This window comes from Streptomyces sp. A01 (assembly GCF_059026195.1).
Genome location: NZ_JBWLKN010000015.1, coordinates 115344 through 173014 on the forward strand (window position 1 = coordinate 115344; position 57671 = coordinate 173014).

Annotated in this window: 47 protein-coding genes, 1 tRNA gene and 1 other RNA gene (2 of these 49 cut by a window edge); 27 read left to right on the top strand and 22 right to left on the bottom strand. The window is 68.7% G+C overall.

Features of this window, described 5'->3' with window-relative positions; genetic code table 11:
- Positions 1–1966, top strand: the 3' portion of a protein-coding gene (locus AC5P1B_RS21360; RefSeq protein WP_493888923.1) for a S9 family peptidase. Its footprint begins 77 nt before the window's first position; only the last 1966 of its 2043 coding nucleotides appear in the window; its start codon lies beyond the left edge, outside the window; the stop codon is at positions 1964–1966.
- Between the two features lie 546 nt (positions 1967–2512).
- Here AC5P1B_RS21360 and AC5P1B_RS21365 read toward each other — a convergent pair.
- The 10 genes from AC5P1B_RS21365 to ffs all read right to left on the bottom strand — a co-directional run bounded on the left by AC5P1B_RS21365 (position 2513) and on the right by ffs (position 14258).
- Positions 2513–3409 (bottom strand): SURF1 family protein, encoded by an 897-nt coding sequence (locus AC5P1B_RS21365; protein ID WP_493888924.1) that lies wholly within the window; start codon positions 3407–3409, stop codon positions 2513–2515.
- Between the two features lie 154 nt (positions 3410–3563).
- Positions 3564–5117 carry a hypothetical protein gene (locus AC5P1B_RS21370; protein ID WP_493888925.1) on the bottom strand — a complete coding sequence of 518 codons (1554 nt, stop codon included), beginning with the start codon at positions 5115–5117 and terminating at the stop codon, positions 3564–3566.
- Positions 5114–5689, bottom strand: coding sequence for a SigE family RNA polymerase sigma factor (locus AC5P1B_RS21375; protein ID WP_493888926.1), 576 nt, complete (start codon positions 5687–5689; stop codon positions 5114–5116). Before AC5P1B_RS21375 ends, AC5P1B_RS21370 begins: the two co-directional genes overlap by 4 nt.
- Before the next feature lie 812 nt (positions 5690–6501).
- Positions 6502–7578: an aspartate-semialdehyde dehydrogenase gene (locus AC5P1B_RS21380; RefSeq protein WP_493888927.1), complete on the bottom strand. Its 1077-nt coding sequence runs from the start codon at positions 7576–7578 to the stop codon at positions 6502–6504.
- Entirely contained in the window at positions 7575–8846 is a 1272-nt protein-coding gene (locus AC5P1B_RS21385) for an aspartate kinase (protein WP_493888928.1), read from the bottom strand. The genes AC5P1B_RS21380 and AC5P1B_RS21385 overlap by 4 nt, the downstream gene beginning before the upstream one ends.
- 559 nt (positions 8847–9405) lie before the next feature.
- A complete protein-coding gene (locus tag AC5P1B_RS21390) occupies positions 9406–10071 on the bottom strand; it encodes a DUF5063 domain-containing protein (protein WP_493888929.1) in 666 nt (221 codons plus the stop codon).
- Entirely contained in the window at positions 10064–10663 is a 600-nt protein-coding gene (gene recR / locus AC5P1B_RS21395; RefSeq protein ID WP_493888930.1) for a recombination mediator RecR, read from the bottom strand. Before recR ends, AC5P1B_RS21390 begins: the two co-directional genes overlap by 8 nt.
- Positions 10664–10898: 235 nt before the next feature.
- Complete coding sequence (locus tag AC5P1B_RS21400; protein ID WP_493888931.1) at positions 10899–11234, bottom strand: YbaB/EbfC family nucleoid-associated protein; 336 nt, start codon at positions 11232–11234, stop codon at positions 10899–10901.
- Positions 11235–11381: 147 nt separating this feature from the next.
- The gene (locus tag AC5P1B_RS21405) at positions 11382–14060 is read right to left on the bottom strand and encodes a DNA polymerase III subunit gamma and tau (RefSeq protein ID WP_493888932.1); all 2679 of its coding nucleotides are present in this window, start codon (positions 14058–14060) and stop codon (positions 11382–11384) included.
- Between the two features lie 103 nt (positions 14061–14163).
- Positions 14164–14258, bottom strand: an RNA gene (gene ffs, locus AC5P1B_RS21410) — signal recognition particle sRNA small type.
- A 98-nt stretch (positions 14259–14356) separates the two neighbouring features.
- On the opposite strand from ffs, the gene AC5P1B_RS21415 reads away from it, so the two are divergent.
- The 4 genes from AC5P1B_RS21415 (at position 14357) to AC5P1B_RS21430 (ending at position 20651) form a co-directional block, all read left to right on the top strand.
- Positions 14357–14441 (top strand) — tRNA-Ser (locus tag AC5P1B_RS21415).
- A gap of 364 nt (positions 14442–14805) precedes the next feature.
- A complete protein-coding gene (locus AC5P1B_RS21420; RefSeq protein WP_493888933.1) occupies positions 14806–16380 on the top strand; it encodes a type I restriction-modification system subunit M in 1575 nt (524 codons plus the stop codon).
- Entirely contained in the window at positions 16373–17551 is a 1179-nt protein-coding gene (locus tag AC5P1B_RS21425; RefSeq protein ID WP_493888934.1) for a restriction endonuclease subunit S, read from the top strand. Before AC5P1B_RS21420 ends, AC5P1B_RS21425 begins: the two co-directional genes overlap by 8 nt.
- 22 nt (positions 17552–17573) lie before the next feature.
- A complete protein-coding gene (locus tag AC5P1B_RS21430) occupies positions 17574–20651 on the top strand; it encodes a type I restriction endonuclease subunit R (RefSeq protein WP_493888935.1) in 3078 nt (1025 codons plus the stop codon).
- A 132-nt stretch (positions 20652–20783) separates the two neighbouring features.
- Here AC5P1B_RS21430 and AC5P1B_RS21435 read toward each other — a convergent pair whose 3' ends face one another.
- The 3 genes from AC5P1B_RS21435 to AC5P1B_RS21445 all read right to left on the bottom strand — a co-directional run bounded on the left by AC5P1B_RS21435 (position 20784) and on the right by AC5P1B_RS21445 (position 23208).
- Positions 20784–22550, bottom strand: a complete 1767-nt coding sequence (locus AC5P1B_RS21435; RefSeq protein WP_493888936.1) for a tyrosine-type recombinase/integrase — start codon at positions 22548–22550, stop codon at positions 20784–20786.
- Positions 22547–22846, bottom strand: a complete 300-nt coding sequence (locus AC5P1B_RS21440) for a helix-turn-helix domain-containing protein (RefSeq protein ID WP_493888937.1) — start codon at positions 22844–22846, stop codon at positions 22547–22549. Before AC5P1B_RS21440 ends, AC5P1B_RS21435 begins: the two co-directional genes overlap by 4 nt.
- Before the next feature lie 113 nt (positions 22847–22959).
- Positions 22960–23208, bottom strand: coding sequence for a hypothetical protein (locus AC5P1B_RS21445; RefSeq protein ID WP_493888938.1), 249 nt, complete (start codon positions 23206–23208; stop codon positions 22960–22962).
- Positions 23209–23716: 508 nt separating this feature from the next.
- On the opposite strand from AC5P1B_RS21445, the gene AC5P1B_RS21450 reads away from it, so the two are divergent.
- From AC5P1B_RS21450 to AC5P1B_RS21480, 7 genes are all read left to right on the top strand, one after another.
- Positions 23717–24646 (top strand): hypothetical protein, encoded by a 930-nt coding sequence (locus AC5P1B_RS21450; RefSeq protein WP_493888939.1) that lies wholly within the window; start codon positions 23717–23719, stop codon positions 24644–24646.
- Positions 24643–25341, top strand: coding sequence for an ATP-binding protein (locus tag AC5P1B_RS21455; protein WP_493889005.1), 699 nt, complete (start codon positions 24643–24645; stop codon positions 25339–25341). Before AC5P1B_RS21450 ends, AC5P1B_RS21455 begins: the two co-directional genes overlap by 4 nt.
- A 323-nt stretch (positions 25342–25664) precedes the next feature.
- Positions 25665–26846 carry a hypothetical protein gene (locus tag AC5P1B_RS21460; protein WP_493888940.1) on the top strand — a complete coding sequence of 394 codons (1182 nt, stop codon included), beginning with the start codon at positions 25665–25667 and terminating at the stop codon, positions 26844–26846.
- Positions 26847–27030: 184 nt separating this feature from the next.
- A complete protein-coding gene (locus tag AC5P1B_RS21465) occupies positions 27031–27522 on the top strand; it encodes a mobilization protein (RefSeq protein WP_493888941.1) in 492 nt (163 codons plus the stop codon).
- Entirely contained in the window at positions 27519–29255 is a 1737-nt protein-coding gene (locus AC5P1B_RS21470) for a relaxase/mobilization nuclease domain-containing protein (RefSeq protein WP_493888942.1), read from the top strand. The genes AC5P1B_RS21465 and AC5P1B_RS21470 overlap by 4 nt, the downstream gene beginning before the upstream one ends.
- Before the next feature lie 106 nt (positions 29256–29361).
- Positions 29362–29532 carry a hypothetical protein gene (locus tag AC5P1B_RS21475; protein WP_493888943.1) on the top strand — a complete coding sequence of 57 codons (171 nt, stop codon included), beginning with the start codon at positions 29362–29364 and terminating at the stop codon, positions 29530–29532.
- Complete coding sequence (locus tag AC5P1B_RS21480; protein WP_493888944.1) at positions 29529–29747, top strand: hypothetical protein; 219 nt, start codon at positions 29529–29531, stop codon at positions 29745–29747. Before AC5P1B_RS21475 ends, AC5P1B_RS21480 begins: the two co-directional genes overlap by 4 nt.
- Positions 29748–29950: 203 nt before the next feature.
- On the opposite strand, the gene AC5P1B_RS21485 is transcribed toward AC5P1B_RS21480, so the two are convergent.
- Both AC5P1B_RS21485 and AC5P1B_RS21490 read right to left on the bottom strand, forming a co-directional pair.
- Complete coding sequence (locus tag AC5P1B_RS21485) at positions 29951–30772, bottom strand: SPDY domain-containing protein (protein WP_493889006.1); 822 nt, start codon at positions 30770–30772, stop codon at positions 29951–29953.
- Between the two features lie 142 nt (positions 30773–30914).
- Positions 30915–31259, bottom strand: a complete 345-nt coding sequence (locus AC5P1B_RS21490) for an SPDY domain-containing protein (RefSeq protein WP_493889007.1) — start codon at positions 31257–31259, stop codon at positions 30915–30917.
- A gap of 520 nt (positions 31260–31779) precedes the next feature.
- Between AC5P1B_RS21490 and AC5P1B_RS21495 the strand changes: the two genes are divergently transcribed.
- Positions 31780–32280, top strand: a complete 501-nt coding sequence (locus AC5P1B_RS21495; RefSeq protein WP_493888945.1) for a DUF1889 family protein — start codon at positions 31780–31782, stop codon at positions 32278–32280.
- 373 nt (positions 32281–32653) lie between these two features.
- Here AC5P1B_RS21495 and AC5P1B_RS21500 read toward each other — a convergent pair whose 3' ends face one another.
- From AC5P1B_RS21500 to AC5P1B_RS21520, 5 genes are all read right to left on the bottom strand, one after another.
- Positions 32654–33649 (bottom strand): restriction endonuclease, encoded by a 996-nt coding sequence (locus tag AC5P1B_RS21500; RefSeq protein WP_493888946.1) that lies wholly within the window; start codon positions 33647–33649, stop codon positions 32654–32656.
- Positions 33650–33760: 111 nt separating this feature from the next.
- Positions 33761–34453 carry a GNAT family N-acetyltransferase gene (locus AC5P1B_RS21505; protein ID WP_493888947.1) on the bottom strand — a complete coding sequence of 231 codons (693 nt, stop codon included), beginning with the start codon at positions 34451–34453 and terminating at the stop codon, positions 33761–33763.
- A 128-nt stretch (positions 34454–34581) separates the two neighbouring features.
- The gene (locus AC5P1B_RS21510; RefSeq protein ID WP_493888948.1) at positions 34582–34992 is read right to left on the bottom strand and encodes an NUDIX hydrolase; all 411 of its coding nucleotides are present in this window, start codon (positions 34990–34992) and stop codon (positions 34582–34584) included.
- A gap of 57 nt (positions 34993–35049) precedes the next feature.
- Positions 35050–36006 carry an FAD-dependent oxidoreductase gene (locus tag AC5P1B_RS21515; RefSeq protein WP_493888949.1) on the bottom strand — a complete coding sequence of 319 codons (957 nt, stop codon included), beginning with the start codon at positions 36004–36006 and terminating at the stop codon, positions 35050–35052.
- 10 nt (positions 36007–36016) lie between these two features.
- Positions 36017–37462: an NsdA family TPR-like regulatory protein gene (locus AC5P1B_RS21520; RefSeq protein ID WP_493888950.1), complete on the bottom strand. Its 1446-nt coding sequence runs from the start codon at positions 37460–37462 to the stop codon at positions 36017–36019.
- 206 nt (positions 37463–37668) lie between these two features.
- On the opposite strand from AC5P1B_RS21520, the gene AC5P1B_RS21525 reads away from it, so the two are divergent.
- Genes AC5P1B_RS21525 through AC5P1B_RS21565 form a run of 9 tightly spaced genes read left to right on the top strand, consistent with a single transcriptional unit; the run spans position 37669 to position 46930 of the window.
- The gene (locus AC5P1B_RS21525) at positions 37669–38193 is read left to right on the top strand and encodes an ATP-binding protein (RefSeq protein ID WP_493888951.1); all 525 of its coding nucleotides are present in this window, start codon (positions 37669–37671) and stop codon (positions 38191–38193) included.
- A gap of 44 nt (positions 38194–38237) precedes the next feature.
- Positions 38238–39548, top strand: a complete 1311-nt coding sequence (locus AC5P1B_RS21530; RefSeq protein WP_493888952.1) for a glycosyltransferase family 4 protein — start codon at positions 38238–38240, stop codon at positions 39546–39548.
- The gene (locus tag AC5P1B_RS21535) at positions 39545–40543 is read left to right on the top strand and encodes a D-2-hydroxyacid dehydrogenase (protein ID WP_493888953.1); all 999 of its coding nucleotides are present in this window, start codon (positions 39545–39547) and stop codon (positions 40541–40543) included. Before AC5P1B_RS21530 ends, AC5P1B_RS21535 begins: the two co-directional genes overlap by 4 nt.
- Positions 40544–40546: 3 nt before the next feature.
- Positions 40547–41656: a radical SAM protein gene (locus tag AC5P1B_RS21540; RefSeq protein ID WP_493888954.1), complete on the top strand. Its 1110-nt coding sequence runs from the start codon at positions 40547–40549 to the stop codon at positions 41654–41656.
- Positions 41656–42774: a hypothetical protein gene (locus AC5P1B_RS21545; protein WP_493888955.1), complete on the top strand. Its 1119-nt coding sequence runs from the start codon at positions 41656–41658 to the stop codon at positions 42772–42774. Before AC5P1B_RS21540 ends, AC5P1B_RS21545 begins: the two co-directional genes overlap by 1 nt.
- 16 nt (positions 42775–42790) lie before the next feature.
- Complete coding sequence (locus tag AC5P1B_RS21550; protein WP_493888956.1) at positions 42791–43588, top strand: radical SAM protein; 798 nt, start codon at positions 42791–42793, stop codon at positions 43586–43588.
- A 23-nt stretch (positions 43589–43611) separates the two neighbouring features.
- On the top strand, positions 43612–45327 hold the full coding sequence (locus tag AC5P1B_RS21555; RefSeq protein ID WP_493888957.1) for a carbamoyltransferase C-terminal domain-containing protein: 1716 nt from the start codon (positions 43612–43614) through the stop codon (positions 45325–45327).
- 5 nt (positions 45328–45332) lie between these two features.
- A complete protein-coding gene (locus AC5P1B_RS21560; RefSeq protein WP_493888958.1) occupies positions 45333–45947 on the top strand; it encodes an HD domain-containing protein in 615 nt (204 codons plus the stop codon).
- The gene (locus tag AC5P1B_RS21565) at positions 45944–46930 is read left to right on the top strand and encodes a glycosyltransferase (protein ID WP_493888959.1); all 987 of its coding nucleotides are present in this window, start codon (positions 45944–45946) and stop codon (positions 46928–46930) included. Before AC5P1B_RS21560 ends, AC5P1B_RS21565 begins: the two co-directional genes overlap by 4 nt.
- Positions 46931–46937: 7 nt before the next feature.
- Here the strand turns inward: AC5P1B_RS21565 and gltX are convergent, their stop codons facing one another.
- Together gltX and AC5P1B_RS21575 are read right to left on the bottom strand one after the other, a co-directional pair.
- On the bottom strand, positions 46938–48314 hold the full coding sequence (gene gltX / locus AC5P1B_RS21570) for a glutamate--tRNA ligase (RefSeq protein WP_493889008.1): 1377 nt from the start codon (positions 48312–48314) through the stop codon (positions 46938–46940).
- Between the two features lie 228 nt (positions 48315–48542).
- A complete protein-coding gene (locus AC5P1B_RS21575) occupies positions 48543–49151 on the bottom strand; it encodes a restriction endonuclease (RefSeq protein WP_493888960.1) in 609 nt (202 codons plus the stop codon).
- 178 nt (positions 49152–49329) lie between these two features.
- On the opposite strand from AC5P1B_RS21575, the gene AC5P1B_RS21580 reads away from it, so the two are divergent.
- The 5 genes from AC5P1B_RS21580 to AC5P1B_RS21600 all read left to right on the top strand — a co-directional run.
- A complete protein-coding gene (locus AC5P1B_RS21580) occupies positions 49330–50037 on the top strand; it encodes a creatininase family protein (protein ID WP_493888961.1) in 708 nt (235 codons plus the stop codon).
- 254 nt (positions 50038–50291) lie between these two features.
- The gene (locus tag AC5P1B_RS21585; RefSeq protein ID WP_493888962.1) at positions 50292–51518 is read left to right on the top strand and encodes a helix-turn-helix domain-containing protein; all 1227 of its coding nucleotides are present in this window, start codon (positions 50292–50294) and stop codon (positions 51516–51518) included.
- A gap of 59 nt (positions 51519–51577) precedes the next feature.
- Positions 51578–52831: a restriction endonuclease-related protein gene (locus tag AC5P1B_RS21590; RefSeq protein ID WP_493888963.1), complete on the top strand. Its 1254-nt coding sequence runs from the start codon at positions 51578–51580 to the stop codon at positions 52829–52831.
- Positions 52828–56130: a hypothetical protein gene (locus AC5P1B_RS21595; RefSeq protein ID WP_493888964.1), complete on the top strand. Its 3303-nt coding sequence runs from the start codon at positions 52828–52830 to the stop codon at positions 56128–56130. The genes AC5P1B_RS21590 and AC5P1B_RS21595 overlap by 4 nt, the downstream gene beginning before the upstream one ends.
- 169 nt (positions 56131–56299) lie before the next feature.
- A protein-coding gene (locus AC5P1B_RS21600; protein WP_493888965.1) for an RNaseH domain-containing protein crosses the window boundary here: on the top strand, positions 56300–57671 show its 5' portion. Its footprint extends 1535 nt past the window's final position; 1372 of the gene's 2907 nt are visible here — the first part of the coding sequence; the start codon lies at positions 56300–56302; its stop codon lies beyond the right edge, outside the window.

Genomic DNA, 57671 nt, shown 5'->3' on the forward strand with positions numbered 1-57671 from the left:
TGCCCCGGCCGGGGCGAGCGATGCGCCTGGCACCGGGTGGCCTGATTGGGAGAAGCGGTTCAGGGCACCGCGTGTGGGGCTGCCGGACTGGGCGGAGGGCGCCCCGGAGCGCTCGCTGTTCGTCTCCAACGCGACGGGCACCTACGAGTTGTACGCCTGGGACCGCGTCTCGGGTGAGCAGCGCCAGGTGACCGACCGGCCCAACGGCACGACGGACGGGGTGCTGGCGCCGGACGGCCAGTCGATCTGGTGGTTCTCCGACACCGACGGCGATGAGTTCGGCGTGTGGATGCGGCAGCCCTTCGAGGGCGGGAACGACGAGCCGGCGGTGCCGGAGCTGGCCGCTTCCTACCCGGCGGGCCTCGCCCTCGGCCTGGACGGAACGGCGGTCGTCGGCCGCTCCACGGACGAGGACGGCTCAGCCATCCACGTCATACGTCAACACGAGTCGGGCTCAGGCCGGACGGCCGCTGGTGACGCCGGCGGCGAGGGCGCCGGACACGAGGGGGCCGGGCAGCCGGACGCCGATCACGCCGGACGCGGCGAGCCGCAGGAGATCTACCGCCATCGGCAGTCGGCCGGTGTCGGTGACCTCTCGCACGACGCCCAACTGATCGCCATCGAGCACACCGAGCACGGCGACGCCATGCACTCGGCGATCCGGGTGGTCCGGCTGGACGGTTCCGCGGTCGCCGAGCTGGACGACACCAAGGGAGGTACGGAGGAGCTGGGGCTCGCCGTCATGGGCTTCGTCCCGGTCGACGGTGACGCGCGGCTGCTCGTCGGCCACCAGCGGCGTGGCCGCTGGGAGCCGATGATCTGGAATCCACTGACCGGTGAGGAGCGCGCGCTCACCATCGACCTGCCGGGTGATGTGGGCGCCGAGTGGTATCCGGACGGCATCGCCCTCCTGGTCGAGCACAGCTACCAGGCGCGCAGCGAGCTGTGGCGCTACGAGCTGACCACCGGCGAGCTGACCCGGGTGGAGACTCCGCCAGGGACGATCTCGGGCGCGACGGCACGGCCGGACGGCTCGGTCGAGTTCCTGTGGTCATCGGCCGCGCGCGCCCCTCAGGTGCGCTCCACCCTCGGGCGGGTCGTGCTGGAGGCCCCGGCGCTTCCGGGCGGGCTCAGCCGCGCCCCGGACTCGGTGCCGGTCATCGACGCGTGGGTGGAAGGGCCCGGCGGGCGGGTGCACGCCCTCGTCCAGAAGCCGGAGGGCGCGGGCCCCTTCCCCACCGTCTTCGACATCCACGGCGGCCCGACCTGGCATGACAGCGACGCTTTCGCGGCCGGCCCAGCGGCGTGGGTGGACCACGGGTACGCGGTCGTACGGGTGAACTACCGGGGCTCGACCGGGTATGGCCGCGCCTGGACGGACGCCCTCAAGCACCGGGTCGGGCTCATCGAACTGGAGGACATCGCGGCCGTCCGCGAGTGGGCCGTGGCCTCCGGGCTCGCTGATCCGGCACGGCTGGTGCTCGCGGGTGGTTCCTGGGGCGGCTATCTGACGCTGCTGGGGCTCGGCACCCAGCCCGACGCGTGGGCGGTGGGCCTGGCCGCGGTCCCCGTAGCGGACTACGTCACCGCGTACCACGACGAGATGGAGGCGCTGAAGGCGATGGACCGCACGCTGCTCGGCGGGACGCCCGAAGAGGTCCCGGAGCGCTTCGCCGCGTCATCGCCCCTGACCTACGTCGATGAGGTGCGCGCCCCGGTCTACATCTCGGCCGGTGTGAACGACCCACGCTGCCCCATCCGGCAGGTCGAGAACTACGTGTCCCGCCTGGAGCAGCGCGGAGCCCCCCATGAGGTCTACCGCTACGACGCGGGACACGGCTCGCTCGTCGTCGAGGAGCGGATCAAGCAGCTCCGGCTGGAGATCGATTTCGCCGAGCGCCATTTGGAGCGCCAGGGCAGTGGCCGGGTGAGTGGTCAGGTGGAGGAGGCGAGCACGGGCATGTGAGCCGGAGGCAGTCGGTCGGTGAGGGGCCGACAGGGAGGCAGGGAGGTCGGCCGACCCGGTCGGTGGGGCTGGAGGAGCCCCCGATGGGATTGGGGGACTGGTGGGACTGAGGGGGCCGGGGGGAGCTCCGAAGAGGGTCGGCCGGGTGGTTCTGGATTGGCCGGGGTGCCTGGATCGGCCGGGCAGGTCCGAAGGGGCTTGGTGGGCCCGGATGAGGCTGGGTAGGTCCGAAGGGGCTTGATGGTCCCGGATGACGCCGGGCAGGTCCGGTCGAGGCCCGACAGCCGCGCGCCGAGGAGGCGGTGCGGGCGCCGTGCCCGGATGAGGCTCTGAGGCTCGACAGGCCCCGGCAAGCCGCGCTAGCTGTTCGGGACCACCGGCTGGTTGTCGCGCGAACCAGCTGCGGCAGAGACGTCGGTCCCGGTGGGCGCGTCGGGCGGCGCGGACGCGTCGGCCTGGGCGGACGCGTCAGCCTGGGAGGACGCGTCGGCCTGGGCGGACACGCCCGTCGTCGCCGGTGTCGCGTCGGTCGTCGCCGGGATCGCGTCAGTCGTGCAGGGCCACGTCAGTCGTCGCCGGGGTTTCACCGGCGGAGTCCGTCGGGACGGAAGCAGCGGGCGAGCGAGGCGATGAGGGAGGAGATGCGGGAGGTGTGCCTGGCGCATCAGCCGGGGGAATGCCGAGGGCGATGTCCCTGGCTGTCTCCGCCTCACGGCGGAAGAGCCGGAACCACATGAAGATGACGAAGCCCGCGAAGACGAACCACTCACCGGTGTAGCCAAGGTTCTGGAATGCCTTCAAGTCCAGGCCGGTGCCCTCGGCGGCGGCCGGTGGCACAGGCTTCATGGGCCCGTCCGCCTTGGTGACGGTGATCCAGGCGTCATACACGTCGTAGGACACCAGGTTCACCAGCGAGGCAGCGCTGATCATGCCGAGCTGTCCATCCGGGAGCCCTCCGTCCGAGCGCACACCGTCGCTGCTGCTGTGCTCCGACGCCTGCAGTGCTCCCACCACGGTGACCTCACCTGACGGCGGGGCGGGCACCTTGGCCCGGTTGCTGGCGGCGTCGGCGTCGCCGGGGAGCCAGCCCCGTACGACGGGCAGTGCCTGCCCCTTGTCGGTACGCAGCAGGGTCAGGACGTAGAAGCCGTTCCGCTCGTCGAGCTCGCGGTCGGGAACGAGCAGCTGATGCTTGGTGTCGTAGCGGCCGGAGACCCGCGCGTGGCGTCCGGAGCTGTCCTGGGTGACGGGCAGGAGTTCAGCGAGCGGCTGAGCCGCGGCCGACTCCGCCTCGGCGGCGTGGTCCTGCTGCTCCTGGTGGGAGTCGACACGCGACTCGAAACGGCCGAGCTGCCAGCTGCCCATGAAGAGGCAGACCGGGATGGCCAGCACGGTGAAGACGTTGATTCCCCACCAGCGGGGCGTCAGCAGGAACCGATACACACCCCCACGGTACGGGCTCGCGATACCAGCACCGCACTGCCCCTCCCCCAGCCAAGCCCGTCGCCCCACCCTCAGCGCCCGGCTCGGCCGCCGGGCCGGCCCGGCTTTCCGCGTCGTACCACCCGGTCGGCTGACCGTTTCGCCACCGCGGTGACTAACCGGCCAGCGCTCCGGTGTGGTAGACGGTGCCCGAGCAGGCGTCCGGGACGGTCGTGCTAGCGACGACGGGGTCACCGGCGTCCGGTGTGTGGCTGACCACCACGCTCGACGGCGGGGGAGGCGGCTCGCCGCCACCGCCCGTGCCCCCGCTGCCGCCGCCGGGGTCGCCCGTGCTGGGCTCGCTCTGCGGCGCTGAACCCCCGGTCTCCTCCGTCGGCTCCGGGCTCGGCGTGCCCGTGCTGGAGCACCCCGTGGTGCCACCGTCGGGAGCCGGAATCCAGGCGTACTTGACCTCGTACACCTGGCTGGGCTGAAGGATGATCTGGTCGGGCGCGGTCGAAGGAGGAGGCAGCTGTGTGGCGGGGTCGCCAACAGTGTGGTCGACCACCTGGGTGCCCGCGGGATCGGCGCCGCCCTGCGGCGCCGCGTTCACGACTCCGCTGCCGTCGACCGAACACGCGCTGCTGGAGGTGTTGACGACGCGGAACGAGCCGTAGACGCGTCCCTCCGCGTCGGCCGCACCGACGCTGCTCCCCCCGTCCCCCAGCTGATCCCTCGCGCAGGTCGGGGCGGTCGCGGCGAGCGTGCTTGAGGGGTCGGGCCTGGCAGGGTCCACAGAGCCCGAGGGGCCAGTGGAGGGGTCGCCCTTCTTCCCCTTCTTCTTTTCCTTGTCCTTCTTGGAGTCGCCCTTCGGCGTCTCGCCCGGCTTTCCGGGCCTGCCCTCCTCGCCATGCTGCCCCCCGTCCGCCTCACGGGTGCGCTCGCTGCTCGCCACGTTGGCGGGCCGCTCACTGGAGCCATCGCCGGTGGTGGCCACGTGGACCAGCGCGGGAATCGCGGCACCTGCGAGCACCACGGCCGCGACCGCTCCGACGAGAGCCTGGCGACGGCGCGTACGACGGGCGGGGACAGCGCGCCGGAGGTGGTCAAGAGATTCGGGAGACGGTTCCAGGTCCTCTACAGCGCCTTGGAACAAGCGCCGGAGTGCCTGCTCGTCCACGTCGGCGCCGAGCCCCGGCAGGCCACCGGGTCCACCGAGTCCGCCGGGCTCTTCGCGAGTCGGCTCCTCGGGACCGCCGGCGACACCGCTGGTCTTCTTTGCCAGACCACTGGCCCTCGCGTCGGCCTCGCCACCCGCGAAGCCGTCGCTCTCGCGGCCCGCACCGGCCTTCTCATCACCACGAGCCCGGGCGCCACCGCCGTCCCGGTCACCGACACTGTCCCGGTCACCGTCACCGAGCCGGGCATCCCCGGCGGTCCGCCCGTTGTCAACGTCCGGATCACTTTCACCGGCCGGTTCACCACCACCGGCCGTTACGTCGCTGACACTGCCGCTCTCGCCAGCACCGCTGACGCTCGCACCGGCATCACCGGCATCACCGGCACTCCTGTCGGTGGCAGCGGCAGCCCTGTCGGCATCTCTACCGCTGGTGTCGCTGGTGTCGCTGCTACCCAGTCCGTCAGCGGTGCCACCGGGCTCGCCACTCGCGCGCTGGTCATGCCCGTCCTGCCGGTCTGGTCCACCCGGCCCGTCACTCCCGTGGTTCATGCCGGAGCCTCCATGGCGATGCGCAGCGCGGCGATCCCGCGCGAGCCGTACGCCTTGACCGACCCAAGCGATATGCCGAGCGTGTCAGCGACCTGGGCCTCCGTCATGTCCGCGAAGTAGCGCAGCACAAGCACCTCGCGCTGTCGGCGCTGCAAGCCTCGCATCGCCTTAATCAATTGGTCGCGCTCCAGCTGTTCGTACGCGCCTTCTTCGGCACTCGCCATGTCGGGCATCGGCTTGGACAGCAACTTCAGCCCGAGAATCCGGCGCCGCAGCGCCGAACGGGAGAGGTTGACGACTGTCTGCCTCAGATAAGCAAGGGTCTTCTGTGGGTCTCGCACTCTGTTGCGCGCGGAATGCACACGGATGAAAGCCTCTTGTACGACATCCTCACACGAAGCGGTGTCGTCCAGAAGCAGAGCCGCGAGGCCGAGCAGCGACCGGTAATGGGCGCGGTAGGTCTCGGTAAGATGATCAACTGTGGTGCCCGCTGCCATCGCGTCGTCAGTGTCCCCGCGCTGTGAAGGAATCTGGGCGGGGCGCGTGGCGGGCCATGGCGCGATCACCGGCATACCACCAGCGGAGCGGGGACGCTTCGGTCGCACTGCTGTGCTTCCACGCCCCACTGGGACTGCTGCGATGCCAAGTGCCTCTGCCACGCTTGTTTGACACGCTTCCCCCCGTCAGGGTTGTACGCGTGAGGCATCGCCTTTGGCGATGCATCAAATGCCCCCATGCGCACCACTCTTCCTCAATGCCCCATTTGCTGGAGTGCCCATAGGGGGCGGCCACAAAGACGCTCCCCACCCGTCCGCGGGTTGCAGTGGGTGGGGAGCGAATAATCGAACGAAACAACGCCGCGGTTCAAGTGGCCCAGACCAACAAGCCCGTCGTGAAATCTTCACACACTCACAGCACCTGGAGAGCATGGTCGCGCACAGACCCGCCGGTTCGCGCCACCGCGCTCTCGCGTCCGCGCGCGTGAAACGTACGAAACGCGCGAAACGCCACGCGGAGACGAGCACCGCGTGGCGTTCACGTAGATCGCAGGCGTACGCAGAGAGCCGCAGGCGTAGGCACACGCGTAGGCACAGGGCCCCACGCGCGGCACTACAAACAGTGCCTGCCTCGTCGTTGGACCACAGCAGCGGCCGGTCCCGGCTTCCCGGCCAGGAAACCAGCCGCGCCACCACGCGTCCGGGCCGCCCGACTGCCCACCGACCGACACCGGCCGGCACAGATCGACACCGACTGATACCGCCCGGCAGTCGGGCCGCGGCGCGGGCTCAGCCCAGGCCCGGACATCCAAGGACATCCAACTCCGGAGACCAGGTCCGAAGACCGGGCCGGCCGCCCCCGGCCGCCGCCGTCAGGTCACGTCACCTCACTGGCTGCTGGTCAGCTCCGCCGCGACGACCTCGGCGATCTGCGCGGTGTTGAGCGCGGCGCCCTTGCGGAGGTTGTCGCCGCAGACGAACAGCTCCAGCGCGTTCGGGTCGTCCATCGAACGCCGTACGCGCCCCACCCAGGTCGGGTCCGTACCGACAACATCGGCCGGGGTCGGGAACTCACCGGCGGCCGGGTTGTCGCAGAGCACGACGCCCGGCGCGCTGGCCAAGATCTCGTGCGCGGCGGCGACGGTCACCTCGTTCTCGAAGCGTGCGTGCACGGTCAACGAGTGCGTCGTGATCACGGGGACGCGCACACAGGTCGCGGTGACCCGCAGCTCCGGCAGCCCGAGGATCTTGCGGGACTCGTTGCGGACCTTCAGCTCCTCGGACGACCAGCCGTCCTCCTTGAGTGAACCGGCGAACGGCACCACGTTGAGCGCCATCGGCGCCGGGAACGGCCCCGTGTCGCCGACCGCTCGCCGCACATCGCCCGGCTGCGTGCCGAGCTCCGTACCGGCCACCTTCGCCAGCTGGTCACGCAGCGTGTCGACGCCTTCCTTGCCCGCGCCGGAGACGGCCTGGTACGAGGAGACAATCAGCTCGCTGAGGCCGAATTCGGCGTGCAGCGCGCCCATCGCGACGATCATCGACAGGGTGGTGCAGTTGGGGTTGGAGATGATGCCGCGCGGGCGTACCCGGGCCGCGTGCGCGTTCACCTCGGGGACCACCAGCGGCACGTCCGGGTCCATCCGGAAGGCGCCGGAGTTGTCCACGGCGATCGCGCCCTTGGAGGCGGCGATGGGCGCCCACTGCGCGGAGACCTCGTCGGGCACGTCGAACATCGCGACGTCGACGCCCTCGAACGCCTCCTCGCTCAGCGCGATGACCTCGACCTCTTCGCCGCGCACGGTGAGCTTGCGGCCCGCAGAACGCGGGGAAGCGATCAGCCGGATCTCGCCCCAGATGTCCGCCCGCTCCGAGAGGATGCCGAGCATGACCGTGCCCACTGCGCCCGTCGCACCGACGACGGCCAGGGTGGGCTTGCGGGTGTCGCTGTTACTGCCGCTCATCGCCCGGTGCCCCCGTACACGACGGCTTCGTCGCTCTCGCTGTCCAGGCCGAAGGCGCTGTGCACCGCGCGCACCGCGTCCTTGACCTCGTCCTGACGCGTCACGACCGAGATGCGGATCTCGGAGGTCGAGATCAGCTCGATGTTGACGCCCGCGTTCGACAGCGCCTCGAAGAAGGTCGCCGTGACGCCCGGGTTGGTCCGCATGCCCGCGCCGACGAGCGAGATCTTGGCGATCTGGTCGTCGTAGCGCAGCGAGTCGAAGCCGATCTCGGTCTGCGCCTTGGTAAGGGCTTCCATCGCCTTGTGACCGTCGGTCTTCGGCAGCGTGAACGAGATGTCGGTCAGCCCAGTGGACGCGGCGGAGACGTTCTGCACCACCATGTCGATGTTGAGCTGGGCGTCCGAGATCGTACGGAAGATGGCCGCAGCCTCACCGGGCTTGTCCGGCACGCCGACGACCGTGATCTTGGCCTCGGACGTGTCGTGGGCGACCCCGGAGATGATCGCCTGCTCCATGCCTTCTTCTCCTTCGGACTGGTTACGCACCCAGGTGCCCACGTGGCCGGAAAACGACGACCGGACGTGGATGGGAATGTTGTAGCGACGGGCGTACTCGACACAGCGCAGGTGCAGCACCTTGGAACCGCTTGCCGCGAGTTCGAGCATGTCCTCGAAAGCGATCTGATGTATCTTGCGAGCCTTTTTCACCACGCGCGGATCGGCGGTGAAAACGCCGTCCACGTCGGTGTAGATCTCGCACACCTCGGCGTCGAGCGCCGCCGCCAGTGCCACGGCGGTGGTGTCGGACCCGCCACGTCCGAGCGTGGTGATGTCCTTCTTGGCCTGCGAGACCCCCTGGAATCCGGCCACGATCGCGACCGCGCCCTGGTCAAGGGCATCACGGATACGGCCCGGCGTGACGTCGATGATCCGCGCTTTGTTGTGGACCGAGTCGGTGATGACACCTGCCTGGCTGCCCGTGAAAGACAGCGCCTCGTGGCCGAGGTTTTTGATCGCCATGGCCAGCAATGCCATGGAGATTCGCTCTCCAGCGGTCAGCAGCATGTCGAACTCTCGCCCGGCAGGAATGGGGGATACCTGCTCGGCGAGGTCGATCAACTCGTCCGTAGTGTCGCCCATCGCGGAAACCACGACGACCACCTGGTGGCCGTTCTTCTTGGCTTCGACGATTCGCTTGGCGACGCGCTTGATGCCCTCGGCATCCGCAACGGAGGAGCCGCCGTACTTCTGCACGACAAGGCCCACGTGCGCTCCTCGCTCATATCTTCTGGGGTTGACCCCCAGACCCCCGCAAGGGGGTAACTGCGGTCGGCTCAGTCTAACGAGCAGGCCGGACAAGCCCTCCCAATATCACATAGCGAGACACAGAACTCACTTCGTGATCAGGCAGGACGCGTCCACGTCCACACACCCGCTCAGCGACGAACCCTGCCCGCTGCGGGCCAGAGCATACGGAAACGTAAGCCAGGTCACAGCCAGGATCACACTCAACACCCAGCGCCACCGCGACCCCGGCTCACCACGACAAGCACCCCGGCAAACCTACCCACACGCCACACGGGCCCTCAACGGCCCCTAAAGCCACTCCGACCCCACACTCAAGGCCAAGCGCCGCCTGCGGGCCGCATCGCGCCCTGGCCCAGCCCACGGCCTTCCAGGCCCATACGCACGGGCCCGCCGACCCGCCGGTGCGGCGACAGGCGAAGCCCGGCTGACGCAGCCATCAGACCGGTAGCAGAGGTTCGCCTGGAGTGCGAGAGGTCGGCGGGGTCCGGCGGGGCCTGGCGGCTCCGACGGCGGAGGCTCAGCTGCGGGCGGGGCGCAGGCCGAGCGGGGCGGCGATCTCCGCGGCCATCACCTTTCCCGCCTCCTCCGCCAACTGCTCCTCGGCGTCCGCGTTGCTGTCCGTGTCCAGCCCGTCCAGCTCATCCAGCGGACTGTCCAGCCGTACGTGCGCGACCAGCGACTGGAGAGCGCGCAGCGCGGCGGAGGCGGTCGTTCCCCAGTTCGAGAGGTAGGAGAACTGCCACCACCACAGCGCCTCGCTCACCCGGCCGTCGCGGTAGTGCGCCATGCCGTGCCGCAGGTCGGTGATGATGTCCGCCAGGTCGTCGGAGATCCGGCAGGCGACCGGCGAGCTGCGCGGCACGTACGGGTCGAAGACCTCCGAGTACACGTCGATCGGGTCGAGCAACGTGGCGAATCGTTCACGCAGGTCGTCTACGTCCGGTTCAGGGCCGATATCCGGTTCGTAGCGTTCGTCCGGAACGAAGTCCTCGTGGGCGCCAAGGCGACCGCCCGCGAGGAGCAGCTGAGAGATCTCCAGAAGAAGGAAGGGGACCGCACTGTCCGGCTCATCCCCCTTGGCCACCTCGGTCACCGCGACGATGAAGCTTTCGATCTGGTCAGAGATCTGAACAGCGAAGTCGTCGGGGTCCTGTCGGGTGTCGTGCAGCTTTGCGTCAGACATCGAGAAGTCTTCTCCCTTCGAAGGCACGTCCCAACGTGACCTCGTCGGCATACTCCAGGTCTCCCCCGACGGGCAGTCCGCTCGCCAGCCGCGTGACCCTCAGGCCCATGGGTTTCACCATGCGCGCGAGGTACGTGGCGGTGGCCTCCCCCTCAAGGTTTGGGTCCGTAGCCAAAATCAGCTCGGTGACAGCCCCGTCAGCGAGCCTGACCAGCAATTCTCGTATCCGCAGATCGTCCGGGCCAACCCCCTCGATGGGGCTGATCGCTCCGCCGAGCACGTGGTATTTGCCGCGGAACTCACGAGTCCGCTCAATCGCGACAACGTCTTTCGGTTCTTCGACGACGCAGATGATCGCCGGATCACGACGCGAGTCGAGGCACACCCGGCACTGCTCGGCTTCGGCGACGTTGCCGCACACCGCACAGAACCGCACCTTCGCCTTGACCTCTGTCAGCGCGTGCGCCAGACGCCGGACGTCGGTCGGCTCGGACTGCAGGATGTGGAAAGCGATCCGCTGCGCGCTCTTGGGCCCCACGCCGGGCAGCCTGCCCAACTCGTCAATGAGGTCCTGGACCACGCCTTCGTACACGGAACGCCTCCTCCTTCTCTGCTGTGCTCTCGGGTCCTGCTGTGTTCTCTGAGGTGTGCTCTGATGCTGCTGTGTTCTGGCCTATGCGGTGTGTTGTCCCTGGCCACGGTGGGTGAGAGCCGGTGCCGGGGTCTCGTGCCGCCGCTTCGCAGCGGTGGGGCGGTCGTCCATCGGGCGGGCAGACGGCGCGACGGGCCGTCTGCCTCCGATGCGGGTAAGGGAGTAGGGGCGAGGGTCAGAAGGGGAGCCCCGGCATGCCGCCGAGGCCCTGGGCGAGAGGTCCGAGCTTTTGCTGCTGCAGCGCCTGCGCGGACTGGTTCGCGTCACGGACGGCCGCGAGGACCAGGTCCGCGAGGGTCTCCGTGTCCTCAGGGTCCACTGCCTTCGGGTCGATGACCAGCCCCTGGAGCTCGCCACCGCCGGTCACCGTGGCCTTGACCAGGCCGCCGCCCGCCGAACCCTCGACCGGCGTCCGCGCCAGCTCCTCCTGAGCCGCCGCGAGATCCTGCTGCATCTTCTGAGCCTGCTGCAGCAGCTGCTGCATGTCGGGCTGGCCACCACCGGGGATCACGGGCTTACTCCTGTCCGTCCACGAACGTCTTCGGTAGCCCGAGCCTACGTGTTCAGCAGTCGCCGCGCCCTACGCCGTACGAAGGAGGGCGAACGCAGCCGTACGAGCTGGGGATGACGGCCCAGGAGACCCCCGGCGGCCCGGCGGTTACTCGTTCGCGATCTCCTCTATCACCGTCGCACCGAGCTCGCGCACGATCAGGTCATGCCCGCTGAGCGCGCTGTCGACGAGATCCGGGTCGTCCTCGGCCCAGACATCGTCCTCCGGCGCGATCGGAGCGGGCTCGCGCTCCCCGTACGCCCGCGCGCCCGCGGGTCCGGACGCCCCACCCGGCCCCGCGGCTCCAGCCGGTCCGGCCGAGGCGGAACCGGCGGACGCGGACGCCTGCCGTGCGCGCTGCGCCCCCTGGCCGCCCCCAGGCCCAGCGGAACCCGTAGCTCCGCCAGCACCGGCGCCGCCCTGCCCACTGCCACCACCGGCCGGTCCCGCCCCCGTGCCGCCCTGCCCCGACTGATCCTGGCCAGGCCCAGCGGGCGAAGCCGGGGCCTGCGCGGGCGCCAGCTGCCGGGGCGGAGCTGCCGGGGCGCCGCCACCGAATCCGCCGCCTCCACCGAAGCCCCCACCTCCGACGCCGCCGGAGCCCCCGTCTTGCCCGGCTCCCCCGCCCTGCCCGGCACCGCCGGAAGGATCGACGACCGCCTCGACCCTCCACTGCACGCCGAACTGAGCGCTGAGAGCCTCGCGCAGCACGTCCTCACTGCCACCGCTGACAAAGCTGTCGCGGGCGCCCGCGTTGGAGAACCCGACCTGGAGCGTGGTCCCGTCAAAGCCCACGACCTGCGCGTTCTGGCTGAGCAGGATCCACGTGAACCGGCGCCGGTTCTTCACCGCTTCCAGAATGTCCGGCCACATCTGCCGGACTTGTGCGGCTCCCTGAGCCATGCCGCCACCCTGGCCAGGCTGCGCCGCATCGCCCGCTGCCTGCCCGTGCGCACCCTGGGCCCCACCGGCACTGCCCGCACCACTCGCCCCGTACGCAGCGCTGGCCGCCGTTCCATCGGCCGGGCCAGCACCTGGTTGCTGGGGCTGCGGCGCCGGGGCCGCGCCCTGACCACCGCGCCCGCCTTGTCCAGGCGCCACGGCCGACGGCCACGCACCGGGCCGAGAGGCGCCGCCAGCACCCCCACCAGCACCAGCCGCACCACTCACACCGGTACCGCCGGTCCCACCAGCACCACCCGACGCAGGCCACGCCCCAGGCTGCTGCCGACCGCCCGGTTCCTCACCCGGCTGACCACCCGCCTGCTCGGCCTGGCCTGGCCCCACGGCGGGCGGCGACGCGGGCTGAGGCGGCGCGCTCGGAGCCGCCGCGTTCTCAGGGGACACGGACGGAGACGGCGCGGACTGGGCCTGGACAGGCTGAGCCCCCGCAGGCCACCCACCAGGCGCCGCGTCCGGCACCGGAGCCGCAACCGCCCTCTCGGCGCCCACCGCCGACGCCCCACCCGCGCTGGGCACCGCGCCCGCGTCCACGCCGCGACCCGCTACCGCCGCACGCGCGGCGGCCGGACCGGCCGGCACCGGAGCCGCGCCGCCGTGCGCCTGGGGTCCAGGCACGTACCCCATGGGTGGACCAGCGGGCGGCGCGCCGACGATGCCGTTCGCCAGGGCACCCCGTTCCAGCTTGTCCAGCCGGGCCCGCACCGACCGCTCATCGTCGAATGCCGCGGGCAGCAGCACCCGCGCGCAGATCAGCTCCAGCTGCAACCGGGGCGAGGTCGCCCCGCGCATCTCCGTAAGACCCTCGTTGACCAGATCGGCCGCACGGCTCAGCTCGGCCGCACCGAACACCGCAGCCTGCGCCTGCATCCGCTCGATGACCTCGGCCGGAGCGTCGATGAGGCCCTTGGCCGCCGCGTCCGGCACAGCCGCGAGAATCACCAGGTCCCGCAGCCGCTCCAGCAGGTCGGCGACGAACCGCCGGGGATCGTTGCCCCCCTCGATGACCTCGTCCACGACCTCGAAGGCGGCAGCCCCGTCATCAGCCGCGAAGGCCTCCACCACGGCGTCGAGCAGCGAGCCGTCCGTATAACCGAGGAGAGCGGTCGCCATGGCGTATGTCACACCGTCCTCGGCGGCGCCGGCGAGCAGCTGATCCATGACCGACATCGAGTCCCGCACGGACCCCGCCCCGGCCCGCACGACCAGCGGCAGCACGCCGTCCTCGACGGGGATGGCCTCGCTGCCGCAGACCTCGCCCAGGTATTCGCGCAGCGTGCCGGGCGGCACAAGCCGGAACGGGTAGTGGTGCGTACGCGACCGGATCGTCCCGATGACCTTCTCCGGCTCGGTGGTCGCGAAGATGAACTTCAGATGCTCCGGCGGCTCCTCGACCACCTTCAGCAGGGCATTGAAGCCCGCCGAGGTGACCATGTGGGCCTCATCGATGATGTAGATCTTGTACCGGCTGGACGCCGGGCCGAAGAACGCCTTTTCCCGCAGGTCACGCGCGTCATCGACACCACCATGCGAGGCCGCGTCGATCTCGATGACGTCGATCGAACCGGGCCCGTTACGCGCGAGGTCCTGGCAGGACTGGCACTCACCGCAGGGCGTCGGCGTGGGTCCCTGCTCACAGTTCAGGCAGCGGGCCAGGATGCGCGCACTGGTCGTCTTGCCACAGCCGCGCGGACCACTGAAGAGGTACGCGTGATTGACCCGGTTGTTCCGCAGGGCCTGCTGCAACGGGCTGGTGACATGCTCCTGCCCGATGACCTCGGCGAAGGTCTCGGGGCGGTAGCGGCGGTAGAGCGCAAGGGACGACACACCTACGACGATATCGGCCCCCACCGACAACCAGCCCACGCCGAGCAGCCACCCGTCCGGCCACGACGGCAAGCGTGCAGGTCACACCATCGATCCCCACAACGCAAACGCCCCCCACGCACCCGCCAGAGCCCACTTACCCTTGCTGCCTTCCGGCCCTGGGGGATTTCGGTGAGATAGCGCCACGTGAGGGGCTGGCCACTACCTTAGCGGATACCCAAGGCTCCTGAGACCGCCCCGGGTCACCTGCGGATCGTGTTCGCGAGCACTGCTTCGCGTCTTGTATTGTTTGCGGCGGAGGATTCGCCTAGTGGCCTAGGGCGCACGCTTGGAAAGCGTGTTGGGGGCAACCCCTCACGAGTTCGAATCTCGTATCCTCCGCAGCCGCCCACCTGGGCAAACGAAGGGTCCGACCGCTCAGCGGTCGGACCCTTCGTCGTCGTGTGGTCTCAGTTTTGGTCTCAGTTGCGCTGGCGGGCAGCCGTGGACTCTCGCGGACGGGCTTCGGCTCTCTGCCGACGATCAGGGGCCCTGATCGTCGGCCCCGTCGAGACCAAGATCCTCCTGGGCGACCAACCTGAGGCTCGGCGGCAACGTGCGAGCCGCGCACCGACCTGAGCCGGCCAACCGGCCAGCAGAGAGGTCAACCTCAGCCTCATTGACAGAGGGCCCAAATAGGATGCCCAGCGGAGACTCCGCGGCTTCTAGACCGCCACCCAGACACGAGCAAGGACACCCCCGACTGATGGCAGTGACCCAGCAGGAGATCGAGAACCGCTTGTGGGACGCCGCGGACGAGCTGCGCGTGGCGATGCCCGAAGCGCAGTACTCCTCGGTCGTCTTCCCGCTGATGTTCTGGAAGTACCTGTCGGACACCTGGGAGCACCAGCACCAGGAGTTCCTGGCCGACAACGAGGGCCTGGAGGGCCTTTCTCCCGAGGAAGCCCGAGAGATCGAGTACCGCGACTACCAGTCGTTCGAGATCCCGTTCATCCACCCCGGCACCGTCAAGGAGCGTCGCGCCTCCTGGTCGTCCATCCTCGCCACCGTCACCCAGCCCGGCCTGGGTCAGCGGGTCCGCGCCTCCCTGCAGGCCATCGAGACGGCCAACCCTGACAAGTTCTCCCGCCTGTTCGGCAACATGACGTGGGCCTCCGAAGAGGTGCTGTCGAGGGAGGTGCTGGCAGCGGTGATGCAGGCGATGGACCGCACCCCGAAGATGCACGAGGGCAACATGTCCCACGACGTGCTCGGCGGCGCGTACGAGTACCTGCTCAAGCGATTCTCCGACGGGTCGGGTACCCGCGCCGGCCAGTTCTTCACCCCCCGCGAGGTCGTCGAGCTGATCGTCGAAGTCCTGGAGCCCAAGAGCTTCGAGTCGGTGTACGACCCGACCTGCGGATCAGGCGGCATGCTCATCGCCTCCGCGAACCTGCTGAAGGCCCGCGGTGGGCGTGGCTACACGCTCAGTTTGAACGGGCAGGAGGCCGTAGCGGAGACGGCGGGCGTGGCCCGCATGAACCTCTTCATGCACAACCTCACCCAGTTCAAGGTCGAGGTCGGCGACACCCTGAAGGATCCGCGCTTCACGAAGGCGGACGGCACAATCAAGCAGTTCGATGTGATCCTCGCTAACCCGCCGTACAGCCTGAAGTGGAAGCCCTGGACCAAGGACCCGCGTGCCATCGGCGGGGTCGCCCCGCAGTCGACGGCAGACTGGGCGTTCGTTCAGCACATGATTGCCAGCATGGGCGCAGAGAGGGGACGCGCCGGCGTCGTTTTGCCGCACGGCGTCCTCTTCCGCGGCGGCCAGGAAGCAGCCATCCGCCAGCGTGTCCTGGACGACGATCTCCTCGAAGCAGTCATCGGACTGCCTGCCAACCTCTTCTACAACACCGACATCCCCACAGCGATCTTGGTGTTCCGTGCACCCGGCACCAAAGCCCCGGAACGACAGGGCGGCGTGCTGTTCATCGACGCCTCCAAGCGATTCGCCAAGGCTAAGAATCGCAACATCCTGACGGCAGCTGACATCGCCGATGTCGTGACCGCCTACCACTCGAAGTTCGATGCCGATGGCAACCAGGTGGACCCCGATGGAGGAAGCGGCCTCACCGCGCGACTCGTCCCCGCTACGGAGATCACGGCAAACGGGTACGACCTCAACATCGGCCGTTACATCAAGCAGGCTGCTGCCGAGCAGGAAGACCTGGGCACCCTCATCGACGCCTACACCTCCGCCAGAGCCGAGCGGCAGAAAGCCGAACAGCACATGCTCACTGTCCTCGCCGCTGCTGGAATCGAGGGATTCCATGGGTGAATGGCGGCACGTTCCTGCAGGGAGGATCGCGCGTCAGCGGCGGGAGATCGTTCGCCTGGAGCCGAGCGCCGAATACCGCACGATGGGGGTCCGGTGGTACGGCAAGGGTGCATACGACCGGGGCGTGGCAACGACGGAGACTGTCAAGGCCAAGTCCCTCTACCGGGTGCGGGAAGGAGACTTCACCTTCAATCGGATTGACACTCAGAAGGGTGCATTCGATGTCGTCTCTGCCGAGCTTGACGGCGCCTTGGCGACGAACGAGTTCCCCCTCTACGAAGTAGACGAAGAGGAAGTGGTAGGCCGTTTCCTGCTCCTCAACTTCCAGCGGCCAGAAGTCCTGCGACAGATCGGCGCTATGCGTGCTGGCTCCGAGGGGCGCGCCCGCTGGAAGGAAGCTGACTTCGAGGCGTGGATGATCCCCGTGCCGCCGCTACACGTCCAGCTGCGGATCACCGAGGTCATCGATTCGGTGGATGACCAGATCACCGCGCTCGACGCCGAGGGGGAGGCGCTGACGGCGGTTCTGCGTCGTCGACGAGCCGACCTCATCGCCGACAATTCGATTGAAGCCGTGAGGGCCGAACAAGCCTTTGACTTCTCAACCGGCGTGCGCCGGACACCCGACAGGGGCGCCGGCCCATACATGACGCCCTACCTACGTTCCGCGAACGTCGGCTACGGGACGCTCGACCTCTCTGACGTGCTCGAGATGAACTATGAGCCGGCGGAGCGCGAAAAGTTCGCACTCCGCTACGGCGATGTCGTGGTGTCCGAGGGCAGCGCGAGTGTGAATGCGGTCGGGATGCCCGCCATGTGGAGAGACGAGCTGCCAGCTCCCGTCTGCACCCAGATGACCTTGCTCCGCCTCCGGGCATTGGAAGGTGCATGCATCCCCGAGTTCGTCTTCCACTGGAGCATGTGGGCCTACGAGTCCAGAGCCTTCCTCGACATCGCTGGTGGCACCAACATCAAGCACATCAGCGCCAAGCGGGCCAAGGGCATGGCTGTGCGCCTACCCTCAATCGATCGGCAACGCGAGATGGTGGCGGAACTCGGCGCGATGGAGTCGGCGTTGAAGGCGATCCGTGCTGAAGCCGCTCGTCTCCGTGCAGCCCGGGTAGGTCTCCTGTCAGGGCTGCTGGACCAGAGCATCACTATCGACGTTTAGTCCGACCTGGGGGGTCTGAGGCGTGGCGAAGGGTATTCGGGAGCGCGAGTTCCAGAACCAGATGATCCAGTGGTCCTTGCCGATGGGTTGGGATTACACCGCAGGGCGGGCGCTGCCGCGGGAAACCACCCAAACGGTGCTCGTTTCGCACCTGCGTGAGGCCATCGTCAAGCTGAACCCCGGCGTGATCAACGGGTTTGACCTGGACGCGGTGGTCAATGAAGTCGTGGCCACGGTCACCGCCGTCGACGGCGGACTCGTCCGGGCCAACGAGCAGGTGCTGCGGCTGTTGCGAGGCCGGAAGGAGTTCCGGGACAACGACGGCGTGTGGCACACACTGAAGTTGGTCGACTTCGAGACACTGAACGCCAACACGATGGTCGTCTCGGACGAGGTAACCATCAGCGTGCCAGGTAAGACCTCCCGCCGGTTCGACCTCGTCTACTGGATCAACGGCCTACCTCTGGTCGTGGTCGAGGTGAAGTCACCCACCGCGAAGTCCGCGTGGGCGGAAGCGGCCCGCGAGATCAACAACATTTATGCCACGGAGTACCCGTGGTTCTTCACGCCCAACGTCTTCGCCGTCGCCGCTGACGGACTGAAGCTGCGGTTCGGTGCCGTCGGCGCGCCCACCAACCTGTGGCAGCCGTTCCGGTCCACCGAAGATGACGAGAACCTGTCCGGTAGCGCCGACATACAGCGCTCCGTCGAGTTGTTGATGAACCCAGCCACGGTCCTGGATATGCTCGCCAACTTCGTCCTCTTCGACACTGCCGGGGGAGGGACCGACAAGAAGTACCTCCCCCGCTACCCGCAGATGGAAGCTGCGCACCTGATCCACGAGCGTGTCTTGCAGGGCGGCTCGAAGGGACTGGTCTGGCACCACCAGGGCTCCGGGAAGACTCTGCTCATGGTGTTCGCTGCCGCGCTGCTACTGGCCGACACTCGCATCGAGTCACCCACGATCATCCTGCTCTCGGACCGGACTCACCTCGTCCGGCACACCTCAGGGGTCTTCACCTCAGCGATGGGGGACGCGTACTTCCACAAGCCTTCGAACAGCCAGAAGCTGCGGGCCCTGCTAGCCGATGACGTGCGTGGTGTCATCTCCACGACCGTCCACAAGTTCGCCGAGGCCGGCAAGAACCTGTCGGTCCGGAGCAACATCATCGTGCTCGTCGACGAGGCCCACCGCACCCAGTCCTCCGATGAAGAGTCCCTGGCCGGGCAGATGCGCGCAGCGTTGCCCAACGCGAGGTTCTTCGGCATGACCGGCACCCCTATCAGGAACCTCGCCACCGACACATTCGACCTCTTCGGCGAGGAGGGCGACCCTGGGCGAGTGCTACACCGGTATTCGGTATCCCGCTCTCTGCTGGACGAGGCGACCGTCCCGGTCATACTGCATCCGCACCCAGTCTCCTTCGACATGGACGACCAGGCGTTGCAGGCCGAGTTCGACGAGTTCGCTGACGACTTCGACCTTGATGACCCCGACCGTGAGGCCCTGTCCCGTAAGTTCGGACGCCTGACCTCGGTGTTCGCCAACCCCGACCGTATCCACACGGTCTGCCAGCACATCGTGGACCACTACCTGGCCGGCGCATACCGCAACGGCCTCAAGGCGCAGGTCGTCGCATACAACCGTGAGCTGGCCGTGGCGTACACGGACAAGATCAACGAGCTGCTTTCAAGCTTCGAGGCGTCCCAGGTGCTCGGCGAGGTCGGGAAACATCAGCGGATTACGGCCGAGGTGAACATCTCCGTCTCGGACTCCAAGACCACAGACGTTGGCATGAAGCCATACCAGCTCTCGGAGGCCGAGGAAGAGGAGCAGAAGCGGCGGTTCCTCAGCCCGGACGACCCGATGTGCTTCCTGGTGGTGACCGCGAAGCTGATGACTGGCTTCGACGCTCCCAACGAGGGTGTCCTCTACCTGGACAAGCCGCTGAAGGCCCACAACCTGTTCCAGACGATCACTCGTCCGAACCGCACGTGGGTGTCGCCGACCGGTTTCGTGAAGACCTCCGGGGTGGTCGTGGACTACATCGGCCTGGCCGAAGAGGTCCAGCGGGCAGTCGTCGACCCCACCGCGGCTGGTCCTCGCAAGGGAGGCGGGTTCGTCACCGACTTGTCCGAGCTGGTCACAGAGTTCCGTAAAGCCTTCGCCCGTATCGAGGACCTTCTGGCGGACGTGGACGGTGTGGACCTGACGGTCCACGGGTACCAGTCCGTCCGAGCCATCAACGTCTTCCTGGATGCCAACCCCGACGCTGCCGAGGTTTTCAGCAAGCACTACCGACTTCTGGCCCGCCTGTACCCGTTCATCAATACTGACAAGCGGGTTGCCAAATACAGCGACGGCTTCGGACTGTTCGGATCCGTGTACACGACCCTGTTCAAGAAGTCCTCTGATGAGGAGAAGAAGGAACGGCTGGCTGAGCTGGGGCCGATGGTCGTGGAGATCATCAACACCCACGTCCACTCCTTCAAGGTGGTTGCTTCTCAGGAGGAAACCCTCGTTCTGGATGCCCAGGGCATCACGATCCTCAAGGAGTTGCTGGCACTCGTCCGCCCCAAGGCCGACAAGGGGGGCAGCGAGGACGCATCTCCGCCGTCAGCGGCGGAGATCCTGGACCACATCAAGGCAGCCCTCGACAAGGGTGTCGACCCGGATTCCGCGAAGTACACCGCCCTCGCGGAGCGGATCAAGCAGCTGCGGGACCGGATCATCCAGAATGCCCAGGACGCGCTGGACTTCCTGTCTGAAGCACTTCGGGTGGCCCGCGCCATCGTCAACGCCGAGAAGCACCCCGACGAAGCCGTCGTCGTGCTGGACGACGACCACATCGGCGTCCTGTCGCGGATAATCCACGACCACGCTCCCGCCGGCCTCACCATCACGGAGAGGAACCTGGCCGAGGAGATCGACCAGGTAGTCAGGCGCACCCTCGCGCGGGCGTGGGACAACGCCGAGGCCCGCAACCGAGGCGCCCGCCGCGCCACCGCTGCGGTCTTCCGCCGCTACGCCCTGAAGCCGGTAGGGGAACCATACGACTCCACCGTCGCCTACATCGAGGCCCACTACCTCGTCGACTGACGAACGCGCGGAGACCCGGCACCCCGCAGTGGGTGTCGGGCCTCGTCGCGTTGTGTGGGCCTGCTGCTCTCCCTAGCGTCACCTGGGGGCGCGCGGGTGTGGTTCGCCCTGGTAGGCGGGCATTCCAGGGCACTACCAGTCGTCGGTGTCGCCGTACTTTCCCGGGTTCCGGGCGCGATCCACAGCCTGTGTGCACGCCTCGGCGAAGGCCGCCTCTACTGCGGCCTTATCCGTGCCTCGCACCTGGGCCTCGACCTCCTGACCCGTGCCGGGTCGTCGGGCCGTGCGCCAGGCCGAGGATCGGTCGGTGTAGCGGTCGGTCTCGAAGTCCCAGGCCGGCATCGACCACTGCTCCGGGACCCCGGTCGCCGCACGTTCCCCGCCGGGAAGGAACAGGGCTCGGGCGTGGAAGACCACGGCCCGCTCCGGTACACGGTCGCGGATGGCGCTCGCGCCGTCCGGGCCTTGGTGTTCCCAGCGCCAGCGGTCCCATGCCTCGACCTCGGAGGTGTGGTCGGGCCAGTCCTCGCTCCAGCGTGCGACGACCTCGTCAGCGTGCTCGCGGTGGAGGAAGGGAACGCGCCGTTCGCCGAGGCGGGCGACGTGGACCATCAGCTCGGCGGGGACGGGGCTCTGGCCTGCCTCCGGCGCGGCACTTCCCGCAGACTGGTCTGTGCCCCACAGGAGGCCGCCGACCTTGGCGGCGGTGTCCTTGAGGACGCGGCTGGTCAGGTGCTGGTAGCGGCGGCGCATCCGGGCGGACTTGCCGGGTTCCCAGCCCATGATGGAGTCGACGATCGCGTCGGAGACGCCAAGGATGAGCAGGACTGTCGCCGCGGTGTGGCGGGCGTCGTGGAGACGGGCGTCGCGGACGCCGGCGGCTTTCAGGAGCTCCTTCCACTTGTGGTAGTCCGTGTTCGGGTTCAGGGGCTCGCCGGTGGGCGAGGTGAACACGTACCCCTTCTCCGTCCACAGGTCACGGGCCCGGGCGCGCTCGCGTGCCTGCTCCTCCTTGTGCTGGCGCAGGAGCTGGAGGAGCTCATCGGGGGCCCCGATGGGGCGCTGGCCGGCGCGGGACTTGGCGTTCTTCGTCTCGCGGCGGGTGTTGATCTTCTGGGGGCAGAAGCCGGGCTTACGTCCGCAGCGGTCTCCGCAGCCGTGCTTGTAGCGGGGCCGCAGCCGGCCACGCCGTACGCGGATGACGCCGAGCTCGAAGTCGACGTCGTCCCACTGCATGCCGAGGACCTCGCCCTGGCGCAGGCCGAGGGCGAGCGCGATGACCCAGCGGGCAGTGTTGCGGTGCTTGGCGGCCTCGGCGAGGAGGCGCTGGACCTCTTCGACCGTGTACGGCTCGACCTCCTCCTCTTCGACCTTGGGGGCCTTGGCGATGGAGGCCGGGTTCGAGGTGAGGTGCTGGCGACGCACGGCCTCGTTGAGCGCCGCGCGGACCGTGCGGTGAGCCTGGTGGGCGGTGCCTGCGGCGCTGCCGTTGTCCTGCATCTTCTTGTAGAAGCGCTCCAGGTGCTCGGGGTCGAGCTTCTCCAGGCGGTGGGCACCGAGGCCGGGGATGAGGTGGTGGTAGACCGCCACCCGATAGCCATCGATCGTGTTCTCCGAGACGTGCGCGGCGGCGATGTTCTCGACCCAGTGGGTGAGCCACGTCTTCACGGTCCACGACTGACCGACCTTGCGGACGGCGCCCTTGTCGCGCTGGCGCTCCAGGTCGCGAACGACCTTGGTGACCTCGGCCCGGGTCTTGCGGCTGACGTGACGCCGGTCGGGGGTGCCGTCGTCCTTGACGCCGACGGTGACGCGGCCGTGCCAGCGGCCGTCCTTGCCGGAGTAGATGGTCGAGGCGCCGTTTGGCTGGCGGGTCTTGGCGGCAGGGGACTCGGTCACGCGGCCGTCCCGAAGTCCGAAGCGCCGAGACGGCGGGTCAGGAAGTCGTTCACCGCCTCCGCTGGGATTCGCCGGAGAGTGCCGATCTTCACGGAGGCGATCTCTCCTGCGGAGACATACTCGTACAGCTTGGTGCGGCCGATGCCCAGGCGGCGGGCGGCCTCCTCAACCGTGAGCGCAACAAGCGTGGCGTCACCGCCGTCAGGGCGGCGCTGGGCCACGAGGGTGCGCAGGGCGCCCTCGGGGACGTCCAGGAGCTGGGCTATCTGGGCAAGCGGAAGATCGTTTCCGGGCAAGGAGAAGTCCTTATCTGACCAGGGTGGGACGGCGAGTCCCGGGCTGGCCGGTTGATCCTTCAGGGATGGGCGTTGTGCGGTGACGAACCGGGCGGAGGCCGGCCTCGGCCGATTTACTCGACCAGCGCGAACGTGCTCCAGCCGCTGGCTTCGCATTCGAGCTCGATCCGCTCGGCAAGGTCGCAGCAGCGGCTCTGGATGCGTTGGATGCGGGACAGCATCGTGGTGGACACGGGATGGCCGAGCACAGTCACCCAAGCGGCCAACTCACGATGAGCGATGCCGCGATCGACGCGGAGGATTCCGATGCTTCGCACGCCTCGTATTCCCGCGTCGATGATTTCAAGTGATCGCGCTGTCATGCCCCAAGTTGTAGCGTTCATTCGCCGGTTTGGTTAACCGGCGATCGTGGTCTATGTTGCGCCGCGCACGACTTCGGCGCGGAGGGATTCACTGGTCCTTGGGGTCCGGGTTCCGAAATGCCAATCGGCATCCAGAGGCTGCTCTGACGTGGGGTGTTGTGTTGTAACTTCCCGTGGCGAGCCAGTCAACCGCTTGGCGATGTGACGCTTTTGGCTCGGCGACGAGGGCAACTATTTGGTCAACCGCCGATCGTGCCCTACCGTTTTCGCACCGCCCTCTTCACCCGATTCTCGGCAGCCTTTCTGCCGTCAGAGATTCGGCCGCATTGGGCTGGACTTGTGCGACCTGGGTGTGGCTGTGTTGACGACACCCCCAGGAAACGCGACCGGTTCTCCGCGCGCCCGCGCGAACAACCGGTCTCCGCCCTGCCCTTACGCCCGCTCCACCCCGACCGACGGTGAGCCGCGGCTGCAAGCCCGCCGGCAACCGAGTGAGGACCGCCCCCTCTTGGCACGAATTCGCACCATCAAGCCCGAAGCCTTTGTCTCCGAGTCCCTGGCCGTAGTCACCCTGACCGCCGAACGCACCTTCTTCGGCCTGCTCACCCAGGCCGACGACCAGGGGCGCCACCGCGACCACGCCGCGATCATCGCCGGGCAGCTCTGGGTCCTGCGCCCGGACCACACTCCCGCCGATGTAGAGGAGGACCTCGCTCAGCTCGCTGACGCCGGCCTGATCTGCCGCTACCAGGGGCCGGACCACAAGCGCTACCTGCACATCGTCACCTGGCGAGAGCACCAGAAGATCAACCGGCCGAGCAAGAGCCGCCTCCCCGGCTGCCCGCACCACGACGCCCCGGCTGGCGCGATGCCGGGCGTCGCCGAGCGCGCCGCAGGAGGCAGCTTCACGGTGCCCGCATCGTCGTCTCACGGAAACCTCCGTGAAGGCTCCGGCGAAGTGTCGGAGCACGCAGTGATTCCAGGCGCTGACGATGAACCCGCAGGTCAGAGGGATTTCACGGAGCACTCGGTGAAGGATGCTGGAGGGCTCCCTGCGGTGGCAGTGATGCCTCACGGTCCGGATCTAGGACCTAGGATCATGGATCTAGGAACTACCCCTTCGGGGGGCGCGAGCGCCCCCGCGCCCGACACGGTCTCGGTCCAGCAGCTGATCGGCGAGTACGTCGCCGCATGTGCCCACCGCCCGCCAGCGGGCGTCCTGGGCCATCTCGGCCGGGAGGTGCGCAAGCTGCTCGATGAGGGCATCGCCCCCGCCCACATCCGGGCCGGACTCGAACGCCACAGAGCCAAGGGTCTGCACCCCAGCACCCTGGCGAGCCTCGTCCACGAGGCCATGAACGCCACGTCCGCACCGGTCGCCCACAGGGCGTGGACGAATCCCAGCGACGTCGACGCCGCCTACGGAGGTGACCTCTGACCGCCACCCTCACCCGAGAGCCCCGCCGCGTTGGCCCGCTCGCCGACCGGCTCAACACGATCCTGGCCAGCCGCAGCATCGATCCCGGTGTCACGGCCGAGGAACCGCCGACCGAGCCGGTCACGGCACTAGAGCTCGCCGACGCCCGCATCCCCGCCCGCTACCGCCGAGCCTTGGCCGACCACCCGCAGGTCACCGCATGGGCCGACCAGGTCGCCGGCGCCGGGCGCCCCGGACCCGGCGGACCCGGGATCGCCGAGGGCCCGTCGCTGTTGATCGCCGGTCCCACCGGAACCGGCAAGACCCACCAGGCGTACGGCGCCCTCCGCGCGCTCCTCACCCGAGGCGTCCGCCTGCGTTGGGAAGCCACCACCTCCGCCGACCTCCACGCGCGCCTCCGCCCCCGCGCCGGCCACGACGCCGAACGGGACCTCCAGACGCTGGCCCGCTGCCCGCTGCTCCTCCTGGACGACCTCGGCGCGGCCAAGACCAGCGAGTGGACCGAGGAGCTGACCTACCGGCTGATCAACCACCGGTACGAGCACATGCTCCCCACCCTCATCACCACCAACCTGCCGATCCCCGAGCTGCGCATCGCGCTCGGTGACCGCGTCGCCTCCCGCCTCGCCGAGATGACCGAGCGCGTCATCCTCACCGGCCCCGACCGACGCCGCCGGAACGCGCCCACCGCCTGATCGGCCCGTGCGCGTGCCCCTCCCCCGCCCTGCCTCGCATCACCATCCGCGCTCACGCCTGCCCTGGGCGGCGCGGACCCCCTCGGGGACGGGGCCACGCGACCAGTCCCACCGTCATTCCCTTACTTTGGAGCCCCACCCTGCCCTCTCCCGCCCTCACGCGCCTGACTGCCCAGAGCGCCGACACTCCACTCCTCCCGGACTGGGTCACCTCCCCCGCAACGACAGCGGTACTGCTCGCCCTACTCGTGCTCGCCGGATGGATGCTCCGCCGACAACGCCGCCAGCCGCCCGGCGCAAACCGCTGGCGCGGGACCGTCGCAGTGCCGGTCGCCGCCATGGCCGCGGTCGGCTGCACCGCCTACAGCGCGGACACCAGCTGGCGGTTCGCCGCCGACTACCTGGGCATGGGCAGCACCGTCGAGCGCGCCTTCATGTTCGCCACCGCTGAGCTGGCTCTGTTCGCCACCGCGCTGATGGCGCGCCAGAACCTCAACGGGCCGGCACGCGCGCCGGGCGTGCCGGGCGTCCTGGTCTGGGTGCTCACCGGAGTGCAGATCATCCCCGCATACGCCGAGTTCGGGCTCGTCGGCGGCACCGTGCGCGCCTTCGTGGGACCGGTCATGGCGGCGATGCTGTGGCACCTGGCCATGGGCATCGAACTGCGCCACAGCACACCGCAGGCCGCCTCACGCAGCCTGGCCGCTGTCCTCGTACGTCAGGCACGCGAACGCCTGCTGGCCAGGTTGAGCATCGCCGACCAGGACGCGGACGCCGCTCGGCTGATCCGCGAGCGCGCCCTGAGCGACGCCGTCGCCCTGATCCTGCGCGCCGAGTCGGTGACCGACCAGGAGCGGGGCAAGCGGCGGGGCCGACGCCTGACAGAGCGCCTGCACGAGGCGCTGGAGCGGGCCGATGTCGACGGTGATCCGCTCCAGGACGAGCTGCTGCTGCGCAAGCTCGCCACCCGCAAGCAGGCTCTGGGCCTCGCCACGGTCGCACTGCCGCCGCGCTGGCACGCCCCGACCTCGTACACCGCCCGCCACTCCGGGCAGAGCAGCCAACCGCCCTCCGCTCGCCCGGAACCGGCTCCACGGGCAGAGGAGACTGCCCGCCCGCATCCATCCCACCCGGGCGGTGAGCAAGCGCCCCCGACTGCCCGCCCGCAACCTGGCCGCCCGACGCCAGGACTGCCCACACGACGGGCAGAACCCGAAGACGGCCCATCGCATACGGACATCGACGCCTCCGGCGACGCCCCGGGCAGGCGCAAGCGAAAACCGGCTGCCCGGCAGAAACGGGAGGACCGCAAACCGCGCGCCTCCGACGAGGTCATCCGCCAGTTCGCCCGCCGCGTGTACGAGGAGACCGGCCGCATCGGCCGCGACCGAGTAGAGGACGCCCTCCGCGACGCCGGCTACACCGTCTCCAGCGACGACGCCGGACGAGTCGTCCGCGAGTTCAAGAACCAACTCAAGGCCGCACCCAGCGACCCCGCTCCCTGATCCCCACAGCCAACCGCTCCCACAGCCACCACCCTGAGACGGAGGCTCGATGCACGACCCGCACCGCGAAAACCCCACCGCCAGCGACAACGCCCTACCAACCACCCCTTCCCCAGCGCGAGCAAGTTGGAGGTCCGGACACTCCCCCGCAGGGGGAGCGCCCGAACCCGACCCCGCCCCGGGGGTGGCGGGGCCCGACCTGCGCCAGGGGGCGCCGGACGGGAAGGCTGCGACCGAGGGCGGATCGCAGCCAGGCAAGGCCAGCCACAAGGGCAAGGCCAAGAAGGGGAAGTCACGCCCGCGCGACAAGACGCAGCGCCCCGCCCACAGCGTCCGCCTCAACGAGCACGAACTCGCCATCATCCAGGCCGGCGCCGACCACGTCGGCATGAGCGTGGCCGGGTTCCTGGCCCACTCCGCCCTGGCCGCTGCCCGCGACCAGTCCCGCACCGCAGCGGCCATCGCCACCGAGCGGGACATCCTGACTGCCCTGTTCGGTGTGCGCCGTCAGCTCGGCTGGGCGGGCAGCAACGTAAACCAGGCCGTCAAGGCCCTCAACTCCGGTGTCGACGCACCGCACTTCGCCGCTGCCCTCGCCGACCTGCAGCGCGCCGCACAGGCCGTCCAGCGGGCGGCCGACAGGATCACCAACGGGCAGGAGGGCCAGGCGGCTTGATCCCCCGGATCCACCAGCAGGGCAGCAACACGCTCGGGCTCCTGCACTACCTGTACGGCAAGGGCACCCACGAGGAGCACGTCGACCCGCACCTGGTCGCTTCCTTCGACGGCATGGCCCCCGACCCCGGCCGCGACCCTTCGGCGACGAAGAAGGACCTCCAGCACCTCCTCGACCAGACCCTGTCTCTCCTCGACGCGGACCAGCGCCCCGCCCAGCACGTATGGCACTGCTCGGTGCGCGCAGCCCCCGACGACCCGATCCTGTCCGACGAGCAGTGGGCCGACATCGCCCGCCGCATGGTCGCCGCCACCGGCATCGATCCCGGCGACGGTGCCGGCTGCCGCTGGGCCGCAGTCCGCCACGCCGACGACCACATCCACATCATCGCCACCCTGGTCCGCGAGGACGGCCGCCGCCCCGACCACCACCGCTCCGGCAAACGCGCCCAGGCCGAGTGCCGCCTGATCGAAAAGGAACTCGGCCTGCACCGGGTCGCGCCCGGGGACGGCACTGCCGCCAAGCGGGCCACCAGCGCGGAGCGGCACAAGGCCGAGCGAGAGGGGCGGGAGCGCCCGGCGCGCGAGGAACTGCGGGAGGCCGTACGGCGTGCGGTGGCCGGCGTGACGAGCGAGGAGGAGTTCTTCGACCGGCTGGCCGCCGCCGGTCTGCTGATCCGCAAGCGCGTCGCGCCCTCTGGCGACCTGCTCGGCTACAAGGTCGCGCTGCCTGATGACCGCAACGGTGAGAAGGAGCCGGTGTTCTACGCGGGCTCCACGCTCGCACCCGATCTGTCCCTGCCTCGCATCCGCGAACGCTGGGCCCTTCCTGCGGAGGCCGCCGCCTCGGCGGACGGCTCCCGGTCGGAGCAGCCCGCCCTGCCGCCCGTGACAGGTCCCGCGTTCGCCCGGCGCCGCGCCACCGCCGCCACGTGGCAGGCCCTGCTGATCATCGACAACGGCGACGACGGTGAAGCGGCAGCCCAGATCGCTGCGGCGGGAGAGATCCTCGACGCGCTCGCCAAGACCTCCGCCGCCCACACCCGTGCTCAGCTGCGCGAGGCGGCATTCGTATTCGAGCGGGCGAGCCGTTCCCACATCAAGGCCGTACGCGGGCACGACCGGGCCCTGCGCCAGGCCGCCCGCGATCTCGTCCACAGCGGGCCTGCCCTCGGCCGCGGCGAAGACGGCGCCACCACCGCCATGCTCATCGACATGGCCTTCTTCCTCGCCACAGCCGCGGCGAACTGGCACGCCAAGAAGCACCACAGCCAGCAGGCCGGCGCCGCCCGACAAGCCGCCGAACACCTCAGCGCCGCCTACCAGGCCGCCGCAGCCCACCCCATGGCCATCCTCGGCCAGCGAGGCCATCGTCTGGCCCCGCGTGTTCGGCAACGCCAAGCCGATCTTCTCCATCGGGTGCTGCCGGAGCTGGCCGAACGGATCCGGGCCGAGCCTGGCTGGCCTGCCCTGGCCGCCACGCTCGACGATGCCCGGAGAGCCGGCCACGACCCGGCCGCCCTGCTTGCTGAAGCCACCCGGCGGCGCGAGCTCGACACCGCCACGTCCGTCAGCGACGTCCTCGTCTGGCGTCTGCGCCGCAGCGCCCACCTGCCTGCCCTACCCGAAAGCCCCGACGGCACCCCGACCCAAGGCAGTCGGCGCACCGTGTCCCCGGCGCCCTCCACACAGCCGGTGCCCAGCGCAGCGAACGACTCCAGCCGTCGGCGCTAACCGGCAAGGCGGGCGGAACATAGCCGACGATCGCCGGTTGGGCAAACCGGCGATCCTCCAGACCATTGATGCCTGCACCCACCCGACTCCTGTGAGGAGCACCCGTATGCCCAAGACCGAAATCCGACCCCGACGCGACATCGTCGCTCTGCTCTGCGACGCCGACTTCAAGCGCCGACGTGACACCAACACATGGACCCACCGCGACGGACGCCCGTTCAGCAAGGAGGACAGGCTCTCGTCTTCAGGGCCACCCGAGTCGAACTCGAAGAGGTGAGCGAACAGCTCGCGCGGTACCGGGAGTACCGGCGCACGATGGACGAAGCGCCGGAGGCTCTGCAGCGCTTCCTCGCCCCGTTCATGGCGCAGCTCACCGAGAAGAACCTCGGCAACGCCGTTCAGCTCATGAGCGGGGACGACCGGACCGAGTTCGATCGACTGCTCCGCCTCACGCTCGACCCGGTTCGTCCCTTCGCCCCGTACGCCTTCTGACGACGGCCCGCGTCCCTCCATGGCCAGTGCGAGGAAGTGACCGGTTCCCGGGGGATCCCAGCATCTGACGCCACTGGGGCACGGGGACGGACCGCCAGCTGCAGCCGCAGGCCGTGACGCGCAGGAGACGCCAGAACAAATCACCGCAGCACGAAGCCGGGCCTCCCAAACAGGGTGGCCCGGCTTCGAGGCGTCGAAAGCCCTCAGCTGGCTGGAGCGCGCAGGAGCCGGTCGCGTGTGCTCTCCGGCAACACCCGACGCAGCACCGGCGCGCTGGAACTGAGCGAGCCGGCGAACGCGGCAACGAGGTCGTGCGGCACGCTGGCGCTGAACGACGCGGCCCACAGATAGCCTGCGCCGAGCACCGGCTCAGCCCATGCCTGCCACCCAGCCAGGGCCGCCTCGTCAGCCTCGGCCACCAGGGCTAGTGGGTCGGCGTCCTGAATGAGGGGCGGTACCTCTCCGAGGCGGAAGTGGGAGGCGAAGGTCGGGTCTATCGCCCCCGCGCCGGGCTCATCGATGTCACGCAGCCAACCGTGCGCCGCGACGGCTTCGAGGACCAGCTCCGGGCCGCCGAGTGGCACGGAGGGCTGATCGCGGGCGTCGAGTGCGACGAGAAAGTCGGCGAGGACCTCCCCGGGGACATTGGGGGTGAAGTAGGCCGACCACTGAGCGAGTGGGCTGCTCATGTCCGTCCGCGCGGACACCTGCCAGGCGATCGGCAGATTCCCCAGGTGGAACGGCTCGTCCGGCAGAACCCATTGCGCCCATCGCAGGGTGTCGGGACTGATGTGCAGGACGGTGCTGCGCAGGACTTCACGGTCCTCTAGCGCCGCGCTCAGCTCCCGTCGCCCGCGGACGATCGCCAGGCTCGTCCAGCCCAGGTCGGTGAGCGTGTCAGCGACGGTGTCGTACAGGCGTCCGTCGTCACCAGCCAGGTGCCGGGGACCGACCCAGTAAGCGGGCGGGACCGTGGTCGGGGTGGTCGGACGGAACGGGAAGTCGGGGTGCAGGGGCGCCTTCAAGGGCTTGTGGGGTTCTACTTGCGCCAGCGGGCCGGCCTCGACGGCGATCACTGGTGGCAGATGGTCGAGCTGCGTGTCCGGCGTCTCGGGCCTTCGGCGAGACAGGCAGGGGGCCGGGGGACTCCGACTCGAGCCTCTGGTGTCACACCAGCCGGGAGGTCTCCAGCACACGAGCGACAGTGACGGCAACGACGTCGGCCGGCGTCTCGGTGTCGAAGGAGATCTGGTAGCCCCGCACCTTGGCCTTGCCAGTAACGGCGATCTTCCATCCCTCCCCCTCGGCGCCAGGGCGCCCGAGCGGGAACCATCCGAGGTAGAAGCGGCCGTCCTTCGAGTTGACGTGCACGTCCGCGCGGTCGTCCACGACCAGGTTGAAATCCTGGGCGGAGAACTGATCCATCACAAGGGTGGGCTGGCCCGGGCCGAGCTGCCACTCACGCAAACGCAGGGCTCCGACAGTGGTCGAGAATCCAGGACTCGAGGACATCACAGTCACGGGCAATCACCTCCATGACCTGGGGGTTTACAGAAGGTCGTCTACGTTGACATGCCTTGCCCGCATTGGCCAGTCATTCGTGGATCCTCGCTGTCTGCCCCCGGCGAACTCCTGACCGCTGTCATCCAATCGAGGCGTTTGACGGTGAACCCAGTCGTTGCAGCCTCCGGTGCGGCCAAACAGTTCCAGGGAGCGGCCGGAGGCGACGGGGCCGTCTTCCGCCCCAGATGCGGAGGTGAGTGCGAAGCTCGTAGGACGAACCGATGACGGGAGTCGAGATCGTGAGTACCAACAGATCGCCTCTGTTCTACGTCCCTTGGTCCCCCGAGGAACCCGGTTGGTCCATCGATCAGGCAGGCATCCGGGGAGCCGACTGGCTCATGGAACAGCCTGGTCAGAGGCTGGTGCTGGTCAGCCAGCTGCAGGACTACAGACAGCTTCCGATGGCTGAGCGGACCAAAGGCGTGTTGTCGCTAAGCCCAGCACCTTGTCTGGTTGGCACGGGGGTCCGGTGCTGGCACCGTGGTCGACCCGCGAAATTGTTGGTGATCTCTCTGATGATCTCCATGGTCGGGCGACGGCTATCTGTGTCATCCCGTGGGGTCCCGATCCGCTCGTGATCGCTTGGCTGCGGGCACGCCGTGCAGTGAGCGTGGTTGATGGGTCGGTACACGCCGAAGCGGACGAACCGCTTCTGGATCCGGTGATCGAGGCGGCAATGATCGAGCTGGGGCAGTCGGTGAACCACGCCAACGGTCTCGCCAGCAGGATCGACAAGGCGTTCGGCGTGCACACGCTGCAGAAACTGCACCAGGAAGGCTATCGGTGGAACGTCGACCATCTATGCGGCTGGGCATTGGCCAACGGCTTCACTGGCGCCGAGGAAGACCGCCTACGGCAATACGCCACCAAGGTGCTGCAGGGTTCTAAGTTCTCACCGCAGCCGACCGACCCGTACTCCCCTGGGGCCGTTGAGCGCTGGCGGGACCAAGCGTCGCAGCCACCTGCCTGAACCACGGTGCGTATCCGTCCACCCACCTCACGATCGATCCGACACCCCAAGTTCTGAATGACCGGTCCCAGTGGTCGCGGCCTCGCCGCCGAACTCAGTCGTCCCAGGTCAGAAGGTGCGGCATCGACTAACTTCGCTATCAAAGGACAACTCCAGTGGTGCCCACCTGTAAGGTCTCGGGTTTCGTGGCCACATCTCAGATTCAGTGGCCACTGTTTGACCAGTTAGTCACGCCGCTGAGGCACAGTCGGCGGCTCCACTAGCTCGCGTATCTCCTGATCAACGCGAATCCGCGCGTCAGCTCTTCGGCAGCACCACCAACGGTTCCTGCAAGGAGGCGACCTGGACGGGGTACTGCCCATCACTCCTGCGTCTATGACCCCGGCAGCCAGACCCCGGTTCCGGGAGTGCGCATCTGTGCCAGCCAGGAGATGAGGGTGTCGCGGTTGGCTTCCTCGACCGGACAGCCGCGGGACTCGACCGTGCTACGCGCCCCGGGCGACCAGGAGGAGGAGGTGGCCACCATGCCCTGCCGAGCCCCCTCGAAGATGACGTCGGCGGCGAGCGCCTTCACCACCACACGGTCGACCTTGTGTCGCGTCCGCTTGCACTGCACCAGCATGACCGCCGGCGCGTCGTCGTCATTCGGATCCCACGCGCGGATGTCGACGCCTTCATCCGCGCGGCCCGGACCGAGTTCCACCCGAAGCCCTTCGCGGCGTAGCCGTTCCGCTACGAGACCCTCGAACTGTCGCCAGTGCATCTCTTCCAGAGCGGTGCTGTTCGAGTCCAGGTAGTCGATGAACCGTTGATCGAAGGAGAGCCCCAACGCCAACGGAAGCCTTTCGGAGGCGAACAGATCTCGCAGGGCGGCGCGCGACGGGTACTCCTCACGTCGGACCCTCGACCATGGGTTGGCGACCATGTGTCGATGCATGATCAGCATGAGACGCGAGGCGATCACGACCCCGCGAGACCCCCACCGCTGACGGATCTCCTCGAGCAGCGGACCAGGATCGATAACGTTCGTCCCAGGGCGAGGAGCCATTTGCGGCAGCCGTTCGAGGGTGTAGTCGAGCGGCCCGAAATCGTCCGCGAGCTCGGGAAACTCCTTCACGAGCTGAGGAACGATCGACGGAGCCGTGAGTACCGCAGCCGCGTCGGCGTCACCGAACGCAGCTAGCAGTCGCTGGGCCAGCTCCTCCATCACCTCCGATCGATACCTGTAGACCAAGTCCATGTCCTGAGGCCAAAGGTCCCCAAGGTCGTGAGACGTAACTGCCTTGGCCAGCTCTTCCTCGGACACAGCCAGCCCGAGCTTGAAACCGACCAGCTCCGCCATCGAGTCGACCACATTGCGGCCGCTCACCCAGATGCTCCCCACGCGCCCACCCCTGTCCACGTGTCTGAAGTTTCAGCGAATCCCATCCGGTCCCGCACAGCCGACTACAGCAGTGTTCCATCGCGAGACTGCGAGGCGTCAGTCCTTGAGCTGGTCGGCTCCCGGGATGACCCCGAGCAGGGTGTCGAACGTGCCGTTCGCGTAATGCAAGTTCTCGACGCGAACCTGGTCCCGCAGAGCCTTCCACGATCCCGTGTACCCCGTCGGGTTCGGCTGCGCCACCACCCCCACCGGAGTGCCGATCGTCAGGCCGCTGGGGTCGTGGCTATACCCGAGTCGGCCGTAGAAGTCGATGAGGTCGGGCCGGTGCACGATGTGGACCAGGGGGTATCCGGCATCCCCCAAGTGCTGCTCGGCCGTCGTGATCAACGCCCGCGCGAGCCCCTTGCCCCGGTGCGTCTCGACGACGGCCACGCTGTCGATGGTCGCGATGCACCGAGCGAACACTGCGCCCGCGCCCTCGTGCTGCAGCTCGTGGTGGGTGCCAATCCAGTGCATGGGCGGCTGCGCCACCAGCGCAGCGGCCAGGGTTCCGGACTCATGCATGGCACCGAACACCAGCCGGATGCCAGCGGCTATGCCCTGTTCGGCTTGGGCAATCAACGTGCCGATCCCAGCCCAGGTCCCGTCCGGGTTGTCCGGGTCGGCCAGCTTGAGCACCGGCGCGAACATCTCCGCATCCGCCGCCTCAGCGCCGACGAGCGCGTACCCGTCAGGCACATACGGGTCGGGGATCTCGATGACCTTCCCGGGGATGCGTCTGTCCTTCAACGGATCACCGGACCGCCGGGCTCCGCTGCGCCTGCTGCTCTTACTCTTCGCGTTCCGCGTCCGTTTCCCCATGCGACATCCCTCCCTGGCGAACCACCCGACAGCCGCCCCCATCCTGCACTGTGCTCTCAGGATGGCAGGGACGCGTCGAGGTACTCCTGCACGGGCTCGAACAGGCCGTACGGCACGTACCGGGGGATCTCGCCATGGGGCGCCCAGGCAAGCTCAGCCAATTCCTCGGGGGCCGCGACGTGGGCCGTGCCACCTACCACCTCGCACGCGGTGTACGACATCAGCCGGCCCGTCTTCGGGTGGACCCGCTCGCCGAGCAGCTTCATTGCCGCCACTGTCAGGCCGGTCTCCTCCTCTGTCTCGCGCACAGCAGCCTCTTCATGAGTCTCACCAGGTTCGACCTTGCCAGCCGGAAACTGCCAGGAGAGGGGACCTTCGCTGACGCGGCGACGCACCAGCAGAACACGGCCCTCGTGAACGATGACGGCGGCGGCAACGCCCGACTCTTTCTCCGTACTCTGCTGCATCTTCCTGTTCCTCCACAGGCAGCACGGGGATGTGCGTGATGGGTGTCTGCGAGGCCGTCACTTGGCGGAGAGCAGCTCCCGAGCTTCTTCGGCACACCCCCACGACAGCGTGACGCCAGCACCCCCGTGCCCGTAGTTGTGGACGACGACGGTGCCGCCCTCCTCATCTCGCTCCGACTCCACGCGAACCGTGGCACGGGTCGGTCGGGCACCGATCCGATGCTCCAGGACGCGGGCCTCGGCAAGGCGGGGTTCGATCTCGGCGCAGCGGGCCAGGATGCCGGCCGCCGCCTTGTCGTCGGGGGCGAGGTCGCCTTCGCCGTCGATGGCGGTGCCGCCCAGGACGACGGTGTCGCCGTGGGGGTAGAAGCAAAGCAGGTCCGGCGAGAGGCCGGTGTCCTCGGAGAAGAACTCGGTCAGCCCCGGGTTGGTGACGACGACGTGCTGGCCGCGGATGGGCCGGAGGTCATGATCCGGGACCAGTTCCTGGGCCCCCAGGCCCGTGCAGTTGACGACCACGGGAGCAGGGCCGGCGTCCGCGAGCGCGGCCAAGCGTCGCCGCTCGACCGTTCCTCCAGCAGCGTCGAGCCGACGCAGGAGGTAGGCGAGGTAGGTGGGCATGTCGATCAGCGGCACCGTGAACCGGTAGCCAGCCGAAAACCCGGCCGACAGTTCAGCCGGCTCGCACGGCCGGAAGCCGGGCAGGGTGGTGGCCCAGTCCGGTGGCGCCTCGGCCGTACGGGACGCCTCAATGCCGCTGGCAAGCCGGACGCCCGTGGCCGGGTCCTCGGCCAGCTTGCGGAAAATCTCCAGGGACCGCTGCCCCCACTCGTCAACCTTGTCCTTCGGCTCGACCAGGTACGGGCCCCACATCGCCCCGGCCGCCAGCGAGGTGGCACCCGGGACCTGCTCGGCGATCACGTGCACCGAGGCTCCGGCCTCGGCGAGAACGACGGCGGTGGTGAGCCCTGCCACCCCAGCCCCGACAACGACAACGCGCTCCCCTGCGGTCATGATCCCGACCCTAACGGCCAGGTGGCGTCGACGGGGCGTGTTCGGCGAGGGCGTGCTCCAGGACCGGCAGGAAGCTGCGCACGTGGGCGTTGCGCTGTCGGCGGCGCAGGTCTGCGGCGAGCTGGTGGAGCAGGGCCGCGCTGCGAGGCGAGCGCACGACGTCGAGGCGGTCGGCGACGATCTGGCCGATCTCGCAGGCGGCCTCCAGGTCACCATGGGCGCTGTGGCCCAGGGCCAGCCAGGCCCCTTCGAACATGGCCCTGCGCTGGCTGGGATCGCCGCGCGGGACGTCGTACGCCCCGGACCGGAGCATCTCCGCCCCCTGGGCGAGGAAGCGCCGTCCCCTCGTACCGCCGTCCGCCTTCAGCTGGGCGCGACCCATCTGGATGAGGCCGTAACCGGCCTGGCAGTCCAGGTGGTTGTCGGTGAGGAAGTACATCCAGCGGGGCTCCTCTTGGCTGCCGTCCCGGCTGGCGATCAGTTCGCGGGCAGCCCCGCGGGTGTGGGTGAAGTCGTTGTCACGGCCGGCGGCGGCGTACGCGTACGCGAGCCGTGACAGGACGGATGCCCGTACGGCGGGCGGGGCGGCGTCGCTGGCGCGGCGGGCGGCCTCGCCGAGGGCGATGGCGTCCGCCGGGTGGCCCCGGCTGGCGGCCTGGAAGGAGAGGTCGCCGAGGATGTGGGCGCAGAGAGGCAGGTCGTTGACCTGGTGTGCTGCCCGCAGCGCCGTGGCGAAGTAGCGCTGCGCCAGACCGTGGTCGGCGGCGTCGAAGGCCATCCAGCCGGCCAGCTGGCCGATCTCCGCGAGCGCGCGGATGAGGCGGCTGGCCACAGCGGGAGAGTGACCGCCTTCGCGGATCAGCAGCCCGACAGCGCGGAACTGGGCACCCACGTACGGGAGATGGCGTGCTCCACCGTGCTCGTCGTCGAGTGCGGAGAGCATGGGCAGGTGTTGCTCGACCTGGTCCGCGAGCGGATCGGCACCCATGGACGGCGTGATCCGGGGCGCGTACTGGCCGCGCCCCGCGGTGCCGTCGAGGTACTGGGCGACGATCGCGAGGAGCCCCGCGCCCGAGATCGCGAGGAACCGGCGTCGGTCGACGAGCCCTCCCATCACCCAGTCCTCCACGATCGCCTCCATGCCCTGCACGGTCCAGGGCCGTGCGAGATCCGTGTCGGCCGGCACGAGCGCCGAGGAGTCGCCCACGCGGCCCTGCCAGAGTTCGGCCACCGAGACAGGTCTACCCAGTTCCTGGGAGAGCACGTAGGCGGCCATCATCGGTAACGGCGAGCGCGGCAGCGAGCCGGCGTCCCTCCAGTGGTACGGCGCCGACTCGGCCACCGTCCCCGCTCCGAACACCCTGTTGAGCTTGCGAGCGAGCGCCTTCGGGCTCCACCCGAGTTCGTCGAGGCACCCCGCCAGTACGGCGTTGGGTTCCCCTGCCTGCGGTGCCACGTGCGACCACCTCTTGCCTCAGTGGTTCGTCCATCACTTCTCGCGCTCCCTCATGGTGACGCCCTCGGGCAGCTGATTCGCCTGCTTCTCAAGGAAGTTGACCGAGTTGACCCGTTGATCGGGTCCTGCGCGACCGGCCTCCTCCGGTGTTCTTGGATCCCGGCGGAAGGCGCCGCCTTCGGTGCCGACGGAGAAAGGGGTGGGCCATGAGACACCGCACGAGCACCTCCCGAGCCCGTACGAGCAGCGTGCTGGAGCGCAGCGTCGGACGACCGGCCCCCGTCGCCGGGCAGGCCGACGCCGGCGCCGCCCGCGCGACCACGCTGATCACGGATCTGCCGTACGGGCCGAAGGCGGCCGAGGTCGCCCGGGAGGCAGTGGCGGTCGCGCTCCGCGGCACCGAGGCGGACCTCCTCGATGACGCCCGGCTGATCACGTCGGAGCTCGCAACGAACGCGTTCGCCTCGGGCAGCCCGCCCCTGGTCCTGTGCGTCGACCGCACAAATCCGACTACCGGCGGCCTGGAAGTCGAGATCACCGTCACCGACGGAGGCTGCTCTCACCCCGCGCCGTCCTCTCCTCCGGCTCCCGAGGAGGAGGCCGAATCGGGGCGAGGACTGGTCATCGTCGAGGCCCTGGCCGACGCCTGGTCGCTGACGACAGCCGCCCACGGCACCCGCGCCTGGTGCCGACTCACGCGCGGGGTCCGCCCTTCGACTGCCAACACCTGAAGCCCACTCCCGCTATATCCCGACTTCGAAGGAGGCACCACACGGTGCGCATCGACCATGCGACTCCACCACCCCCGCCCACGGCCATATCGGAGGTGGTCCGCCGGCCCCGGGTCGTCGTCGCCCTCCACGAGGGGTTCTACGGCGCTGCGTCGGGCACCGGCTTCAGTAACCGCGCCTTCCTCACGGCGCTGGCCCGCCTGCTGCCGCCGGGCCGCCTCTCCGTGATCACCCCCCACGTTCCGCAGAGCGGGGGAGCGCACGATCGGCGGTGGACCGGCGAGGTCCAACAGATGCTGCGGCAGGCCGAGGCCGACGTCATCACGATCCCGGAGGTCCAGGCGGCGCCGGACTCGATCCACGGCTCCGTGCAGATGTGCGACCTGGCGGGCGAAGCGGTGGTACGCATCGCCGACCGCGCGAGCCGGTGCCTCCTCATCGGCCTCGACATCCCGTTCCTCGGGCTGGCCCCCTACACGTCGCCGACCACGGACCTGCTGCTCGTACCCCGCTCCACGACGGCGCTGACGAGGCCCAAGGACAGGTCCCGAGTCCGCTGGGAGCGGGACGCGCTGCGGGCGGCGACCGTCCGAGGCGGGCGGATCGGCGCCATCTCCTCCCACATGCGGGGCCACCTCGTCGTCAGTTACGCCGTCCCCCGGGGAAGCATCGTGAGCGTCCCGAACGGGCTGATCCACGAGGAGATGGTCCGGCCGACGAGCGCGCCGCCCCTGCCCTTCAAGGCCCGCGCCGGATTTCTTCTCGCCATGGGCCGTGCCGTGCCGACGAAGGGCTTCGACGACCTCTTGGAGGCGCTGCACCTCCTCAAGGAGCGCGGGTTCCGCGCCCCGCACCTGGTCCTGGCGGCGGTGACCTCGGACGAGCACGAGCGCCCGACCTCGTACCAGGAGGACCTGGCGGCGCGCATCCTCGCGTACGGCCTGGACGCGACCCTGATCACGCGCTTCACCCCCGCGATCCGCGCCTGGCTACACAACCCGGCCCTGCGCGCGGTCGTCGTTCCCTCCCGAGAGGAGCCCTTCGGTCGCATCCCCCTGGAGGCGTTCGCAGCTGGAGCGGGTCCGGTGGTGGCAACCACGGCCGGCGGGCTGGCCCAGACCGTCGTCGAGGGCGAGACCGGCTTCACCGCCGCACCCCGTGACGCCAGGTCCCTGGCCTCCGCGCTCCACCGCGCCCTGACCGTCCTGCCCCGCGAACGCGACCGGCTCCGGAGCGCTGGGGCGGCCCTGGTGCGCTCGCGCCACGACTACGAGGCCAGCATCGGTTCCGTCATCGAACGCATCGCCCCATGGGCTCTGGTGCCGGCGTCCAGCGTGGAGGGCCGAGCGCGATGAACCGGCCGGTGGTGTTGATCAGCCTGGAGTCCCCGCACTCCTTCTGGCGGTTGTCCGCCGAGCACGAGAGGGCACTGTCCGCCGCCTTCCCCGGTGTCGAGTTCCGTACGGCGACCGCAGAGGCCGTGCCGCACCAGCTGGCCGAAGCACACGTCTACTTCGGTTGGAGGTTCGAGCCGTCGTGGCTGTTCGGCGCGCCTCATCTGCGGTGGATCGCCTCCCCAGCCGCCGGCACCGACCACCTGCCCGTCGCAGAGGCCCACTCCGTCGGGGTGGCTCTGACCCGCTCGTACGGGTTCCACGGCAGGCCCATGGCCGAGCACGCCATGGGGATGGTCCTGGGCTTCTCACGCGGGTTGTTCATGAGCCAGCTCGCCCAGCGGAATCGGACCTGGTGGAAGGACGACCTGGCCGAGGAGTTCTTCGACCTGGCGGGGGCGACGGTGACCATCGTCGGCTGCGGCAGTATCGGCGGACATCTCGCTCGTGCGGCCCGCTCCTTCGGCATGGACGTAATCGGCGTACGGCGGACGCCGAAGATCGCCCCCGAGGGCGGGATCACGTGGATGCACACCTCGGCGGTTCACCAGGCGGTCTCCGTCGCCGACGTCGTGGTCGATCTGCTGCCCGCCACCCGGGCCACGGACCGCTTCTTCGACCACGGTCTCTTCACGGCGTTCAAGCCCAGGTCCCTCTTCCTCAACCTCGGCCGCGCGTCGACCGTCGACCAAGCGGCCCTCCTGGCCGCCCTCAACACCGGCCACCTTCGCGGCGCCGCCCTGGACGTCTTCAACCCGAAACCCCTGCCCGCCCGCCATCACCTGCGGCTCCACCCCCGAGTCGTCCTCACGCCGAAGAGCTCCACGCTCAGCCGCACGTACATGAACGAGGCGGTCGCATTCTTCGCCGACAACCTGCGCCGCTACCTCACCGACCAGCCGCTCAACGGACTGGCCGAGGTACCCGCTGCCCGCTTTCCCCTCGTAGGAGGCTGACCGATGCCCACCGCACCCCAGCGCGACCTGGCCGCCGCCTTCGCCGCGACCGGCCGCAACCACCCCTACCTGGCCTTCACCCTGAACTCGCTCTGCAACCTGGACTGCGTGTTCTGCAAGCCCCGCTGCATGCCGGACTACGGGCACAAGGACCGTCCCCTGACCGCCTCCGACTACGCGGCCATCGCCGCCGAGGCCGGCGCCTGGGGAATCAAGAAGGCGCACTCCTCCGGCGGGGAGCCGACCCTGCGGGCGGACATCCTCGACGTGATCGCGGGCCTCGCCGACGGCCTCGGGCCCGACGCCGCGATCGGCATGACCAGCCACGGCAACCTGCCCCGCGGACTAAGCGTCGAGAAGCTCCACCAGGCCGGCCTGACGTACCTCAACCTCAGCCTCCACAGCCTCGACCCCACCCGGTCCGCCGAGATCATGGGCGGCGGCGACCCGCGCATCACCCGGCGCACCCTCGACACCGCCCTCTCCCTCGGCCTGCGCGTGAAGATCAACTGCGTTCTCCAGCGCACCTACCTGGACGACGCCTTCGCCGTGGCCGAACTCGCCCACGACCTGCCCATCGCCGTCCGGCTGATCGAGCTCCAGAACATCGGCCCCGCCCAGGCGCTCTTCGACACCGAGTTCATCAACGAGGCGGAGGTACGCGACCGCCTCCACGAATGGTTCGCGAACGCCGGCGAGGTACGCAGGGACGAACTCGGCGTCCGCAGCCCCGGGCAGTACCTCCGCCCCGACGGCTGGGCGGGCTCGATCGGCTTCATCTCCAACTCCAGCTGCGCCACCTGCTCCGACGCCAACCGCATCAAGATCACACCCACGGGCGTCGCCCGCCCCTGCATCCTCCACAACCGCGACATCCCCCTGAAGCCCCATCTCGTCGAAGGCACCCTCGGCGACGCCTTCGCCCATCTCTTCCAGGCCATGCTCGACCGCAACACCAACGACGCCTGGCAGGGCTTCCACTACGTCGACTACGACCTGCGCTGGGACAGGATGGAGCGCCCCGAAGGCACCCCGGTCCTGCCTCTGCTCCCCCTCCTCACCACGAACACGGCCCAGCCCGCCTGTGCCCGCGCCTCCGCCGGGGAGCGGTGATGGTCATGGTTGAGGCGCCGCCCCTGTATCCGGGGCTCGGAGCGCTGTACGAACGTGAGCTGGAGACCCATGGCGTCGGGGCGGTGATGCTCACCCACAAGTGGCAGTCGGCCGACCTGCTGGCTCCCCACTCCGACATCGACGTACGGGTCCTCCTCGCCCAGGCTCCGGCGGACTGGGAGGAGTGGAACCACCGCCTGGCCGCAGCACACACCGCTGCGGTCGGCCGGGAGGTATCCCACCGACGTCTCCTGGAGCATCCGCCCGGGTTCGCATTCACCGTGCCCGAGGCGGACGGCCGGTTCGTCTCCGCGCCCGAGCTCGCGACCTGGTCGCTGATCAGCGGGAGCCCACGGGACTTCCAGCGTTGGAAGTCCCGGGCGCAGATGGCGCCGTGGTGCGAGGTCGACGAGCGGTTCTACCGGGGCATCCTCCAGGCCCGGCTGGGCGGTCAGTACCAGCTGGCCGCGGACAGCACCGACAACGTGGTGGAGGACATCGCCGCGTACCGGCGCCACTGCGTGGCCTGGCACTACCTCGCCCCGTGCTGGTTCGCCGCAGCCGCGCTCGCGACACGGACCCGGTGCCCCGGCAAGACGGCCGCGCTCACGCAGTGGCGGCCGGACGGGTTGGACGGGTACGCCGAGTTGTTCCTCGGGCACGCCGAAGACCGCCCCAATGCCCGTCCTCGGAGTCCGCGTCACCTGCTCCGCACGGCCCACGTCGCCCTGGAGGCGGCCATGCGCCGCGTCCCCGACGCGGACCGCTTCGCCGGCCAGGACGAAGAGCACGCCCGTACCGACTGGGTGATGACCGCCGGGATGCTCCGCGTACGCGTCGCCCGCTGGCTGTACTACCTCGAACCGCCGCCCGGCGTGGCGACCGACTACCTGATCCGACGCGAGGCGAAGGAACTCCGAGCCGCCGCACGGACCTTGAACGCGCTCGCGGCGTACGAGAGCACCTCTGCCCAGCGGCTGGCCGCCCGGATGGTGGCACTGATCCCCACCGGCCCGACCACCGCCGGCATCCTGCGCGCGACCCTCGCGCTCTGGCACCGGCAGAAGTCCACCGTGCAGGACTTCCTCAGCCTCACCCCCGCTGACGTCCATCCCTGACACAAGGAGTCCCGCCATGCCCGCGCGTGCGCCCCTGCCCCGTGCCCTGAAGACGGCGAAGATCAAGATCACGACGAAGTGCAACCGGTCCTGCGACTTCTGCATCTTCGCCGACGGCGCCCAGGGCGAGAACATGTCCATGGAGCTGTTCTCCACCATCCTGTCCCGGCTGGAGACCATCCCTTTCCAGCAGCTGCACATCAACGGCGGCGAGCCCACCGTGCACCGGGACTTCCCCGCCCTCAGCGACGCGGCCCGCACCCGCCTGCCGGACAAGGTCATGGTCCTGGGCACGAACGCCATCACGCTGGCCCGCAACAAGCGGATCATGGAGGCCACCCTCCGTTCGTACGACCAGGTCCTCATCGGCTGCGACGACGAGCACGAGAACTACGACGAGGTCCACGCCGTCGTGCCCCGTCTCCGCAAAGCTGGCAAGACGGTGGTCATCAACAGCGTCCTGGAAGGCATCAGTTCCACCCGCCTCACGCAGCTCGCGAGGCTGTGCGACAGACACGGCGCCATCCACGTCACCAACCACGTGCACCACGTCGACGTCGGCCAGCCGGCCAACGAGCTCCGTGGCATCTGCGACCGCTACCTCGACCAACACCTGATGATCGAGATGGACGGTTCCTGCTACCGCTGCTTCAACGCCATGGCGAAGGACGACAGCGAATTCAGCATCTGGGACGAGGACTTCGCGGCCAAGGTGTTCGCGCCCCGAGGCCACCACTTCCGGTTCTGCCTGCGCTGCCACGAGTACACCGACTCCGGCGCCGCCCTCCTCCCCGCCCCGGCCCTCACCGTCTGACCCCAGACCGGAGGTACACCACCATGCCCGCAGTCCTCGGACTGAACTTCCACCACGACACCAGCGCCGCCTTACTCGTCGACGGTCGCCTCTACGCGGCCGAGGAGGAACGCTGGAGCGGCGTCAAGCACAACCACCCCACCCGCAAGGGCACGCTCACCTCCCCGACCCGCGCGCTCCAGTGGTGCCTGGAGGCCGCTGGCCTCGAACCGCAGGACGTCGACGCCGTCTGGGCCGCCTCCATGCGCCCCAACCCCGCCGCCGGCTGGTGGTTGGCCGAGGAGCGAGACGAACTCGCCGCCCTCCTACCCGCCCCGCTTGGCGAACACCTCCGCCTTCTCTCCCACCACACGGCGCACGTGCTCTCCGGCTACCTGCTCTCCGGCCACGACCACGCGGCGGGCCTCGTCATCGACGCCGGCGGCTCCTCTCTCGGCTTCGACTTCGGCCCTGGCCGGGAGCGCATCACCGGGTACGACCTGCAACCCGATCGCATCGACCGCCTCCACCAGGGCATGCCGACCGTCGTCCCCAGCCCGGCCGGACCCCGGCGCGTCCATTCCTCCCTCGGGCACTTCTACCGGAACCTCGCGCGGCGGGTAATCCCGCCCGGCGACGAGCCCGAGGGCAGCATGATGGCGCTCGCGGCTTTCGGCGATCCCCAGCACTACGGAGCGCAGATCCGCGAGCTGATCCGGCTCGGCGACGACGGCGAGGTCCGCATCGACCACCCCTGGGGCTCGGCGGACAGCAGCACACCGCTGCTGCTCGGCGGCCGTGCCTGGACCGCCGACAACGCCGCGGAGCAGCCGGAACACAAGCGGGCCGACCTAGCCGCCGCCGTCCAGGAGGTCTTCGCCGAAGCCGTCGTCCACATCGCCCGCCACCTGCAACGGCTCACCAGGACATCCACGTTGGTGTTCTCGGGTGGGTGCGCCCTGAACTCCCACCTGAACGGCCAGCTGGCCGCCGACAGCGGCTTCGACACCCTCTTCGTGGCCCCAGCCCCGCACGACGCCGGCACCGCCGTCGGCGCCGCGCTCTACGGCTGGCACTACCAGCTCGGGCAGGAGCGCCTCCCGGTGCCGACCGACGCGGCCTGGGGCCCGCACCCGGGCACCCTGCCTGCCACTGCGGTGCCGACCGGGTACCGTGCGCTGACCGACCTCGGCCCGGGTCTGGCGCCCACGGTGGCCATGCTCCTCGCAGGACACCACATCGTCGGCTGGGTGCAGGGACAGCTCGAATTCGGACCGCGAGCCCTCGGCCATCGCTCGATCCTCGCCCACCCCGGCCACGCCGCCACGCGCGACCGGCTCAACGCGATCAAGAAGCGAGCCGCATACCGCCCCTTCGCGCCAGCCGTCCTCGCCGAGCACGCCACGGAGTGGTTCATGTCGGCGGGCGACCCCTTCATGAACCGTGTCGCCCGCGTCCCCCGATGCCGAGCGGGCCGCATCGCCGCGGTCACCCACCACGACGGCACCGCCCGCGTGCAGTCCGTCGCCGCCGACCACCAGGGCCTGCACGAACTCCTGGAGCAGTTCCACGAACGCACCGGACTTCCGCTGCTGCTGAACACCTCCTTCAACCGCAAGGGCACCCCGATCCTGCGGACCGCCGAGCAGGCCGTGGCAGCGGCGGCAGACCTCGGCCTCGACGCCCTGGCGGTCGGGGACACCCTGCTGCTCGCCGACCACGTGCCCGACCCCCATGCCACAACCCTCCGTACGAGGTGAGGCGGATGAACCCCATCGACCTGGACCACGTCCTGACCGTCCTCGGCGCCGCCGCGTGGAGTACGGACGAGCAGTCCCGCGCCCGCGTCGCCGGCACCCTCGCCATCGACGTCTATGACGGCCACACCCGCGACCAGGGCACCCCGTACCTGGAACACCCCCTGGCCATCATCACGCTCTTGAGGACGGAGGTCAGGGTCAGCCACCCCGAGACCCTGCTCCTCGCCCTCCTCCACGACGCCCTGGAGGTGGCCCCCGAATCGGAGGCGCTGCTCGTCCAGCACCTCGGCGGACCGTTCACCTCCCGTCTGCGTGCCATGTCGGCGGACCACCGCCTCGAACAGCGCCCCAAGGCCGCCGGCGACGAAGCCAGCTGGCGCTTCAAGCAGGCCGCACTCCCGTCCGAGGGCCTCCTCGTCCGACTCGCCGACCGCCTCCACAACCTGCGCGACCTCGCCGCCTCGCCCAACGCCGACAGGCGCCGGCGGTTCCTCCAGAGCCTGGAGGACTTCTACCTACCGCTCGCCGACGCCGCCCGCGGCCTCAACCCCCACCTGGCGGCCATGCACACGCTGCTCCACGCCGAGTACGTCCAACACCAACAGGAGGTACGTCCGTGAAGCGCGTCGTCTACTCGATGGCGCCGGTCGGCCGAACTGGCGGCCGGGTCTACTTACGGATGCTCCACGAGGCGACGGCCGACGACGTCGAGTGGCGCACGGTCCCGGACCACAAGCGCACCCACCGCGTCCGCCGCTGGCGCAAGCTCCGCCACCTCGCCCGGCTCGCCCCAACCATCCGGGCACTCGACGTCACCACCGGCACCTTCGTGTGGGACGACCTGAGCTTGCTGCTCTTCACGCCCGAGATGCGGGCCCGCACGGTGTTCCTCCTGCACCACTACGAGCCGTTGCAGCACGACTCCGCTCCCGTAGAGGCCATGCTCTGGGAGCGGCTGTTCCGGGTGCTTCCGCAGTGCGCCGCCGTGGTGTGCGTCGCCCCGTACTGGGCTGACTTCCTCCGGGCCCGAGGCGTCCACAACGTACGGGTGATCTACAACGCCTTCGACATGACGGAGGTCGAGCGGGCCCGCGGCTTCGACCGGACCGAGTGCCGCGCAGAGTTCGGTCTGTCGCCGGACGTGATCGGCGTATACGCGGGCAAGGCCGTGCACTGGAAGGGAACCGAGGAGGTCTCGGCGGCCCTGGCCGGCGACCCCGGGCTGCGGGTGATCACGAGCGGCAGCAACACCATCGGCTTCGACGGCGCCCACTACGACGTGGAGCGCGAGCGGTACCTGCGGCTGCTGTGCGCGTGCGACGTCGGCGTCTTCCTCCCCCGGATGCGGGAGGGCTGGAGCCGTTGCGCGGCGGAGGCCCTGCTGCTCGGCCTGCCCTGCCTGATCCGCCCCGTGGCCGGCCTGGGTGACCTCGCCGCACTGACCGGCCAGCCGGCCCCGGACCTCGGCCGCCTGCCGGCGCAGGTCCGGGAACGCGCGGCGGCGCGCCAGACCGAGGCCAAGGCCGCGTACGAGGCCCTGGCCCGGTTCGATCTGAACTACTTCGGCAACGCCTGGGGCGACCTCCTCGCGAAGGTCGCCTGACCTACGGCTACGCCTGCGCGGCAGCCAGCTTCTTGGCCGCCGCGTCCAGACGGGCCAGCACGCGGTCCCGGCCGAGCAGCTCCATGGACTCGAACAGCGGGAGTCCGATCGTGCGACCGGTGACCGCGACCCGGATGGGCGCCTGGGCCTTGCCCAGCTTGAGGCCGTGCTTCTCGCCGACGGCGAGCAGGACGGCCTTCAGGTCGTCCGCCTTCCACTCGGCGACGGTGGCCAGCTCGGCACGGGCGTCGGACAGGATGTCGCCGGCGCCGGCCTTCATCGCTTTGTTCCACGACGCCTCGTTCTCGACCGGCTCATGGAGGAACAGGAAGTCCACGTAGCTGGTGATCTCCGACAGCAGCGCCAGTCGGGTCTGGGCCAGCGGGGCCGCCACCTCGAAGAGGTCCTTGTCGAACGCCTCCGGGGCCCACGGCGCGTACGGGGCGACGAGCCACGGCGCGCAGGCGTTGGCGAACTGCTCCGGGGACAGCGCGCGGATGTAGTCGCCGTTGAACGCCGTCAGCTTCTTCACGTCGAAGAAGGCCGGCGCGGTGTTGACGTCCTCGATCCGGAAGAGCTGCTCCAGCTCCTCGTACGGCATGATCTCCCGGTCGTCGCCAGGGCCCCAGCCCAGGAGCATGAGGTAGTTCACCATCGCCTCGGGCAGGAAGCCCTCGGCGAGGTAGTCCTCCAGCGCGACCTTGTCGCGGCGCTTGGACAGCTTCTGCCGCTTCTCGTTCACGATCACCGGCAGGTGCGCCCACACCGGCGGCTTGGCGCCGAGCGCCTCCCACAGCAGCTGCTGCTTCGGCGTGTTCGACAGGTGCTCCTCGCCGCGGATGACCTGCGTGATGCCCTCGTCCAGGTCGTCGACGACGTTGGCGATCAGGAAGACCGGGGACCCGTCACCACGGGCGATCACGAAGTCCTCGATCGCGCTGTTCGGGAACGCAGGCTCCCCGCGAACGAGGTCGACCACGACGGTCTCGCCCTCGTCCGGCGTCCGGAACCGCAGTGCCCGGCCCTCCTCGAAGGCCAGCCCACGATCGCGGCAGAACCCGTCGTAGCCGAGGTGGTCCGACCCGGTGCGCTCCTTCAGCTGCTCCCGGGTACAGTCGCAGTAGTACGCTCGGCCGGCCGCGAAGAGCTGCTGGGCAGCCTCGCGGTGCCGGTCGGCGTTGTGGGACTGGAAGTACGGCCCCTCGAAGGCCGCGTCCTCGCCGTGGATGCCGATCGCCGCGAGCGCGTTGATGATCCCGTCGATCCACTCCGGCTTGTTCCGGGCCGCGTCGGTGTCCTCGATCCGCAGGACGAACGTGCCGCCGGACTGTCGCGCCACCGCCCAGTTATAGAGAGCGGACCGTGCACCACCGACATGGAACATGCCGGTCGGGGACGGGGCGAAACGAACGCGAACCGGGGCAGTAGACATGCGCTACAGGGTACCGACGCAGGACGGCCGCCCCGGACCACTCCACCTACCTCCGGACCGTCGTTTTCCAGCCGTCCTCGCCCCCTACTCGTACGTCTCTTTCCACCGCTCCCGGTGCCGCCGGTCCCCTTGTCCCAGGCCGTTCACCGCACCGAGCGACGGCAGCGAGGCCCCGTTGTTTCAGAGCCCGAGGTGATCGCGATGGACGGCGAGGATGTCGTTCTCCGTGGCGAATTTCTCAGCCGGCCCGCTGAAGTACGTGGTGGCCACGAAGATCGCCACGTCGACCTTGAAGTGCACCCTCGCGCCGAGCAGGTCCCGCACCTCCCGGCTGGGGATCTTGCTCTTGGGCGTGTACCGCTTGCACTGGATCACCATGCTCCGCCCGTCGGGAAGGATCCCCAGAACGTCTGCTCCGTTGTCATGCGAGCCACCGACCCTCCGCACGTCGGTGCGCCCATCGCGCCGGCACAGGTCCACGACGAAGTCCTCGAACTCCGTTCCCGTCATCGCGTCGACCTCGGCAAGCGTCCGCTGCCCTGCCCTCACGGCCTCGTCATGCCGCCACTGCCGATCACCGCCCCTGATGAACCGATCGGTGCGCCACGACCACCACCCACCGCCGGAGACGCCACCGAGAACGAGCGCAGCGACGAGATAGGGCCAGATCACGCTCCAGAAGGCCACCACGAGGACGACACTCGCGCCCCCGGCAATGACTCCGCCGCGGAGTCGCCGCTCTCGACGCTCCCGCGCCGCTGTTCCTCGCCGCTTCCGTGCCGCTGCCATGGCGCCCCTCCTCGTCCAGTGCAGCAGTCTCGGGAAGGGTGAGGTGTCCGAGAAGGGCGCAGTTCAGCCAATGGCTGGTCTCGTTGCTTGAGCTCCTCCCTGGTGGATACCGGTAGAGCGCCGACAGGGGCACGACACAATCGGTCGTACGCGTACCGAGCCGCCCAGGGGGAGCACCGTGAACTTGCTGCCGACCGCCACGAGCACCGATGTCCAGGCGCTGCGGCCCCGCGTCGCCGTGCTCCCAGTCGGCTCCTTCGAGCAGCACGGCACGTACCTTCCATTGATCACCGACACGGCGATCGCGTGCGTCATCGCCCAGGAGATCGCCGGCGCCTACCCCGTCCACCTGCTCCCGCCCATCACCATCTCGTGCAGCCACGAGCACGCGGCCTTCCCTGGCACCGTCAGCATCAGCGCCAGGACCCTTTACGTCGTGATCGACGACATCCGCGCCTCCCTCGCCCGCTCTGGCATCCACAAGCTGGTGATCGTCAACGGCCACGGCGGGAACTACGTCCTGTCGAACGTGGTCCAGGAAGCCAACGTCGACGGGCCAGCGGTCTCCCTCTTCCCTCTCGGCCTCGACTGGGACCGTGCCCGTGAGTACGGCGGCCTCGAGTCCGACAGGCACGCGGACATGCATGCCGGCGAGATCGAGACCTCGATCCTGCTCCACGCCGCTCCCGAGCTCGTCCGCGAGGGCTACGACGACGCGGACCACGACAGCCGGCAGCGGCCCTTCCTCCTGGTCCAGGGAATGACCGAGTACACGCGGTCCGGGGTGATCGGCTTCCCCTCGCTCGCCACCGCTGAGAAGGGAAAGGCGGTCCTGGAAAGCCTGCGATCGAGCTTCTCAGCACACCTCGATGTGCTAGCCGAATGAGCTGACACAGGGATGGGGTCATGCCCTGCAGCGCGGCGGCGGGCACGGGGAGCGGCGGCTGACAGCAGCATGCAGCAGGGCGGGCGGGGGCACCACGAACGAGGCACGGGCTACTGAGACGAACACCGGGTTCCGGGTGGCCCTACTCAGACGCCTTCCGAATGGGTCTCTACGGGGAGCATGCGGCTGGCTCCATACCTTTCGAGTCTGGATGGTGGTTGCTCCGGCCCGTCGACTGCGTTTTGCTGGGAGGCATGGCACAGTCCCTCACTCCTCAGGCTCTGGAACAGCAGCGTGAGTTCCGAGGTATGAGCGTGAAGGAGCTGGCCGAAGCCACTGGCGTCTCACCTGCGTCCGTACGTCGCTGGGAGGCCGGGACGCAAGCGGTAAGCGACCGAGCTTTCGGGCGGCTACTGAAGGTGCTGCGCTGTGATGCGCAAGACTTGACTGCGGGCGAACGGGGGACCGAGACGCTGCAGGACCTGCGTCGTCGGGCGGGCATGAGTACCGCAGAGGTCGCTTCGCTGCTTCGCCGTAAACGAGCATCGCAAGGTCTGCACATCAGCGCTGAGAAGATACGTGACCTTGAGCGTGGCCGCCCGGTGCGCGGGCGGACTTGGCTCTCGCCCGAAACCCAAGGCCGAGTGGCACGGATGCTGGCCCAGGTCTACGGAGTTCCTGACCGCGTAGTCACTGATGCCTGGCGCCGCACGCGCCCGAACGACGCGGCCCCCGCGCTTCCAGCTCGTCGACCTCGCAACGCGTCCGAGAGAGCAGTGACAACCTGGTGTGAGCTTAACGAGCGGCAGCGCAGCTACCTGACGTGCATCTTCCATCAGGATCAGGAAGCGGAAGAGGAACAGCGCCAGAGCCGCTATGCAGGGGAGGCCCAGCAGCCCGCTGCAGCGTGGCGACGGCTGACCTTGGCACTCAGTGCGCCAGCCGACCTTGTCGGCTTCACTCGCATCCAGGAGCGACTCCGGGAGGCCGGCATTCACGATCCGGGGACCGGGTCCTCCGTGAGCGCACTGGAGAGGCGGGGCCTGATCACCGTCTACCGGGATCGCCTGTACATCGATGGACTGGGAGATGTTCCGCGTACGCGCGTAGAGATGACTCGGCACGGCAGAGCGGTCGCACGCGCAGCGCTCGGGGTTACGCCCGCTCCAGCACCGCCCGCAGCACTACTGTCGCCGTGGCTGTGGAAAATCGTGGTTCGTGTCGCGCGGGCAGGGAGTCAAGGTGTGGACGGCAGCCTCGCCGGACGGGGACCGCACTACCTTGCCGTGGGTCAGAGCCCCGACGGGCGCACACCCAGCCGCGGCTTCATCGTTCTGCGTCTCCCTGATGGAGCGGACCACGGACCGTACCGCTGGTTCCTCACCGATTCCGGCCGACGCCATATCAAGGACCACATCGATACCTACCAGTCTTTGTATCCAACCGTCGACGTTGATTCGGTCGCAAATATGTTCACCTGACCACCTGATGGAGTGACACCGAGGTCCATTGTCAGTGGGGTGTCGTAGCCTCCCCACCGATGATGCGACACGGAGACACGACCACGGTCCAGCAGACCCATGTCCTGCTGGAAATCGTCAAGGCATTCGCGGTGTGTGAACACGCGGTGGCTGCCGGGGAGCTGACCGGTCCCAGGCGTCTGGACCGCCTCATGGAAGCCCACGGGATTCTGATGGCCGCATGTGGCCCCGGACACCACATCCCCTTCGACGAATTGATGGGCAGACTCACCGGTGAACGGGCGGGGTCCCTCGAGCGGTTGCTACCCGAGTGGATCAACGCTGAGGAGCTCGCCGGTGTACGGCTCTTGGAGAGCGACGGCGTCGCAACCGAGGACGGCTTCGACTTCCGGCACGAGGCTCAGCGTGTCATGCGCGCCGCGGAGAAAGTCGGGAAGTTCAGCGGCCAGGTCACCAAGCCCAAGCTGGATGACGAGTACAGCCAAGAATCCGTCTTCAGCGCGATCAAGGGCCCCTTCTACGAGAGGCACCGCAGGACGCTGGTCGAGAACCCGACCGTGCCGAGGAAGGATCTGGCTACCCTCAACCTGCCTTCCCGGGCGAACGACTTCTACCGCCCCATCGCTCAATACGCGCAGTACAGCGGCTGGTGGTGGCCCTGTCCGGCCTGTCAGTGGCCGATGAAGGTGACGACAGACCGATCCAGCGGGCGTATCCGCGGCCAAGTACGCTGCCTGTACCCCTGGCACGATGAGACAGGCGCGTCATACGAGTTCGTCGTGACCACTCGCCGGAAAACGGCTCCCGAGCTGCACCCGACGTTCGAGTGCCGAGTGCCGTCGGGCCGCTTCGCCTCGCTGTGGACCGGCGCCGTTCCGCTCGTGCCGGAGGCCCGAGCGGTGGAGGATACGGTCGTGCTGGTGCGGCCCGTGTGGCGATACACGGTGGTCCCCGGACTTCCCGAGCTGGCACTGCATCGGGCAGTCTCGGCCAGCCTCGAGGGCACACCCTGGACGTCGCACCTGTGGCCCAACGGGGATCAGTGCGACCTGTGGATGACCCACGCCGACAACGATGAACCCCGGTTCATGGCCGACTTCAAGGACTACACCTGGTCCAACCATCTAGTCAGCAAACTCGACCTGGATGGCGGCGACCGAGGCGGCGCCGAGTATCTGGTGGTGCCCGACCACCGCAGCGAGCAAGTGGACCAGCTCGATGCGGTGTGCCGCAGACACAGGATGAAAGCGGCGATGACCGCGACCGAATACCTGGAGATGGTCATCAACCAGGCCAAGGGGGGCCAGGCATGAGCGGCGACATGACGGGCACGGAGGCCGGCCTCGCCGGCGCACTTGCGCTGGCCGCCCACTACTTCCCACGCAAGGACGATGAGGGACACGTTCTGGCTGGCTTCGAGGAAGCCACGTTCTTCGCGCACCGAAAGCCGCAAGCCTGGTCCGAATGGGCAAACTTGCCCACCACAGAGCGAAACCTCATCCGTCAGGTCATGACCTTGATGGCCCAGGAGTGGACGGATCCGAAGAAGCTCCGGACCTCGGTGCTCGCCATGCTCGGAGCCCTGTCATCAGAACCGGACATCGCCGACCGCTCCGGAGGCTCGCTGCGTTTGCCGCCCGGAGATCCACACCTGGCGGACGCAGCGATCCCGCGGATGGGAGGTGACTATCTCGGCTTCGTGCAACGCGTCACCGGCCCCTTCTTCACCTTCGGCAAGCGCCCCAAGGCCCAGGCGTTCGCCGGCCCGGGAAAGCTGAAGACGAGGACTGCCTACCTGGGCCCGGAGCACGGCACGACCAGCAGGGAGATCTTCATCCCGGCCACACCCGACTTTCGGGAAGCACCCGGGCATGAGTTCCTGCCTCAGGTACACACTCGGCCGCCGCGTGACCGGGTCGCACCGACCGTGGAGCAGCTGTTGGAGGTCGCCAAGACGCTCAGCGGGCAGGACAAGAGCGTCCGCTACCTGCACAAGGTGCTCAAGAGGTTCTTCAAGAGTATGAAGACGACGACGGGCGCGATGACCGAACTCGACCTGACTGCCGGCGATCTGCAGCTGCTCAACGCTCCCACGGGAAGCGGCAAGACCGTCCTGGTGAGGGTTCTGGCCTCATGGGCTGCTCTGAACGACCGGCGCATCGCTCTCGCCGTCACAGACGTCCGGGCCACCTTGGAGATGGCCTGGGACATCAATAACGACCTGGCCTATCTCCACAAGATCAAGCGGCTCGTCGAGCCCACTCACTGCACGCCGTTGATGTCCCCGTCAAGCATGCACCGGCGCGCCATGGACTATGCAGCCCTGGGCACCTCAACCCAGATCGACGAGTGGGACCGTCGTGCCAGGACGGACATCGGCCTTCTGTCGACCGGATGCGCGCAGCGGGCGCTGATGGACCCGCCCACCCTGTACCCCTACGGGGAAGAGAACTGCACCTCGCTGACCTCTGAGGCCACTGGCTCCAACCGGCTGACCTGCCCGTTCGCACCGACGTGCGGCAAATTTCAGCAGTTCTACCGGGCCACCAACGCGGCCGTCATCGTCACCAACCACGCGAACCTGCTCGAAGGGCGCACTCGCATCGGTGTCGTGCTGGACGGGCAGGAGTTCCGCGGTCAGGCGCGCGGCACCCGGGGCATGAGCGTCCTGGAGATGACCCTGCGCGCCTGCGATGCCCTGGTGATCGACGAGATCGACGCCTTCCAGACAGCAGCGATCAGCCGTTGCACTTCGGAAATCACTCTCGCCTCCCGAAAGAGGACGACCGCACTGCGGGAGATCGACTCCGACGCGAAGAACCTTCCCGTTGTCCACGAGATGGGGCTCGTCTCACCGGTCAGCCATGCCCGCCTCATGGCCGAGATGCTGCTGCTGTGGCTCTGCTCCGGACGTGGGCTGAAGCTGAATCCCGGCAACGAAACGGACGGCCCCGACGGTGCCGGCCGCGACAACACCGGCTGGCGTCTGGCCCACTCACGGGACCGCGAGATCCTCCAGATCCTCTTCCCCGAGGCGACTGCGGCCGAGGACATCCCGCCCGAGCTGTTCGCCTTCCTCAACGAGATCATGCCCGCCCGCTGGTACGGCTCCGAGCCGGACGAGGAAGAGTTCGACCTCCCCGAAGGTGCGGACTGGGACGCCGTGCAGACCGCCCTGATGACGCTCACAGCGCAGCGCGGTCAGGACCATCTCACGGACACCCGCGACGAGATGCGCAAGCTTCTCCTCGGACTCGTGCCCGACGCGCACCGGCAGGCCGCTGTGATCAACCTGCTGGTCACCCGGACGGTGCTGCGCGAACTCGACGGCGCCCTCGACGAACTGCGCGCGCAGGCACAGACCCTGCGTTACCTGGACCTGGGCTCGGTCCGCAAGATCCTTGAGACCATGCGCAGCAGCACGGTGGCCACCCTGTACCCCTTGGCGATGCTGGGCCGCTCCATCCACGGCTACCAGGTCAAAGGCATGGACAACAAGGAGAAGGAAGCCGAGCTCCTCTCCCGGTCGTTCGGAGGCGATCCGCATACGTTCGTTTCCGAACCCGGCGGCCTCACCTCGCTGTTGACTGCCGGCGTGCAGCGTCCCGTCATGGGACTGTCGGCCACGGCCTACTTGCCGCAGGCCGTGCAAGAGCACATCCACGCCCCGGTGCGATGGTGGCTGCCCGATACACGCCCCGAATCCATCGTCACCCTCGCAACCCCTGTACGCAGTGGCGCCGGAGACGCGATGCGTATCGGTGGTCTGCCACCGGAACTGAAGCCCAACGCCCTGCGAGATCTAGGGCGGGGTCTTTACGAGCAGCAGCTCGCCCGACGCCTGACCCACCTGGAGAAACGGGAGCCGGAGCGAGCACGTGTCATTCTCACCGTCAACTCCTACGAGCAGGCCGCCCACCTCGCTTCCGGAGTGGCGCAAGCCGACGGTCTGAACCACCGAGTCTGCCTGCTCGTGAAGAAGGCAGAGAAACAGAACTACGAGGAGCACCTGCCTCCTCACGTGGACAGGATGGTCCGCGAGGAACTGAAGGACTTCCCCGAACGCGGGGAGATCCTGATCGCCCCCCTCGCTGTCATCGGACGAGGTCTGAACATCGTCGTGGGCACACGCTCCGCAGTCCGCGACATCTACCTCTGTGTCCGGCCCGTCCTCAGCATCGAGGACACCGACTGGCTGCACGCGAGCGTCAACGCCGCCGGCGTCAACACCCTCCCCGTCGGCGGCAGCGACGCCCCGCTGGCCGAGTTGCGCCGCGCCGGGGAAGCCTCCTGGAAACAACTCTCCAAGATCCTCCGCTCCCCGGCCCGGTTCTCCAACATGGACCACGACCTGCGCAAGGAACTCGTCGCAGGAATGCTCGTCCTGCTCATTCAGCTCGCCGGACGAGCCCGCCGCGGCGAAACCGACATGACCCTGCACATCGTGGACCACGCCATCCACGACCAGAAGTTCAGCTCCGATCTGGCCACGATCATCAAGCAGATCTATGCCGACTGGAACCCCGAGCAGCGCGCGATCATGAATGAGCTCTACGGTCAAGCACTTCAGGCATTTCTCACCTACGCAGGACTCGATCGCGAGATGCTCTGAACGACCTACATCTGCCCCCGCCCTCCCTTGGTGCAGGCGGGGCTGCCTTCCCTGCCAGGGAGAAGAGCCGAGAGAAGAGGTAAGACCGTCCATGGGGCGTCGCAGCACGCAGCGGGATCTCACCGCACACACCACATCGATCAAGTGCACCCCACAGCTCCTGGACGGCATGACCGCCCTGGTCTGGGACTTCGGTGACTACCACTCGCCGACGCGCAGCGCCTGGCGCGACCTGGGCAGCACGGCTAACCGCAACAGCAAGCGGATCGCAGGCGTACAGGACTCCGACCCCTTCCTGATTCCGTACTCCATCGCGGTCACCGTTCTCCAGCAGATCACCGACGGGTACGTGTACCTGGACAGAAACCTGGCGTTCATGGTGACGCTCAGCCCTGTGGAACCCGGCGTCCTCAAGAACGTCTTCACCTACCTGGAAGGGATCGTCCGCAAGATCCTTCTCGACGAGATCCCGTTCATGGACGAGCCCGCCCTTGCGAAACTGGTGGCCGGCGTCACGCCGCAGTCGCTCAGCCTTGCCGAGAACATCCTCGCCCAGCAGGACGGCAGGCCAGCCAGCCCTGACAGCTGGGCCTATCAGGCGGTGAAGTGGCATATCGCGAAGAAGCTGGCCGCTGAACCCCTCTTGGACACGGAAGTGGAACCGATCCGTGAGCCGTACGAGACGAAGGACGGCGTGATAAAGGAACGCATCGTCGACTGGCAGCCGTCCACCAACACCGCGGCCGTGTACTACCGACCCGACAGCGACGGCGACCTGATCGCATGGGACCACCCCATCGGCCCGCTGTTCGCCTCTCTGGCCCACCCGGTCAACCTCAGTGAAGCTGCCACCGCCCGTCCCAAGGGCCCCACGCGGGCGCAAGTCCAGTACGCCATGTCCCGCGTCTCGGTGAAGATGGCCACCTACACCGCCGAGCCCAACCCCGTCCTGAACCTGAACGCACACATCCGCCGCGTCAACAACACCGTGGTCCACGCGCGCACTGCCTTGCTCGATCAAGGGACGCAGCGTCCCCTGCTGTCCCTCTCTCTGGACGGATGGGGCCTGCGCCAGGCGAACAAGCACGCGTTGGAGATCCTGGCGAAACTCGACGCCGACCGGACAGCGCTCACGGCACTGGAGGAACGTGTTGCCGACGAACGCCACCGCCTGAACCTCAGGGACGAAGACGGCAAGAGGATCGACATCCTCACACCCACGCCCGGCACCATCCGGCCGACCATGCCCCAAACGGACTCCTTCGCCGTCGGTACCGGCGCCGGCATCTACCAGCTCTCTCTTCTCCAGGACCAGATCCGGCGCGCCTTCGGCGACACCGTGTCTCTGCTCGAGCTGAAGTCGAAGGGGAACGTCTTCGGCAAGCGGTCCCACGAACCCGCCACCTCGACGCAGGAGAAGGAGAAGAAGAAGCGAAAGAGCGACGGGGATTACGTCGACCTCATCGGCAATCCCTCGCCCGACAGCATCCGGCGCTCCATCGAAGCAGCCGGCTACACCAAACTCCGCATCCTGTGTCTCT

Excerpts from the sequence above, each read along its gene's own strand:
- AC5P1B_RS21535 (WP_493888953.1), top strand. The coding sequence starts at position 39,545 with ATGAACCGGCCGGTGGTGTTGATCAGCCTGGAGTCCCCGCACTCCTTC.
- gltX (WP_493889008.1), bottom strand. The coding sequence starts at position 48,314 with ATGTTCCATGTCGGTGGTGCACGGTCCGCTCTCTATAACTGGGCGGTG.
- AC5P1B_RS21445 (WP_493888938.1), bottom strand. The coding sequence starts at position 23,208 with ATGACAGCGCGATCACTTGAAATCATCGACGCGGGAATACGAGGCGTG.
- AC5P1B_RS21545 (WP_493888955.1), top strand. The coding sequence starts at position 41,656 with ATGGTCATGGTTGAGGCGCCGCCCCTGTATCCGGGGCTCGGAGCGCTG.
- AC5P1B_RS21590 (WP_493888963.1), top strand. The coding sequence starts at position 51,578 with ATGATGCGACACGGAGACACGACCACGGTCCAGCAGACCCATGTCCTG.
- AC5P1B_RS21550 (WP_493888956.1), top strand. The coding sequence starts at position 42,791 with ATGCCCGCGCGTGCGCCCCTGCCCCGTGCCCTGAAGACGGCGAAGATC.
- AC5P1B_RS21370 (WP_493888925.1), bottom strand. The coding sequence starts at position 5,117 with ATGAACCACGGGAGTGACGGGCCGGGTGGACCAGACCGGCAGGACGGG.
- AC5P1B_RS21420 (WP_493888933.1), top strand. The coding sequence starts at position 14,806 with ATGGCAGTGACCCAGCAGGAGATCGAGAACCGCTTGTGGGACGCCGCG.
- AC5P1B_RS21540 (WP_493888954.1), top strand. The coding sequence starts at position 40,547 with ATGCCCACCGCACCCCAGCGCGACCTGGCCGCCGCCTTCGCCGCGACC.
- AC5P1B_RS21380 (WP_493888927.1), bottom strand. The coding sequence starts at position 7,578 with ATGAGCGGCAGTAACAGCGACACCCGCAAGCCCACCCTGGCCGTCGTC.
- AC5P1B_RS21475 (WP_493888943.1), top strand. The coding sequence starts at position 29,362 with ATGCCCAAGACCGAAATCCGACCCCGACGCGACATCGTCGCTCTGCTC.
- AC5P1B_RS21560 (WP_493888958.1), top strand. The coding sequence starts at position 45,333 with ATGAACCCCATCGACCTGGACCACGTCCTGACCGTCCTCGGCGCCGCC.
- AC5P1B_RS21490 (WP_493889007.1), bottom strand. The coding sequence starts at position 31,259 with ATGTCCTCGAGTCCTGGATTCTCGACCACTGTCGGAGCCCTGCGTTTG.
- AC5P1B_RS21595 (WP_493888964.1), top strand. The coding sequence starts at position 52,828 with ATGAGCGGCGACATGACGGGCACGGAGGCCGGCCTCGCCGGCGCACTT.
- AC5P1B_RS21510 (WP_493888948.1), bottom strand. The coding sequence starts at position 34,992 with ATGCAGCAGAGTACGGAGAAAGAGTCGGGCGTTGCCGCCGCCGTCATC.
- AC5P1B_RS21555 (WP_493888957.1), top strand. The coding sequence starts at position 43,612 with ATGCCCGCAGTCCTCGGACTGAACTTCCACCACGACACCAGCGCCGCC.
- AC5P1B_RS21515 (WP_493888949.1), bottom strand. The coding sequence starts at position 36,006 with ATGACCGCAGGGGAGCGCGTTGTCGTTGTCGGGGCTGGGGTGGCAGGG.
- AC5P1B_RS21425 (WP_493888934.1), top strand. The coding sequence starts at position 16,373 with ATGGGTGAATGGCGGCACGTTCCTGCAGGGAGGATCGCGCGTCAGCGG.
- AC5P1B_RS21375 (WP_493888926.1), bottom strand. The coding sequence starts at position 5,689 with ATGCCGGTGATCGCGCCATGGCCCGCCACGCGCCCCGCCCAGATTCCT.
- AC5P1B_RS21575 (WP_493888960.1), bottom strand. The coding sequence starts at position 49,151 with ATGGCAGCGGCACGGAAGCGGCGAGGAACAGCGGCGCGGGAGCGTCGA.
- AC5P1B_RS21525 (WP_493888951.1), top strand. The coding sequence starts at position 37,669 with ATGAGACACCGCACGAGCACCTCCCGAGCCCGTACGAGCAGCGTGCTG.
- AC5P1B_RS21390 (WP_493888929.1), bottom strand. The coding sequence starts at position 10,071 with ATGTCTGACGCAAAGCTGCACGACACCCGACAGGACCCCGACGACTTC.
- AC5P1B_RS21585 (WP_493888962.1), top strand. The coding sequence starts at position 50,292 with ATGGCACAGTCCCTCACTCCTCAGGCTCTGGAACAGCAGCGTGAGTTC.